The organism is Streptomyces sp. NPDC002868, assembly GCF_055563295.1.
Genome location: NZ_JBVHDR010000005.1, coordinates 342210 through 396806, shown reverse-complemented (window position 1 = coordinate 396806; position 54597 = coordinate 342210). Strand labels below are relative to the sequence as shown.

58 protein-coding genes and 1 riboswitch (2 of these 59 running past the window's edge) are annotated in these 54597 nt (G+C 70.1%); of the genes, 25 read left to right on the top strand and 33 right to left on the bottom strand.

Going from position 1 to position 54597, the window contains the following annotated elements; all coding sequences use genetic code 11:
• Window positions 1-1734 carry the 5' portion of an FtsX-like permease family protein gene (locus tag ACZ3H8_RS18510; RefSeq protein WP_467403001.1) on the bottom strand. It extends 831 nt beyond the left edge of the window, so the window shows 1734 of its 2565 coding nt (coding positions 1-1734); its start codon is at window positions 1732-1734; its stop codon lies beyond the left edge, outside the window.
• A gap of 7 nt (window positions 1735-1741) precedes the next feature.
• Complete coding sequence (locus ACZ3H8_RS18505; protein ID WP_467402998.1) at window positions 1742-2554, bottom strand: ABC transporter ATP-binding protein; 813 nt, start codon at window positions 2552-2554, stop codon at window positions 1742-1744.
• 164 nt (window positions 2555-2718) lie between these two features.
• On the opposite strand from ACZ3H8_RS18505, the gene ACZ3H8_RS18500 reads away from it, so the two are divergent.
• A complete protein-coding gene (locus tag ACZ3H8_RS18500; protein ID WP_467402997.1) occupies window positions 2719-2985 on the top strand; it encodes an antitoxin in 267 nt (88 codons plus the stop codon).
• Window positions 2982-3353 carry a fic family toxin-antitoxin system, toxin component gene (locus ACZ3H8_RS18495; RefSeq protein WP_307664830.1) on the top strand — a complete coding sequence of 124 codons (372 nt, stop codon included), beginning with the start codon at window positions 2982-2984 and terminating at the stop codon, window positions 3351-3353. The genes ACZ3H8_RS18500 and ACZ3H8_RS18495 overlap by 4 nt, the downstream gene beginning before the upstream one ends.
• 36 nt (window positions 3354-3389) lie before the next feature.
• Here ACZ3H8_RS18495 and ACZ3H8_RS18490 read toward each other — a convergent pair whose 3' ends face one another.
• The 5 genes from ACZ3H8_RS18490 to bioB are packed head-to-tail and all read right to left on the bottom strand — an operon-like array spanning window position 3390 to window position 7688.
• The gene (locus ACZ3H8_RS18490) at window positions 3390-4076 is read right to left on the bottom strand and encodes a class I SAM-dependent methyltransferase (RefSeq protein ID WP_467402994.1); all 687 of its coding nucleotides are present in this window, start codon (window positions 4074-4076) and stop codon (window positions 3390-3392) included.
• Window positions 4077-4110: 34 nt separating this feature from the next.
• Complete coding sequence (locus tag ACZ3H8_RS18485; protein ID WP_467402992.1) at window positions 4111-4464, bottom strand: VOC family protein; 354 nt, start codon at window positions 4462-4464, stop codon at window positions 4111-4113.
• 6 nt (window positions 4465-4470) lie between these two features.
• Window positions 4471-5184 carry a dethiobiotin synthase gene (bioD, locus tag ACZ3H8_RS18480; protein WP_467402990.1) on the bottom strand — a complete coding sequence of 238 codons (714 nt, stop codon included), beginning with the start codon at window positions 5182-5184 and terminating at the stop codon, window positions 4471-4473.
• 43 nt (window positions 5185-5227) lie between these two features.
• Window positions 5228-6523: an adenosylmethionine--8-amino-7-oxononanoate transaminase gene (locus ACZ3H8_RS18475; protein ID WP_467402987.1), complete on the bottom strand. Its 1296-nt coding sequence runs from the start codon at window positions 6521-6523 to the stop codon at window positions 5228-5230.
• A complete protein-coding gene (gene bioB, locus ACZ3H8_RS18470) occupies window positions 6516-7688 on the bottom strand; it encodes a biotin synthase BioB (RefSeq protein WP_467402985.1) in 1173 nt (390 codons plus the stop codon). The genes ACZ3H8_RS18475 and bioB overlap by 8 nt, the downstream gene beginning before the upstream one ends.
• 145 nt (window positions 7689-7833) lie before the next feature.
• Between bioB and ACZ3H8_RS18465 the strand changes: the two genes are divergently transcribed.
• Window positions 7834-8979, top strand: a complete 1146-nt coding sequence (locus ACZ3H8_RS18465; protein WP_467402982.1) for an 8-amino-7-oxononanoate synthase — start codon at window positions 7834-7836, stop codon at window positions 8977-8979.
• Between the two features lie 14 nt (window positions 8980-8993).
• On the opposite strand, the gene ACZ3H8_RS18460 is transcribed toward ACZ3H8_RS18465, so the two are convergent.
• Both ACZ3H8_RS18460 and ACZ3H8_RS18455 read right to left on the bottom strand, forming a co-directional pair.
• Complete coding sequence (locus ACZ3H8_RS18460) at window positions 8994-9200, bottom strand: DUF397 domain-containing protein (protein ID WP_467402980.1); 207 nt, start codon at window positions 9198-9200, stop codon at window positions 8994-8996.
• Window positions 9201-9214: 14 nt separating this feature from the next.
• A complete protein-coding gene (locus tag ACZ3H8_RS18455; protein ID WP_467402977.1) occupies window positions 9215-10072 on the bottom strand; it encodes a helix-turn-helix domain-containing protein in 858 nt (285 codons plus the stop codon).
• A gap of 228 nt (window positions 10073-10300) precedes the next feature.
• Between ACZ3H8_RS18455 and ACZ3H8_RS18450 the strand changes: the two genes are divergently transcribed.
• Complete coding sequence (locus ACZ3H8_RS18450; protein WP_467402975.1) at window positions 10301-10732, top strand: ATP-binding protein; 432 nt, start codon at window positions 10301-10303, stop codon at window positions 10730-10732.
• 14 nt (window positions 10733-10746) lie between these two features.
• On the opposite strand, the gene ACZ3H8_RS18445 is transcribed toward ACZ3H8_RS18450, so the two are convergent.
• Window positions 10747-11658: a LysR family transcriptional regulator gene (locus tag ACZ3H8_RS18445; RefSeq protein WP_467402973.1), complete on the bottom strand. Its 912-nt coding sequence runs from the start codon at window positions 11656-11658 to the stop codon at window positions 10747-10749.
• 82 nt (window positions 11659-11740) lie between these two features.
• Here ACZ3H8_RS18445 and ACZ3H8_RS18440 point away from each other — a divergent pair, with 82 nt between their 5' ends.
• Window positions 11741-12370: a LysE family translocator gene (locus tag ACZ3H8_RS18440; protein WP_467402970.1), complete on the top strand. Its 630-nt coding sequence runs from the start codon at window positions 11741-11743 to the stop codon at window positions 12368-12370.
• Window positions 12371-12416: 46 nt separating this feature from the next.
• Here ACZ3H8_RS18440 and ACZ3H8_RS18435 read toward each other — a convergent pair whose 3' ends face one another.
• The 3 genes from ACZ3H8_RS18435 to ACZ3H8_RS18425 all read right to left on the bottom strand — a co-directional run bounded on the left by ACZ3H8_RS18435 (window position 12417) and on the right by ACZ3H8_RS18425 (window position 14361).
• Window positions 12417-12893 (bottom strand): C40 family peptidase, encoded by a 477-nt coding sequence (locus tag ACZ3H8_RS18435; protein WP_467402967.1) that lies wholly within the window; start codon window positions 12891-12893, stop codon window positions 12417-12419.
• A 3-nt stretch (window positions 12894-12896) separates the two neighbouring features.
• Window positions 12897-13051: riboswitch (cyclic di-AMP (ydaO/yuaA leader) on the bottom strand.
• Window positions 13052-13400: 349 nt separating this feature from the next.
• Window positions 13401-13709, bottom strand: coding sequence for a hypothetical protein (locus ACZ3H8_RS18430; RefSeq protein WP_398986123.1), 309 nt, complete (start codon window positions 13707-13709; stop codon window positions 13401-13403).
• Between the two features lie 7 nt (window positions 13710-13716).
• Window positions 13717-14361 carry an ATP-dependent Clp protease proteolytic subunit gene (locus ACZ3H8_RS18425; protein WP_467402965.1) on the bottom strand — a complete coding sequence of 215 codons (645 nt, stop codon included), beginning with the start codon at window positions 14359-14361 and terminating at the stop codon, window positions 13717-13719.
• 80 nt (window positions 14362-14441) lie between these two features.
• On the opposite strand from ACZ3H8_RS18425, the gene ACZ3H8_RS18420 reads away from it, so the two are divergent.
• On the top strand, window positions 14442-14723 hold the full coding sequence (locus tag ACZ3H8_RS18420) for a type II toxin-antitoxin system Phd/YefM family antitoxin (RefSeq protein WP_398986119.1): 282 nt from the start codon (window positions 14442-14444) through the stop codon (window positions 14721-14723).
• 118 nt (window positions 14724-14841) lie between these two features.
• On the opposite strand, the gene ACZ3H8_RS18415 is transcribed toward ACZ3H8_RS18420, so the two are convergent.
• A complete protein-coding gene (locus tag ACZ3H8_RS18415) occupies window positions 14842-15831 on the bottom strand; it encodes an ABC transporter permease (RefSeq protein ID WP_467402962.1) in 990 nt (329 codons plus the stop codon).
• A 107-nt stretch (window positions 15832-15938) separates the two neighbouring features.
• On the opposite strand from ACZ3H8_RS18415, the gene ACZ3H8_RS18410 reads away from it, so the two are divergent.
• From ACZ3H8_RS18410 to ACZ3H8_RS18375, 8 genes are all read left to right on the top strand, one after another.
• Entirely contained in the window at window positions 15939-16559 is a 621-nt protein-coding gene (locus tag ACZ3H8_RS18410) for a TetR/AcrR family transcriptional regulator (protein WP_467402960.1), read from the top strand.
• Window positions 16560-16695: 136 nt separating this feature from the next.
• Window positions 16696-16998 carry an urease subunit gamma gene (locus tag ACZ3H8_RS18405; protein WP_307664848.1) on the top strand — a complete coding sequence of 101 codons (303 nt, stop codon included), beginning with the start codon at window positions 16696-16698 and terminating at the stop codon, window positions 16996-16998.
• 15 nt (window positions 16999-17013) lie between these two features.
• A complete protein-coding gene (locus tag ACZ3H8_RS18400) occupies window positions 17014-17325 on the top strand; it encodes an urease subunit beta (protein WP_467402957.1) in 312 nt (103 codons plus the stop codon).
• Entirely contained in the window at window positions 17318-19039 is a 1722-nt protein-coding gene (locus ACZ3H8_RS18395) for an urease subunit alpha (RefSeq protein WP_467402954.1), read from the top strand. The genes ACZ3H8_RS18400 and ACZ3H8_RS18395 overlap by 8 nt, the downstream gene beginning before the upstream one ends.
• 9 nt (window positions 19040-19048) lie before the next feature.
• Entirely contained in the window at window positions 19049-19711 is a 663-nt protein-coding gene (locus ACZ3H8_RS18390) for an urease accessory protein UreF (RefSeq protein ID WP_467402952.1), read from the top strand.
• 19 nt (window positions 19712-19730) lie between these two features.
• Window positions 19731-20408 carry an urease accessory protein UreG gene (ureG, locus tag ACZ3H8_RS18385; RefSeq protein ID WP_467402951.1) on the top strand — a complete coding sequence of 226 codons (678 nt, stop codon included), beginning with the start codon at window positions 19731-19733 and terminating at the stop codon, window positions 20406-20408.
• Window positions 20405-21145 carry an urease accessory protein UreD gene (locus ACZ3H8_RS18380; protein WP_467402948.1) on the top strand — a complete coding sequence of 247 codons (741 nt, stop codon included), beginning with the start codon at window positions 20405-20407 and terminating at the stop codon, window positions 21143-21145. The genes ureG and ACZ3H8_RS18380 overlap by 4 nt, the downstream gene beginning before the upstream one ends.
• 129 nt (window positions 21146-21274) lie before the next feature.
• The gene (locus tag ACZ3H8_RS18375; RefSeq protein WP_467402947.1) at window positions 21275-22852 is read left to right on the top strand and encodes an alpha/beta hydrolase; all 1578 of its coding nucleotides are present in this window, start codon (window positions 21275-21277) and stop codon (window positions 22850-22852) included.
• Between the two features lie 63 nt (window positions 22853-22915).
• Here ACZ3H8_RS18375 and ACZ3H8_RS18370 read toward each other — a convergent pair whose 3' ends face one another.
• Both ACZ3H8_RS18370 and ACZ3H8_RS18365 read right to left on the bottom strand, forming a co-directional pair.
• A complete protein-coding gene (locus ACZ3H8_RS18370) occupies window positions 22916-23953 on the bottom strand; it encodes an NAD-dependent epimerase/dehydratase family protein (RefSeq protein WP_467402944.1) in 1038 nt (345 codons plus the stop codon).
• A 65-nt stretch (window positions 23954-24018) separates the two neighbouring features.
• Entirely contained in the window at window positions 24019-24726 is a 708-nt protein-coding gene (locus ACZ3H8_RS18365) for a lysophospholipid acyltransferase family protein (protein ID WP_467402943.1), read from the bottom strand.
• 673 nt (window positions 24727-25399) lie between these two features.
• Between ACZ3H8_RS18365 and ligD the strand changes: the two genes are divergently transcribed.
• Window positions 25400-26317 (top strand): non-homologous end-joining DNA ligase, encoded by a 918-nt coding sequence (gene ligD / locus ACZ3H8_RS18360; RefSeq protein ID WP_467402940.1) that lies wholly within the window; start codon window positions 25400-25402, stop codon window positions 26315-26317.
• A gap of 2 nt (window positions 26318-26319) precedes the next feature.
• On the opposite strand, the gene ACZ3H8_RS18355 is transcribed toward ligD, so the two are convergent.
• On the bottom strand, window positions 26320-26520 hold the full coding sequence (locus ACZ3H8_RS18355) for a DUF5988 family protein (RefSeq protein WP_398986093.1): 201 nt from the start codon (window positions 26518-26520) through the stop codon (window positions 26320-26322).
• A gap of 117 nt (window positions 26521-26637) precedes the next feature.
• Here ACZ3H8_RS18355 and ACZ3H8_RS18350 point away from each other — a divergent pair, with 117 nt between their 5' ends.
• From ACZ3H8_RS18350 to ACZ3H8_RS18340, 3 genes are all read left to right on the top strand, one after another.
• Complete coding sequence (locus ACZ3H8_RS18350) at window positions 26638-26868, top strand: DUF6296 family protein (protein WP_467402939.1); 231 nt, start codon at window positions 26638-26640, stop codon at window positions 26866-26868.
• Window positions 26869-27035: 167 nt separating this feature from the next.
• Window positions 27036-27575: an ATP-binding protein gene (locus tag ACZ3H8_RS18345; RefSeq protein WP_467402936.1), complete on the top strand. Its 540-nt coding sequence runs from the start codon at window positions 27036-27038 to the stop codon at window positions 27573-27575.
• A gap of 142 nt (window positions 27576-27717) precedes the next feature.
• A complete protein-coding gene (locus ACZ3H8_RS18340; RefSeq protein WP_467402935.1) occupies window positions 27718-28110 on the top strand; it encodes an SSI family serine proteinase inhibitor in 393 nt (130 codons plus the stop codon).
• Window positions 28111-28152: 42 nt separating this feature from the next.
• Here the strand turns inward: ACZ3H8_RS18340 and ACZ3H8_RS18335 are convergent, their stop codons facing one another.
• The 5 genes from ACZ3H8_RS18335 to ACZ3H8_RS18315 form a co-directional block, all read right to left on the bottom strand.
• Window positions 28153-28311 carry a hypothetical protein gene (locus ACZ3H8_RS18335; protein ID WP_467402933.1) on the bottom strand — a complete coding sequence of 53 codons (159 nt, stop codon included), beginning with the start codon at window positions 28309-28311 and terminating at the stop codon, window positions 28153-28155.
• A gap of 75 nt (window positions 28312-28386) precedes the next feature.
• A complete protein-coding gene (locus ACZ3H8_RS18330) occupies window positions 28387-29340 on the bottom strand; it encodes a cytochrome c oxidase assembly protein (protein ID WP_467402930.1) in 954 nt (317 codons plus the stop codon).
• 152 nt (window positions 29341-29492) lie between these two features.
• A complete protein-coding gene (locus tag ACZ3H8_RS18325) occupies window positions 29493-30518 on the bottom strand; it encodes a 6-phosphofructokinase (RefSeq protein ID WP_467402929.1) in 1026 nt (341 codons plus the stop codon).
• A 126-nt stretch (window positions 30519-30644) separates the two neighbouring features.
• Window positions 30645-31373: a type 1 glutamine amidotransferase gene (locus ACZ3H8_RS18320; RefSeq protein WP_398986082.1), complete on the bottom strand. Its 729-nt coding sequence runs from the start codon at window positions 31371-31373 to the stop codon at window positions 30645-30647.
• Window positions 31374-31399: 26 nt separating this feature from the next.
• Window positions 31400-32638: a MurT ligase domain-containing protein gene (locus ACZ3H8_RS18315; protein ID WP_467402926.1), complete on the bottom strand. Its 1239-nt coding sequence runs from the start codon at window positions 32636-32638 to the stop codon at window positions 31400-31402.
• Window positions 32639-32753: 115 nt separating this feature from the next.
• Between ACZ3H8_RS18315 and def the strand changes: the two genes are divergently transcribed.
• Window positions 32754-33287 carry a peptide deformylase gene (gene def, locus ACZ3H8_RS18310; protein WP_467402924.1) on the top strand — a complete coding sequence of 178 codons (534 nt, stop codon included), beginning with the start codon at window positions 32754-32756 and terminating at the stop codon, window positions 33285-33287.
• A 194-nt stretch (window positions 33288-33481) separates the two neighbouring features.
• Here the strand turns inward: def and ACZ3H8_RS18305 are convergent, their stop codons facing one another.
• Window positions 33482-34129 (bottom strand): TetR/AcrR family transcriptional regulator, encoded by a 648-nt coding sequence (locus tag ACZ3H8_RS18305; RefSeq protein ID WP_467402922.1) that lies wholly within the window; start codon window positions 34127-34129, stop codon window positions 33482-33484.
• Window positions 34130-34296: 167 nt separating this feature from the next.
• Between ACZ3H8_RS18305 and ACZ3H8_RS18300 the strand changes: the two genes are divergently transcribed.
• A complete protein-coding gene (locus tag ACZ3H8_RS18300) occupies window positions 34297-35523 on the top strand; it encodes an acyl-CoA dehydrogenase family protein (protein ID WP_467402919.1) in 1227 nt (408 codons plus the stop codon).
• 94 nt (window positions 35524-35617) lie between these two features.
• Here ACZ3H8_RS18300 and ACZ3H8_RS18295 read toward each other — a convergent pair whose 3' ends face one another.
• Genes ACZ3H8_RS18295 through ACZ3H8_RS18285 form a run of 3 tightly spaced genes read right to left on the bottom strand, consistent with a single transcriptional unit; the run spans window position 35618 to window position 39552 of the window.
• Window positions 35618-36106 (bottom strand): glutathione peroxidase, encoded by a 489-nt coding sequence (locus ACZ3H8_RS18295; protein ID WP_467402918.1) that lies wholly within the window; start codon window positions 36104-36106, stop codon window positions 35618-35620.
• A gap of 31 nt (window positions 36107-36137) precedes the next feature.
• Window positions 36138-37013 carry an acyl-CoA thioesterase gene (locus ACZ3H8_RS18290; RefSeq protein ID WP_467402915.1) on the bottom strand — a complete coding sequence of 292 codons (876 nt, stop codon included), beginning with the start codon at window positions 37011-37013 and terminating at the stop codon, window positions 36138-36140.
• 25 nt (window positions 37014-37038) lie between these two features.
• Complete coding sequence (locus ACZ3H8_RS18285) at window positions 37039-39552, bottom strand: DEAD/DEAH box helicase (protein WP_467402914.1); 2514 nt, start codon at window positions 39550-39552, stop codon at window positions 37039-37041.
• 122 nt (window positions 39553-39674) lie between these two features.
• Here ACZ3H8_RS18285 and ACZ3H8_RS18280 point away from each other — a divergent pair, with 122 nt between their 5' ends.
• Window positions 39675-40466: a metal-dependent hydrolase gene (locus tag ACZ3H8_RS18280; RefSeq protein WP_467402912.1), complete on the top strand. Its 792-nt coding sequence runs from the start codon at window positions 39675-39677 to the stop codon at window positions 40464-40466.
• Between the two features lie 80 nt (window positions 40467-40546).
• On the opposite strand, the gene ACZ3H8_RS18275 is transcribed toward ACZ3H8_RS18280, so the two are convergent.
• Both ACZ3H8_RS18275 and ACZ3H8_RS18270 read right to left on the bottom strand, forming a co-directional pair.
• Window positions 40547-42328 carry an ABC transporter ATP-binding protein gene (locus tag ACZ3H8_RS18275; protein ID WP_467402909.1) on the bottom strand — a complete coding sequence of 594 codons (1782 nt, stop codon included), beginning with the start codon at window positions 42326-42328 and terminating at the stop codon, window positions 40547-40549.
• Complete coding sequence (locus ACZ3H8_RS18270; protein ID WP_467402907.1) at window positions 42325-44142, bottom strand: ABC transporter transmembrane domain-containing protein; 1818 nt, start codon at window positions 44140-44142, stop codon at window positions 42325-42327. Before ACZ3H8_RS18270 ends, ACZ3H8_RS18275 begins: the two co-directional genes overlap by 4 nt.
• A gap of 157 nt (window positions 44143-44299) precedes the next feature.
• Here ACZ3H8_RS18270 and ACZ3H8_RS18265 point away from each other — a divergent pair, with 157 nt between their 5' ends.
• Window positions 44300-45892, top strand: coding sequence for a peptide-N4-asparagine amidase (locus ACZ3H8_RS18265; RefSeq protein ID WP_467402905.1), 1593 nt, complete (start codon window positions 44300-44302; stop codon window positions 45890-45892).
• A gap of 94 nt (window positions 45893-45986) precedes the next feature.
• Here the strand turns inward: ACZ3H8_RS18265 and ACZ3H8_RS18260 are convergent, their stop codons facing one another.
• On the bottom strand, window positions 45987-47459 hold the full coding sequence (locus tag ACZ3H8_RS18260) for a Gfo/Idh/MocA family protein (RefSeq protein WP_467402902.1): 1473 nt from the start codon (window positions 47457-47459) through the stop codon (window positions 45987-45989).
• A gap of 254 nt (window positions 47460-47713) precedes the next feature.
• The gene (locus ACZ3H8_RS18255; protein ID WP_467402901.1) at window positions 47714-48175 is read right to left on the bottom strand and encodes a MarR family winged helix-turn-helix transcriptional regulator; all 462 of its coding nucleotides are present in this window, start codon (window positions 48173-48175) and stop codon (window positions 47714-47716) included.
• A gap of 126 nt (window positions 48176-48301) precedes the next feature.
• On the opposite strand from ACZ3H8_RS18255, the gene ACZ3H8_RS18250 reads away from it, so the two are divergent.
• The 3 genes from ACZ3H8_RS18250 to mltG all read left to right on the top strand — a co-directional run bounded on the left by ACZ3H8_RS18250 (window position 48302) and on the right by mltG (window position 51672).
• On the top strand, window positions 48302-50113 hold the full coding sequence (locus ACZ3H8_RS18250) for an ABC transporter ATP-binding protein (RefSeq protein WP_467402898.1): 1812 nt from the start codon (window positions 48302-48304) through the stop codon (window positions 50111-50113).
• 40 nt (window positions 50114-50153) lie between these two features.
• On the top strand, window positions 50154-50759 hold the full coding sequence (locus tag ACZ3H8_RS18245) for a hypothetical protein (protein WP_467402895.1): 606 nt from the start codon (window positions 50154-50156) through the stop codon (window positions 50757-50759).
• Between the two features lie 61 nt (window positions 50760-50820).
• Window positions 50821-51672 (top strand): endolytic transglycosylase MltG, encoded by an 852-nt coding sequence (gene mltG / locus ACZ3H8_RS18240; protein WP_467402893.1) that lies wholly within the window; start codon window positions 50821-50823, stop codon window positions 51670-51672.
• A gap of 26 nt (window positions 51673-51698) precedes the next feature.
• On the opposite strand, the gene ACZ3H8_RS18235 is transcribed toward mltG, so the two are convergent.
• The 3 genes in view from ACZ3H8_RS18235 to hglS are tightly spaced (at most 42 nt apart) and all read right to left on the bottom strand, a layout consistent with a single transcriptional unit that may run on beyond the window.
• Window positions 51699-52781, bottom strand: coding sequence for an NAD(P)-binding domain-containing protein (locus ACZ3H8_RS18235; RefSeq protein WP_467402890.1), 1083 nt, complete (start codon window positions 52779-52781; stop codon window positions 51699-51701).
• Window positions 52782-52823: 42 nt separating this feature from the next.
• Window positions 52824-54362 (bottom strand): L-piperidine-6-carboxylate dehydrogenase, encoded by a 1539-nt coding sequence (gene amaB / locus ACZ3H8_RS18230; RefSeq protein WP_467402888.1) that lies wholly within the window; start codon window positions 54360-54362, stop codon window positions 52824-52826.
• Window positions 54359-54597: the 3' portion of a 2-oxoadipate dioxygenase/decarboxylase gene (hglS, locus tag ACZ3H8_RS18225; protein WP_467402886.1), read on the bottom strand. It continues 1102 nt past the right edge of the window; 239 of the gene's 1341 nt are visible here — the last part of the coding sequence; its start codon lies beyond the right edge, outside the window — the gene reads right to left on this strand; it ends in the stop codon at window positions 54359-54361. Before hglS ends, amaB begins: the two co-directional genes overlap by 4 nt.

Sequence of the window (54597 nt, the reverse complement as noted above, 5' to 3'; positions counted from 1 at the left end):
CGACTCCACCCGCTTCCCGTCCGGCAGGCTCAGCGCGAGCGGCGCGAAGCGCTGCCGTACGACGGTGCCCGCGCTGTCGACCCCCTTCACCTTTTCGGTGATCTCTTGCGGGAACGGCATGAAGTTGCTGTTCTGAACGACGAAGTCCGCACCCAGCGTCTTGTCGATCTGGTCGTCGAAGGACTGGGTCATCGAGGCGCTGGCGATGGAGAGCCCGCCCACCAGCGCCAGGCCCACCATCAGCGCGGCCGCGGTGGCGCCCGTGCGCCGCGGATTACGCAGCGCGTTGCGCTGGCTCATCCGGCCGACCGAGCCGAACACCTTGGGGAACGCCCCGCCCAGCACCCGGATCACCGGCCGCACCAGTAGCGGCCCCGCCACCACAGTCGCGATCAGCGTCAGCACCACGCCAAGGCCGAGCAGGGAAGACGCGGTCGCGGTCTTCTCGCTCACCACACAGCCGGCCAGCGCTGCCGCTCCCGCCGCGCCGACCACGGTCCCGGCGATCGCCCGGATCTTCAACGGCCGTCCCACACCCGCGACTTCGGCATCTGCGAGCGCTGCCATGGGGGAGACCCTGGCCGCCCGCCGGGCCGGCAGATAGGCGGCCACGAAGGTGACGCCGAGGCCGACCGCGTACGCGGAAACCGGTGTCGCCACACCCACCACCATCTCGGCGGCGCTCAGGTTCATGCCGAGCAGACCCATCAGCTCGATCAGCCCGGCCGCGAGCCCGATCCCGGCGGCAAGGCCGAGCGTCGAGCCGACAAGCCCCAGCAGCACCGCTTCGGTGAGCACGGAGCGGCGCACCTGGCGGCGGTCCGCGCCGAGCGCCCGCAGCAGCCCCAGCTCGCGGGTGCGCTGGGCGATCAGCATCGAGAAGGTGTTGACGATCAGGAAGATGCCGACCAGCACGGCGACACCCGCGAAGCCGAGCATCACCCACTTGATGACATCGAGGAAGCCGCCCAGCTGGGCGGCGGCCGACTCGGCCTGCTCGTCGGCGGTCCTGAGGTCGTACGCATCACCCAGTTCGGCCGCGATCCGCTGCTTGAGCGTCGCGTCGCCGACCGTGTCCGCGGCGTCCACCGAGATCGAGGTGGCCACCCCTGGCCTGCCAAGCAGCTTGGTCTGGGCCGTCGGAGTGTCCAGGAAGACCAGCGCGGCGCCCGGGTTGGTGGTGGTGAAGGTCGCGATACCGACGACCTCGACCTTGAACGAGCCGGGCTGCGCGAGGACGGTGAGCGTGTCCCCGATGTCCACCTTCTTCTTGTCGGCGGTGTCCTTGTCGAGCAGCGCCTCGCCCGGCCCGCTCGGCGCGCGCCCGCTGGTCAGCTTCACCGGACTGCGTTCGGTGACATTCCAGTTGGTGGCGATGGTGGGGGCGCCGGTCGTCGGTCCGACAGGGTCGTTCTTGTCGTCGACGACGGTGATGTTCTCCACCGCTGCGTCGATGTGTGTGGCTTTGACGCCGTCGACCGAGCCGATCCGGTCGGCGAGTTCGGTGGGCAGGGTGCGTACGACTCCGGTAGGCAGCCTCTCGTCGATGCCCTCCTTCGGCGCGACCGTCACATCCGCCGAGGTGGAGGCGAAGAGCCGGTCGAAGGTACGGGAGACGGTGTCCGAGAAGATCAGGCTGCCACTCACGAAGGCCACGGACAGCAGCACCGCCAGCGCCGAAAGCAGCAGTCGGCCCTTGTGTGCGAAGAAGCTCCGCAGCGTCGCTTTCAGCATCGTGGCCTCAGCTCTTGCGCAGGGCGTCGGAGCCGGGGGTCTGTGGCTGTGCCCCGGAGAAGAGCCGCATGCGTTCCAGTACCGCCTCCGCCGTCGGGTCCTGCATGACGTCGACGATCCGTCCGTCCGCCAGGAACAGCACCAGGTCGGAGTAGGCGGCCGCGCCCGGATCGTGCGTCACCATCACCACCGTCTGGTCCAGCCGGTCGACGGCTTCGCGCAGGAAGGTGAGCACCTCGGCACCCGCGCGCGAGTCGAGATTGCCGGTCGGCTCGTCCGCGAAGATCAGCTCGGGGCGGGAGGCCAGCGCCCGCGCGCAGGCCACCCGCTGCTGCTGCCCGCCGGAGAGCTGGGCGGGCCGGTGCCGCAGCCGGTCGCGCAGCCCGAGCGTGTAGATGACCTGCTCGACCCACTCGCTGTCGGGTTTGCGCCCGGCGATGTCCATGGGGAGCGTGATGTTCTCGGCGGCAGTCAGCGTGGGCAGCAGGTTGAACGCCTGGAACATAAAGCCGATCCGGTCCCGGCGCAGCCGGGTCAGTTCGCGGTCCTTCAGACCGGTGATCTCCGTGTCGCCCAGCCAGACCTGACCGGCGGAGACGGTGTCGAGTCCGGCGAGGCAGTGCATCAGCGTGGACTTCCCGGACCCGGAAGGACCCATGACCGCGGTGAACCGGCCGCGCGCGATGTCGACGTCGACGGCGTCCAGGGCGCGTACGGTCGTCTCCCCGCTGCCGTACGCCTTGGTCAGGGCCCGCGCCCGGGCGGCGAGCGGCACATCCGAAGCCTGGCCGTGGGCGGGTGCAGTGGCAGGTGTGGACAAGGCCGCCTCCCGGGTCGTGGCCGCTCCGACTCCCGTACAAGTGGCGAGAGTAGACGGGGCGTGCGTGCGTCGGTATCCCTCGTAGGTCCGGTCCTCCGGGCTCATGTAAGGGGCACCTGACGGACCTGTTGCTCATGCTAGCGTCTGTGCGCTAGCTTTACCCTGTGGCGAAGACTCAGTTGAACGTGAGAGTGGACGAGACCACCGCGGAGGCCGCGCGCCAGCGGGCGATGCAGCGCGGGATGAGCGTCAACCGCTACATCGAAGAGCTCGTCAAGCAGGACGCGGGCGAGGTGGGACGCACCTTCGTGGAGGCGGCGTCGGACTTCATGAAGCAGTACGAATCCGTGTTCGCGGAGGAGTTCGGCGAGTTCGGCACCGGCGCCGGTACGGGTACCAGCACCGGCACCGGCCGCGAAGGCAAGCGTTGACTCTTCAGATCGACCTCGCGTGGCTGCTCATGGTCGCCGAGCACAAGACCCCCGGCGATCCACAGGTCACCGACTGGGGCGCGCTCGTCGCCGCGGTCAGCCGTCATGACGCCGAGATATTCGGCATCCCCGTCTACAGCGACCCGCATGCCCGCGCCGCGTCCCTGCTTCAGCTGCTGCTCCATGTGCCCGCGCTCGAGCACTCCAACGCGATGTTCGCCTCCGCCGTCGCGTACGGCTATCTCGTGGCCAGCGGACTGAAAGTCGTCACCTCGCCCGTGCAGGTACGGGACCTGGCGCGGCTGGTCAAGGAGGGCAAGGCGGACGTCAGAACCATCGCCGACGAGCTGCGGCAGTGGAGCCAGTGATCACGCGCGAGCCGGTGATCACACGCGAGCCGGTGATCACGCACCCGCGGTATCGCTGAAGGGCCGCCGCGCCACGCCCAGCACACAGGGGGACGAAGGCAGCCGTATGCCCTTCTCGGGCACCTGCAGCCTGCGATACGTCCCGAGCTCGAAGCCCGCCGCCTCGATCGCGGCGATGGTGTCCCGCGCGGTGTGACACCCGCCGAACAGCAGCGGCCACACCGTGCGGTCCAGGGCACGCTGGGTCCGTGCCATGCCCTTGGTCTCGGCCAGACCGTGCTCGAAGAACCGCAGCTCACCCTCCGGCCGCAGGACCCGCCTGATCTCGGCGAGCGCCCGCGGCAGATCCCGTACGGAACACAGCACCAGTGACACCACGGCCGCGTCGAATGCCTCACTCTTGACCGGCAGCGCCTCGGCAGCCCCCGGCACCACGTCCACCGGGACCTCGGCGTTCCGCGCGGCCTGCGCCGCCAAGTGCCGCAGGCTGCGCTCCGGTTCGAGCGCCACGACCTCGGAGACGGCCGACGGGTAGTGCGCGAAGTTCAGACCGTTGCCCGCGCCGATCTCGATCACCCTGCCGGACAGCCCGGACAGCAGTTCCTTGCGGTAGGCGGCGATACCCGCGTTCGTTTCGGCCGCCACGCTGACCTTGGCGTAGACGCGGGCGAACACCGGGTGATGGACGGCGTCCCGGGGCACTTTGGTGCTGCGCAGGGGCATTGCGGGCCTCCTCGGAACGGCGGTGCGCTCACCGTCATTGTCCCCCTGCGGCGACAAAGCAGAACTCGTTCCCCTCGGGATCGGTCAGGACCTGGAACCTTCCGTGATCGTTGGTGACGACCGCGCCGAGCCGTGCGGCGCCGAGCCGCACGGCCTCGTCTGCCGCCTCGTCCACCTCGCCCGCGTCCAGATCGAGATGGAGCCGGTTCTTGGCCGCCTTGCCCTCCGGCACGCGCTGGAAGGCGACCCGTACGAAACCGGGCGGATCGATGTACGACCAGTCGGCGCTGCGGTCCACCGGGTCCCCGCCGAGCAGGGACGCCCAGAAGCGCACCAGACGAGCAGGGTCGTGGCAGTCGAAGACGATCTCGTCGATTCGGGCTCGCATGAGGAATCAGCGTACGGCGGCGGTGAACGCCTGGGCGTCCCACTCGCCGCCGAGCCGGCCCGCGAGCCAACTCCCGGCCCGTGCACGGAACTCGGCGGGCGCCAGCGCACCCGCCCCTTCCGGCACGGCCCCCAGCAGGGGCGCGCCCGCGGCCTCGGGCAGATCCGCGAGATTGCACCGCGCGGCCAGATCCGGTTCGCCGGGCCAGCTCCCGACCACCACGCCGAGCTGCTCCAACTCCCGTGCCCGCAGGGCCTCGGCGGTCAGCGCCACCGCATTGAGTGTGCCAAGACCGGCGGGTGCGACGACCAGCACGGGCGCGCCCAGCAGCCGGGCGACATCGGCGAGCGACCCCCCGTCCTCGTCGAACCGCACGAGCAGCCCCCCGGCCCCCTCGACCAGCACGAGGTCATGCTCCGCGGCCAGCTTCTCGACTGCCTCGACCACGTCCCGCGGCCGCACCGTCGCCATCCCGGCCCTCCGCGCGGCGGTCGCAGGGGCCAACGGCTCGGGAAACCGGGCGAGTTCAACCCCGGTTACCGCCCCCGCCAGCCGAGCGACCTCGGCCACGTCCCCCGGCTCACCGGGTGCGACCCCGGTCTGCGCCGGTTTGACGACGGCGACGGACCGCCCCTGCGCCCGGAAGACCGAGGCGACGGCCGCGGTCACGACGGTCTTGCCGATCTCGGTCCCGGTCCCGCTGACGACGACGACGCTCATCCCGCTCCTTGCCCTGTCCCGCATCCGTACCCTTGTGTGGGGATCACCCCGACGCCGCCGACGCGCACACCGCCCGCACTATCCGGGCCACGTCCTCGTCAGCCGACACAAACGGCGGCATGGTGTAGATCAGGTCCCGGAAGGGCCGCAGCCACACCCCCTCGCGCACCGCCGCCTCCGTCGCCGCCGCCATGTCCACCTCGTGGTCCAGCTGTACGACGCCGATCGCCCCCAGCACCCGTACGTCCTTCACACCCGGCAGCCCGCGCGCCGGCGCCAGCTCCTGGGCCAGTGCGGTCTCGATTCGCTTGACCTCCTGCTGCCAGTCCTGGCCGAGCAGCAGATCGATCGATGCGCAGGCCACCGCCGAAGCCAGCGGGTTGCCCATGAACGTCGGGCCGTGCGCCAGTACCGGCACCTCGCCCTGGGAGATGCCGTCCGCCACCCGCGAGGTGCACAGCGTCGCCGCCATGGTGAGATAGCCGCCGGTCAGCGCTTTGCCCAGGCACATCACATCCGGCGAGACCCCCGCGTGCTCAGCCGCGAACAGCGCGCCCGTACGGCCGAACCCCGTCGCGATCTCGTCGAAGATCAGCAGCACGCCGTGCTCGTCGCACGCCGCCCGCAGCACCCGCAGATACTCGGGGGAGTGGAACCGCATCCCGCCGGCCCCCTGCACCACGGGCTCCACGATCACCGCGGCCAGCTCGTCCGCGTGCCGCGCGACGGCGTCGCGCAGCTGCTGTGCGTACGACTCCTCGAAGGCGACCGGAGGCGCATCCACGAAGATCTGGCGCGGCAGCACCCCCGACCACAGCTCGTGCATCCCGCCCTCGGGGTCGCACACCGACATCGGCTGCCAGGTGTCCCCGTGGTACCCGCCCCGCCACGTCAGCAGGCGCTGCTTGGCCGGCCGCCCCACCGAGCGCCAGTACTGCAGGCACATCTTCACCGCGACCTCGACCGAGACCGAGCCCGAGTCGCAGAGGAAGACATGGCGCAGCGGCTCGGGCGTGATCTCGACCAGCCGGGCCGCCAGCCGTACGGCGGGCTCGTGCGTGAGCCCGCCGAACATCACATGGCTCATCCGCTCCAGCTGGCTGTGCGCCGCCTCGTTGAGCACCGGGTGGTTGTAGCCGTGGATCGCCGACCACCAGGACGACATGCCGTCGATCAACTCGCGCTGCCCGTGGACCGGTTCGGCCAGCCGCAGCCGTACCCCGGACGCCGACTCGACGATCAGCGGATCACTGCGCCCGGGCATGGGGCCGTACGGATGCCAGACATGCGCCCGGTCCAGGGCCAGCAGCTCGCCGGGGCCGAGACCCGACTCAGGCATTGGGCGCCAGATCGGTGCCGGCGCCACGGCGGCGTACCGCGACCAGATCCGAACGGGCGCCCGGCGCCTGTGCCGCCGGCACCTGAGCGGCGGGCTCGCTGTCACCGCATGGCGCGCACCCGCCGGAGTGCGAACCGCAGCCGCCCCCGGCCGCGCTGTCCGTACGGTGTTCCGGCAGCGTCGTCGTGCCCGCGCCCTCCACCTCGAACCCCGCGTCCGCGATCATGTCGAGGTCGGTCTGCCCGGCCTGCCCCTCGCTGGTGAGGTAGTCGCCGAGGAAGATCGAGTTGGCCAGGTGCAGCGCGAGCGGCTGCATCGAGCGCAGATGCACCTCGCGCCCGCCCGCGAGCCGTACCTCCACGTCCGGGCAGACGAACCGGACCATGGCCAGGATGCGCAGCGCGCGCTGCGGGGTGAGGTTCCACTCCTTGGCGAGCGGCGTGCCCTCGAACGGGATCAGGAAGTTCACCGGCACCGAGTCCGGGTCCAGCTCGCGCAGCGAGAAGACGACATCGACCAGGTCATCGTCGCTCTCGCCCATGCCCGCGATCAGCCCGGAGCAGGCGGAGAGACCCGCGGCCTGCGCCTGGTGCACCGTGTCCACCCGATCGGCGTACGTGTGGGTGGTGGTGATGTCCCCGTATGTTCCCTCGGACGTGTTGAGGTTGTGGTTGTACGCGTCGGCGCCCGCGGCCCGCAGCCGCTCCGCCTGCCCACCTGAGAGCAGCCCGAGACAGGCGCAGACCTCGACGCCCTCGTTCTGCTCCTTGATCGCCTCGATCGTCTTGGAGACCCGGTCGACGTCGCGGTCCGTCGGGCCGCGGCCGCTGGCCACCAGGCAGACCCGCTTGGCGCCGCCCGCCACCCCCGCCGCGGCTGCCTGCGAGGCCTCGTCGGGCTTCAGCCAGGTGTACTTGAGGATCTCGGCCTTGGAGCCGAGCCGCTGAGAGCAGTACGAGCAGTCCTCGGGGCACAGTCCCGACTTCAGGTTGACGAGATAGTTCAGCTTCACCCGACGCCCGAACCACTGGCGGCGTACCTTGCCGGCCGCGGCCACCACTTCGAGCAGATCGTCGTCGGAGGTCGCCAGCACGGCGAGCGCTTCTTCACGGGTCGGCAGCTCGCGCCGCAACCCCTTCTCCACCAGCGTGTTCAGCAGGTCCATGGCGCAGATCCTGACGTACGGCACACGTCGGGGCCAAGGAGGAACCCCACAACAGAGCATGTTTGAGGTGTGTGCATGGCCACATCCGCTCTTCGAGTGAGCCCGGTTAGGGTCTGTGCGCTGCCTACAAAAGGACCGGACCACCATGCCCCAGGATCCTTTCGACTGGATCGACGACGAGTCGCGCCGCCGTGAGCGTGCGGGTCTCGTGCGTACGCTGCGGCCGCGCACCGCCGATTCCGAGCTGCTGGATCTCGCCAGCAACGACTACCTGGGTCTCACCCGTCGTCCGGAGATCACCAGCGCGGCGGCTGAGGCGGCCCGCCGCTGGGGCGCGGGGGCCACCGGCTCCCGGCTGGTCACGGGCAGCACAGCGCTCCACGCCGAGCTGGAGCGGGAGCTTGCCGCCTTCTGCGGATTCGAGGCAGCTCTGGTGCTGTCCTCCGGCTATGCCGCGAACCTCGCCGCCGTGACCGCGCTGAGCGGCCGCGGCTCGCTGATCGTTTCCGACGCTGGCAACCACGCCTCGATCGTGGACGGCTGCCGGCTCTCGCGCGCGGAGACCGCGGTCGTCCCGCACGCAGACGTCGACGCCGTACGCAAGACGCTCGACGCGGACCCCGGGCGGCGCGCCCTCGCGGTCACCGACTCGGTCTTCTCGGTGGACGGCGACGCCGCTCCGCTGACGGACCTCGCCAAGGCGTGCAGTGAGCACGGCGCCGCGCTGCTCGTCGACGACGCGCACGGTCTCGGCGTACTCGGCGACGGAGGGCGCGGAGCGCTGAACGCCGCGGGCATCGCGGGCGGCGCAGGCGTCGTCGCCACGCTCACCCTCTCCAAGTCCCTGGGCAGCCAGGGCGGAGCGGTCCTCGGCCCGGCCCGGGTGATCGACCACCTGGTCAACACCGCCCGTACGTTCATCTTCGACACGGGCCTGGCGCCCGCCGCCGCGGGAGCCGCGCTGGCGAGCCTGCGACTCCTCGGCCGTGAACCGGCGCTGGCCGAGCGGGCCCGCACGGTCGCCGCGACCCTGCACCGTCGGCTCACGGACGCGGGCCTGACCGCCGCACGACCGGACGCCGCCGTCGTCTCCGTACGGGCGCCGTCCCCGGAGTCCGCGCTGCGCTGGGCCGCGGACTGCCGCGCCGCCGGGCTCGTCGTGGGTTGTTTCCGCCCTCCGTCGGTGCCGGACGGCATCTCCCGGATCAGGCTCACGGCGAGGGCAGATCTGACGGCTCAGCAGATCGAGGCGGCGATCACCACGATCATCGGGACCGCGCCCGTCAATTGACCGTCAACCGACGGTCAATTGACGGTCTCCTCGTGGACCGCGGTCAAAAAGCGGGACCAGGCCTGCGGCGAGAAACGCAGGGCCTGCCGCGCGATGTTCTTGGAATCCCTTACCGCGAGCGTGTCGTCGGGCAGCCGGGCCGCCTCGACGCAGTTGTTCATTCCTGTGCTGCGGCTGCTGCGCCGCCACCGTAGTGAGTCCTGTGCGAGGCGATCGGACATGTGGGGGGTGCCTCCTATGCGCCGTCACTGATCCGTGCGATGAGATCCAATGAGTCCGCTGGTGACAGAGCACGCTTCTGCATCGTTTGGAAGGCGGCGCTGTACACCTCCAAGTCCTCTTTCCGCTCGAGGTAGAGGCTACTCGTCAAGTGGTCGAGAACAACCACGTCCAGATCAGAAGTGGTCGGAAAGGAGAAGATTACGAAAGGGCCCGTGAGCCCTACGTAGCCGCCGACCGAGAACGGCAGTACCTGGAGCCGCACATGGGGCAGTTGTGCCGTCTCAGCCAGCTGCCGCAGTTGCTCGCGCATCACTCGACAGCCGCCCACCTCGCGCCGCAGCGCCGCCTCGTCGAGCACCGCGCTCAGCTCCAGCGGCCTCTCCGCGCGCAGCACCGACTGGCGGGCGATCCGCACCTCCACCAGCGAGTTGACGGTCTCCACAGGCAGCTCCTCCAACGCCGCGCGGGTCACCCCACGTGCGTAGTCGGGCGTCTGCAACAGGCCCGGCACCACCGAGGTCTCCAGCGTGCGCGCCGCACATGCATTGGCCTCCAGACTGATGAAGTCCCGGTACTCGGGCGGGATCAGCCCGCGGAACGCATGCCACCAGCCGCCGCCCGCACCGTCCGCCGCGCCCGCCAAGGTCTCGAGCAGCGACCGCAGTTGAGGATCACTGACGCCGTACACTTCCAGCAGCAGGGTCACATCGGCCGCCTTGACCCCGCTGGCGCCGGTCTCGATCCGGCTCACCTTCGACTGGTGCCAGCCCGCCAGCCGCCCGGCCTCCCGGCTGGTGAGGCCCGCGTCCAGGCGCAGCCTCCGCAGCTCCTCGCCGAGTTTGCGACGGCGCACCGCGGGGCCGTGCCGCATCTCCCGCTCCTTCCCGACAGTGCCCAAATCGTGGGTGAGTCGCCCAAATACGGTCTCGCGTAGCAGAGTTCACCGCTTTGGGCGACAGATATATGCACATCTTGGTGGATCGCCGCCCCTGACGGCACGATAGGTGGCACTCTGGCGCGAAGCGCAATCCGTGGCCGTCCTCGCATTCATCCGCTACGAGTCGGAGCCCGGCCCCGGTGGGAAAGGGACAGCGTCGCCATGGCAGACCATCAGGAAGCCTCCGTCACTCTGCCGAGCGCCCCCGCCTCGGTCTCCGCCGCCCGGAGATATGCCACCGACGTCGTCTCCGAATGGGGCCTGCCGGTCGAGACCGAAGCCGTCGACACCGTCCGTCTGATCGTCTCCGAACTCGCCACCAACGCCGTTCAGCACACCTTCGGCCAGTCGCCCACTTTTACCGTGGACCTGCGTCTCGAGCGGGACGAGGAGCTGCGCATCGGTGTCACCGACAGTCACCCCCGCTGGCCGCAGCGGCTGCCCGCCGCCGTCCGCCAGGACAACGGCCGCGGCATGGTCATCATCCGCAGCCTCACCGCGGAGTGCGGCGGACAGCTCCTGGTCACCCCGACCCCGGAGGGCGGCAAGACCGTCTGGATCGTCCTGCCGTGGACCGTACCGGTGCAGAGCTGATCACGGCCCGGCGGTCAGTTTCCCGCGCGGCCGAACGCGCCGCGCAGCAGAGCCCGCAGTGACTCGGCAGCCGGACCCGACTCCTCGCCGCGGTGTGCCACCGAGATCGTCCGCCGGAACGCCGCCGATTCCAACTGCCGTACGCCGAGCGGCGTCGCGGCCATCGCGGCGACCATCTCCGGCACCACCGCCACCCCGAGCCCCGCGCTGACGAGCGCGCACACCAGCGCATAGCCCGGCGACTCGCAGACCACGGCGGGGCTCGCCCCCGCCTGCGCCAAGGCCCCCTCCACCCCCTTGCGCGACGGATGCGAAGGAGCGCTGCTGATCAGCGGCTGGCCCGCCAGCTGGGCCACCGGCAGCCGGCCCGAGCCGCCCGCGAGCGCATGGCCGGGCGCCGTGACCAGGACCAATTCCTCCACCAGCAGTGGATCCAGCACCACACCCGCGGGCAGCGGCGCCGGTTCGCCCGGTTCGTACGCATGGGTCAGCGCCAGATCCACATCGCCTGCCGCCACGGCCAGGACCCCGGCCGGCGGTTCGTACTCCGCGACGGCGAGCTCCACATCCGGATGCGCACGGCGAAACGCGCTCAGCACCGGCGGCAGCAGATGGATGCCGACCGTCGTGAAGGTGCCCACCCGCAGCCGCCCGCCGGACAGACCTGCCAGCCGCGCCAGCTCGTGCCGCGCCTGCTCCATCTCGTCCAGCACCCGGCGGGCCCGCGTCGCCAGCAGCTCGCCCGCGGCCGTCAGCCGCGCCCCGCGGTGGTGGCGCACCAGCAGCGCCGCCCCCGCCTCGCGCTCCAGCTTGGCAAGTTGCTGCGAGAGCGCGGGCGCGGTATAGCCCAGACGGGCTGCGGCCCGGGTGATCGAACCGGCCTCGGCGACCGCCACCAGCGCCGCCAGCCGTGTCGGGTCGTACATGGCACCCCTTAAGCATTGCTTTGGGCAGGCCTAGAAGATTCCAAGTACACGCTAAGGCCCACTCCGGTCCAGGATGGCTGCCATGGACGCACAACTCGTCGCCTTCACCGGGGTCGCCGCGGGCATGGTCGCCATGCCGGGCGCGGACTTCACCGTCGTCGTACGCAACGCCCTCGTCTCCCGGCGTGCGGGCGTGGCCTGCGCCGTCGGCGTCGCCGGGGGACTGCTCGTGCACACCGCGCTCGCGGTGGCGGGGCTCGCGGCGGTCCTGGTCGCGGTGCCGGTGCTGTTCCGCACGCTGCAGATCGTGGGCGGCGCCTATGTGCTCTACCTGGGGGTACGGGCGGTGCGCGGCGCGCTGCGTCCGGCGCCCGCCGGGCCGGACCTGGAGGGCGAGGCGGCCGACGGCGTCGGACGCAGTCTGCGGCAGGGCTTCCTCACCAACGTCCTCAATCCGAAGGCGCCGGTCCTCTTCCTCAGCCTGCTACCGCAGTTCGTGCCGGACGGCGCGCCGGTGCTGCCGCGCACCTTGCTGCTTGCCGCGATCGTCGTCGTCCTGGCGCTGTTCTGGTTCCCGGCGGTGGCGCTGCTGGTGGACCGGCTCGGGACGTGGCTGCGGCGGCCGCGCACCACCCGCGCCGTGGAAGGAGTCACCGGCGGGGCACTCACCGCGCTGGGCGTGACCCTGCTGGCCGAGCCGCTGGCGCACTGACGCGGTGTGGCGCACCGGGAGCGTGCCCGGTGCGCCACCGGGGCCGTCAGCGCACCCGGCCGTACCAGACGCGCTTGGTCCAGATCTTCTCGAGTTTCACCCAGGAGCCCGTCTTGGGCGAGTGCCAGATCTTGCCGCTGCCGGCGTAGATACCCACGTGGTAGACGCTGTTGCCGGAGTGGAAGAAGACCAGATCCCCTCGCTGGCGCGAGGACGCCGAGACATGGCGGGTCTTGTTGAACTGCTGCTGGGCGGTGCGTGGGAGCTTCTTGCCCGCCTTCTTGTACGAATAGAGCGTCAGCCCCGAGCAGTCGAACCGGGATGGACCCGACGCGCCGTACTTGTACGGCGCTCCCTTCTTCGAAGAGGCAACCTGAAGTGCCTTGTTGGCGTGGGCCGTAGCCGCGAGTGCCTCGGAAGCGGCGCCCGGCACCAGCACTGAGCCGCCGACGGCGGCGAGGGTCAGGGCCGATACGGCGCCTGCCCGGGTCAGCAAAAACGGGACGTGAATCTGCGCAGTCATGCGCAACCCTTCGTCAGCCGCCTGTGAAGGATGACCTGTCGGGTTCGGACGGACGAAGATGCCCGGCCGCGAAATGCGGCTTCACCCCGAGGGACGACCGGACTGTCCGGATGTCCCGTACTGCTTGGGTCCTCCACTCCTGCCGGTGCACTTCTGTCGACCAGACATCCGGAGCGGCGGCAGGACTCGGCGTCCGCCCGGACCGCCCCGCCAGGGATGGCGGGGGCTTGTCGTCCCAGGGATCTTGACCCACACCACGCCGGATTTCCGAGTCGAAACGGCGGTATGTGAGCTTCGACACCACTGACCTGTTCGGGTGGACAGAGTTGATTTGGGGCCCGGCCACGGACAGCTGAGGACTCCCGCACCAGCAGCGGAACAGCCCATTCCGCCAGATCGGTAGTCGTGGTGCGCAAGTTCTCCGTAGTAATTCAGGAGACCGCAACTACACCGAATGGGGGACGACTGCAGGTACCCCAATGGCCGTTGACGGAAGCGGATGATTCGTCAACTCATGGACGCGGGCGGCATTGTCACCCGGCGCGCCCTGCGTTCGCCGTCGAGGACCCTGAGCGCCTCGGCGAGGGTCGACGCATGGACCTCGCTCTCGCCGCGCATATGCATCAGCGTCAGGGCGTCCTTGAGCGCGGTGGCCCGGCCGACCAACGCCTGTGCCGCACGCAGCGCTCCATAGGTGTGCGTTGAGCGGGCCGGATTGATCCGTCCCAGCAGATCGAGGACTTCGAGATAGCTGTCGATGAACTCGCACTCGGCGCGGGTCAGCGCCGGCAGCGGCGGCAGTTCGGGTAGCGGCATCGGGCGCTCACCTGGAACCGGGGGCGGAGAGTGACGTCTTGCGGTTCTTGATCACGTGGTCGACCAGTCCGTAGGCCTTGGCGTCCTGCGCCGCGAAGATCTTGTCGCGCTCCAGGTCGGCGGCGATCCGCTCCGGACTCTGGCCGGTGTGGCGTACGAGCATCCCGGCGAGTTGGGCGCGCAGCCGCAGCAACTCCTGTGCCTGGATCTCCAGATCGGACGGCTGGCCCTGCAACGGCTCCTCGAACGCGGGCTGCTGGACGACGATCCGGGCGCCGGGCAGCGCCATCCGCTTGCCGGGGGCGCCGGCGGCGAGCAGCAGGGCGGCGGTCGATGCTGCCTGCCCCAGACAGGTCGTCTCCACGTCGCAGGTGACCACCTGCATCGTGTCGTAGATGGCGGACATGGCGCTCAGTGAGCCGCCGGGGGAGTTGATGTAGAGGGAGATGTCCCGGTCCGGGGCGGCGTACTCGAGGTGCAGGAACTGTGCGATCACATCGTTGGCGGCGGTGTCGTCGACGACGGTGCCCAGGAAGATGATCCGCTCGTCGAGCAGCTTGGAGTACGGATCAAGGGTGCGGGATCCGCCGATGGTGCGCTCGGTGAACTGGGGCAGGACGTAGCGGGCGGCAGGGCGGGCAGGGCGGTTCATGACGTACCTCTCCTCGCGCAGGCATGGCTGAGGCCTCTGTAAAAAATGTACAGGACGTACAGGCCGTTATGATGGGGAGCATGGCCTACGAGATTCCGGTGACGCAAGCCCGCGCAGAGCTCGCCGAACTGATCAACCGCGTTGTCTACGGCGGGGAGCGAGTCGTCGTGACCCGGCACGGGAAGCCGCTCGTGGCGCTGGTGTCGGCCGCTGACCTGGAACGACTTGAGAAGGAGCAGGAGGCTGCCGAGGAGCAGGTGATCAGCTCGGTGTCCTCGCTCGGCTCGGTCGCGTCCGCTTCCGGCGAACGGGGACGCTTCGGTCTGGCGGCCGAGCACCGCCGCCCCGACCGGCGCGACTGACCGCGCCCCACCGCGCCCCACTGCGCAAAGGGCACAGAAAGGGCCGCGCGCCCCCGTCCGCTACAGCGGGGACACGCGGCCGGTCGAAGGGATCGGTCGAAGAGATCGGTTGAAGGGATCAGCCGACCGGTACGGGGGTGGCTTCCCGGCGTTCCGCGGCCACGACGGGCCGCCCGCCCCGACGCGCGCCCGTCAGCACCGCGGCCAGTCCGAGCGTGGCCCAGAGCGACAGGGTGAGGACGGCCGCCCCCGCGGCGCTGCCGTCGAAGTACGCCACCGAGCGGAGCAGCGTAGCGCCCGCGCCCGGCGGCAGCATCTGGCCGAGCGTTCCGGCCGGTTCCGGCAGCAGTTCGGGCGCGCTCGCGGCTCCGGAGAACGGGTTGCCGATCAGCACCATCAGCAGGCCGCCGAGGGCGACTCCCGGTGTGCCGATCAGAGCGCCGAGCCCGGCCACTCCCGCACTCGTGGCGAGAACCGTCAGAGCGAGCACTCCCGCCTCGGCCCACCAGGAGCCGCTGAGCACGCCGAGCCAGCTGTCGGCGAGCAGGGCCGCGGTGATGCCGGCCAGGACCGAGGCGCCGATCAGCGCGGCCGCCGCGCGCGCCCCGCGCAGTCGCAGCAGGGTGACGACCGCGCCGGCCGCGACGCCTGCCAGCGCCAGCGGCAGGATGCTCGCGCCGAGCGCGCTGCCGCGCGGGTCGCCGACGGATGTCGGCACGACATCCGTCACCTGTACCGGGGCGCCGGCCGGAGCCTGCGAGGTGACGGCCTCCTTGAGGAGCTGGGCGACGACAGGGCTCGCCGCCGACGCGGTCAGCAGCTGTGGGCTCCGCTCGGTGACGACCACCGCTCCGTATACGACCCGGTCCTCGATCGCGGTGCGGGCGGCGGCCTCGTCGTCGTAGCGGTGAACGTCGAAGGATCCCTCCCGCTGCTCGAAGCGCTCCTCCAGCTGGGCGGTCACGGCGGCAGGTCCTGCGATGCCGATGGGAAGGTCGCGGGGTGCGGTACGGGCCGCCGGCCAGGCGAAGGCCCAGAGGGCGAGCGCCACCACGGCGGGGATCAGCACCATCACCGCGACCATGCGGCGGGTGGGCGTAGCGGACATGATGACCCTCAATTCAAAGAGAAGGATCGTTCGTTTTTACGGTTGGCCTCACTGTCCCGCCGGGATCCGTCCTTGTCAAGAAGGAATGTTCGTTTTAGATTTGACGCATGGCCCGCGTATCCCAGGAACACCTCGACGCCCGCCGCCGCCAGATCCTCGACGGCGCCGCCCGCTGCTTCGCCCGCAATGGCTTCCACGCCACATCGATGCAGGACATCCTGCGCGAGGCAGACCTGTCGGCCGGCGCCGTCTACCGCTACTTCCGCAGCAAGGAGGAGCTGATCACGGCCATCGCCGAGGAAGCCTTCACGGGGATCCGCGGAGCCTTCGAAGAGGCCGCCCGGACCACCCCGCCGCCGACCCCCGACGTGCTCCTCGGCCGGGTGCTGCGCCGGATGCTGGAGGAGCAGGTGCCCGGCGGGGACAGGCAGGCCTTCGCCCGGCTGATCGTGCAGGTGTGGACCGAGACGCTGCGCAACGAACAGCTCGCCGCGACCCTGCAGGAGGGCTACGACGGGATGCGCCAGGTGTGGGCGAAGCTCGTCGACGCGTACCGCGACAACGGCCTGATGGGCGCCGACGTACCCGCCGACCATGTGGCCCGCACGCTCATCGCCACGGCCCAGGGCTTCATCGCCCAGCAGGCGCTCTTCGGCGATGTCCAGGTCGATGTGCTGGAGGACGGTCTGCGGGCGCTGATGTCGATGGGGGATACAAAGATCAGTTAACGCGACGGAAAAGATTCCGCCTTACCGTTCAACCCCTGCCCGCGAGGTGCTCGTCTACAGGTCGACGGAGCGTTGACGTGACCTGTAGCCCGCTGCGCCCAGGCGGGCCCGGGCCGGACGACTGTGAGGTGGACGCGTGCAACTCTCCCCGCACGAGCAGGAAAGACTGCTCATTCATGTGGCAGCCGACGTTGCGGAGAAGCGCCGTGCGCGAGGGGTGAAGCTGAACCACCCCGAGTCGGTCGCCCTCATCACCTCGCACATCCTCGAAGGGGCCAGGGACGGACGCACCGTCGCCGAGCTCATGGCGTCGGGCCGCAAGGTGCTCACCCGCGCGGACGTCATGGAAGGCGTCCCCGAGATGATCCACGACGTCCAGGTCGAGGCGACCTTCCCGGACGGCACCAAGCTCGTCACCGTCCACGACCCGATCGACTGAGGGGGAGGGCCGCCGATGATCCCCGGAGAGATCCTCTACGCCGAAGGGCGCATTCCCCTCAACGAGGGCCGCGAGGTCACCCGCCTCACCGTCGTCAACGCTGCCGACCGACCCGTGCAGGTCGGCTCCCACTACCACTTCGCCGAGGCCAACCCCGGTCTGGACTTCGACCGCGCGGCCGCCCGCGGCCTGCGGCTGAACATCGCGGCGGGCACCGCCGTGCGCTTCGAGCCCGGTATCCCCGTCGACGTCGAACTCGTCCCCTTCACCGGACTGCGCGTCATCGCCGGGCTTCGGGGAGAGACCGGAGGTGCGCTCGATGCCTGAACTCAACCGTGCTGTCTACGCCGACCTCTTCGGCCCGACCACCGGCGACCGGATCCGCCTGGCCGACACCGGCCTCTTCGTCGAGATCGAGGAGGACCGCTCCGGCGGACCCGGACTCGCGGGCGACGAGGCTGTGTTCGGCGGCGGCAAGGTGATCCGCGAGTCCATGGGCCAGTCCCGTACGACGCGTGCCGAAGGCGCACCCGACACGGTGGTCACCGGCGTCGTCATCATCGACCACTGGGGCATCGTCAAGGCCGACATCGGCATCCGCGACGGACGGATCGCGGGCATCGGCAAGGCCGGCAACCCCGACACGATGGACGGCGTCCACCCCGACCTGGTCATCGGCCCCGAGACCGAGATCATCGCCGGCAACGGGAAGTTCGTCACCGCGGGCGCGATCGACGCGCACGTTCACTTCATCTCGCCGACGATCATCGACCAGGCCCTCGCGACCGGCGTCACCACCCTCGTCGGCGGCGGCACCGGACCGGCCGAAGGCACCAAGGCCACCACCATCACGCCCGGGCCGTGGCACCTTGCCCGGATGTTCGAGGCGATGGACTCCCTGCCCGTCAACATCGGACTGCTCGGCAAGGGCAACACCATGTCCCGCGAGGCCATGCACTCCCAACTGCGCGGCGGGGCGCTCGGGTTCAAGATCCACGAGGACTGGGGCTCGACCCCCGCCGTCATCGACGCCTGCCTGAGCGTCTGCGAGGAGACCGGCGCGCAGCTCGCCATCCACACGGACACGCTGAACGAGGCGGGCTTCGTCGGCGACACCCTCGCCGCCATCGCGGGCCGCACGATCCACGCGTACCACACCGAGGGCGCGGGCGGCGGGCACGCCCCGGACATCATCACCGTGGTCTCCGAGTCGTATGTCCTGCCCAGCTCCACCAACCCGACCCGGCCGCACACCGTCAACACCATCGAGGAACACCTCGACATGCTGATGGTCTGCCACCACCTCAACCCGTCCGTGCCCGAGGACCTCGCCTTCGCCGAGTCACGGATCCGGCCCTCCACCATCGCGGCCGAGGACATACTGCACGACCTGGGCGCCATCTCGATCATCTCCTCCGACTCCCAGGCCATGGGCCGCGTCGGCGAAGTGATCATGCGTACCTGGCAGACCGCGCATGTGATGAAGCAGCGCCGGGGCGCACTGCCAGGGGACGGCCGTGCCGACAACCACCGCGCACGTCGCTATGTCGCCAAATACACCATCAATCCCGCGGTCGCACAGGGCCTCGACCACGAGATCGGCTCGGTGGAGACCGGCAAGCTCGCCGACCTGGTGCTGTGGGACCCGGCGTTCTTCGGCGTCAAGCCGCTCCTCGTCATCAAGGGCGGGCAGATCGCGTACGCGCAGATGGGCGACGCCAACGCCTCCATCCCGACCCCGCAACCCGTCATGCCGAGGCCGATGTTCGGTGCGCTGGGGCGGGCAGCGTCGGTGAGCTCGGTCAACTTCGTCGCCGAGGCGGCGATCGAGGACCAACTGCCCGAACGCCTGGGTCTGGCCAAGAAGTTCATGCCGATCACCAGCACCCGGCACGTCACCAAGGCCGATATGCGGGAGAACGACGCCCGGCCGCGAGTCGAGGTCGACGCCGACACATTCACGGTGAGAATCGACGGCGAGCCGGTCGAGCCGGCCCCCGCCGCAGAACTCCCCATGGCCCAGCGCTACTTCCTCTTCTGATGAGCCGCGATGAGTAGAGCAGCCCTGCTGGTCCTCGCCGACGGCCGGTTTCCCGCCGGTGGGCACGCCCACTCCGGCGGAGTCGAACCGGCCGTCAAGGCGGGGCGGGTCCGCGATGCCCGGGACCTGGCGGAGTTCTGCCGGGGGCGGCTGCACACCACCGGCCTCACCTCGGCGGCGCTGGCCGCCGCGGCCGCCCTGGGCCTCGACCCGCTGGATCTGGACGACGCGGCCGACGCCCGTACCCCCTCGCCCGCGTTGCGCGCCACCGCCCGCAAGCTCGGCCGGCAGATGATGCGCGCCGCCCGCTCCACCTGGCCCAGCACCGAACTCGACGCGCTGGCCGCCGCCCGCCCGCGCGGCGCCCACCAGCCGATCGTCCTCGGGCTCGCCGCCCGCTGCGCCGGGCTCGGCCCCGAGGACGCCGCGCACTGTGCGGCGTACGAGACGGTCAGCGGCCCGGCCACCGCTGCCGTACGCCTCCTCAGCCTGGACCCCTTCGAGGCCACCGCCGTCCTCGCCCGCCTCGCACCCGAACTCGACCAGGTCGCCGAACGGGCGGCGCGGGCCGCGCACGACGGCATCGACGCGCTGCCCGCCGCATCAGCGCCGTTGCTCGACATCACGGCTCAGGCCCATGCCGCCTGGCCCGTACGCCTCTTCGCCTCGTAGGACATCAAGGAGCCGCACCATGCACCTCGACCACTCCCACGACGGTCCTGCCGCCGTCAGCGCCGACGCCGTGCGTCCCGACGGCAACCGGCGCGCCCTGCGCATCGGCCTCGGCGGACCCGTCGGTTCCGGCAAGACCGCCACCGTCGCCGCGCTCTGCGCTGAACTGCGCGACCAGCTGTCCATCGCCGTCGTCACCAACGACATCTACACCCGCGAGGACGCCGAATTCCTGCTCCGTCACGCCGTACTGCCGCCCGAGCGGATCCAGGCCGTCGAGACCGGCGCCTGTCCGCACACCGCGATCCGCGACGACATCTCCGCCAACCTCGAAGCGGTCGAGGATCTGGAGGAGAGCGTCGGCCCGCTCGATCTGATCCTCGTCGAGTCCGGCGGCGACAATCTCACCGCGACCTTCTCCAAGGGCCTCGTCGACGCCCAGATCTTCGTCATCGACGTCGCGGGCGGCGACGACATCCCACGCAAGGGCGGCCCCGGCGTCACCACCGCAGACCTCCTCGTCATCAACAAGACCGACCTCGCGCCCCACGTCGGCTCCGATCTGCAGCGCATGGCCCGCGACGCCAAGGAACAGCGCGGTGAACTCCCCGTCGCCTTCACCTCGTTGAAGGGCGAGCAGGGCGTCGGCCCGGTCGCGGACTGGGTGCGCGCACAGTTCGCCGCCTGGACCGCATGAGCATCCAGGCCACCGCCCGCATCGTCGCCACCCGCGACGGCCTGCCGGTGCTGGTGAGCGACGGGCCGCTCGCCGTGCGCCGCACCCGCGGCACGGGCCCGTACACCCGCGTCACCGTCGTCGGCGCGATGAGCGCGCCGCTCGGCGGCGACCGGCTCGCCATTGAGGCCGACGTGGAGGAGGGGGCGCGGCTCCTCGTCGACTCCGCCGCCGCGACCATCGCGCTGCCCGGGCAGACTCCCGAACAGGCCCACTACGACGTGCGGCTGACGGTCGGTGAGGACGCCGAGCTGCGCTGGCTGCCGGAGCAGCTCATCTCCGCGTACGGCAGCGATCTGCGCATGCGTACGCGGGTCGAACTGGCCGCCACCGCACGGCTGGTGCTGCGCGAAGAGCAGATCCTGGGCCGGTACGGCGAACAGTCCGGCACCCTCGCCACCCGCCTCACCGTCCACCGCGCCGGACGCCCCCTGCTCGACCAGGAGCTCGGCTACGGCCCGGGCGCACCCGGCGGCTGGGACGGCGCCGCGGTCCTCGCCGGACACCGGGCGGTGGGCCAACTCCTCGTCGTGGACCCGGAGTTCGAGGACAAGCCCGCCGAACCGCAGCTGCTCGGCGAGACCGCGGCCCTCACGCCGCTCGCCGGTCCGGCCTTTCTGGTCACCGCCGTCGCACCGGACGCCCGCCAACTTCGTGGCGTACTCGATCAGGTGCTGCAGGCCCAACTGCCCGGCTGACAGCACCGCTCAGCGGGACACCTCACACCGGTTATTGGTTCGGTAAAGAACACCAGTACGGCCTGTTCCCGGAAGCCCCGCAGACGAAAGGATCCCCCGGAGACTCGAAAACTGAAGGGGGATTTCTACGTGAGACGCACAGCAGTGCTCGGCTCGGCCGGCACTCTGGTCGCGGGCACCCTCATAGCGGGCGCGATCGCGGCTCCGGCGGCAAGTGCCGAAGGCAGCAACAGTGGCTGGTCCGAGGCACGCGGTGTTCAGGTCGCCGCCGCGCGGGCTGCCAAGAAGGGCATCGACTGGACGGACTGTCCGGCGGACTGGGGGATCGCCAAGCCCATCCAGTGCGGCTGGGTGAGCGTTCCGCTCGACTACGCGCGGCCGAACGGCAAGCAGATCAAGATTGCCGTCGACCGGATCGGCAACACCGGTTCCCAGGCCGATCGCCAAGGCGCCCTCATCTACAACCCGGGCGGCCCCGGCGGCTCGGGCATGCGCTTCCCGACCCGGGTCACGAACAAGAACCCGCTCTGGGCGGGCACCGCCAAGGCGTACGACTTCGTGGGCTTCGACCCGCGGGGCGTCGGTCACTCGACGCCGATCTCCTGTGTCGACCCGCAGGAGTTCGTCAAGGCGCCGAAGGCCGACCCGGTGCCCGACAGCGAGGCCGACAAGCGCGCCCAGCGCAAGCTCGCCGCGGAGTACGCGGACGGGTGCGCCGAGCGCAGCGGCTGGATGCTGCCGCACATGACCACGCCGAACACCGCGCGCGACCTGGATGTCGTCCGGGCCGCCCTTGGTGAGAAGAAGCTCAACTTCCTGGGCGTCTCCTACGGCACGTACATCGGCGCGGTCTACGCGACGCTCTTCCCCGGCCATGTCCGCCGGATGATCGTCGACAGCGTCGTCAACCCGTCGCGGGAGAAGATCTGGTACGAGGCCAACCTCGACCAGGACGTCGCTTTCCAGATGCGCTGGGACGACTGGAAGGCCTGGGTCGCCAAGAACGACGCGGCCTTCCACATCGGGGACACCCCCGAGAAGGTCGAGCAGCAGTGGCTGAAGCTGCGGGCCACCGCCAAGAAGAGCCCGCTCGGCGGGGTCGTCGGACCGGCGGAGCTCATCGGCTTCTTCCAGAGCGCTCCGTACTACGACTCCTCCTGGGTGCCCGTCGCCCAGACCTGGAGCAAGTACCTCGCCGGTGACACCCAGGCACTGGTCGACGCCGCGGCACCCGACCTGTCCGACACCGCCGGCAACATCGCCTCGGAGAACGGCAACGCCGTCTACACGGCCGTCGAGTGCGCGGACGCCAAGTGGCCGACCAGCTGGCGGAAGTGGGACCGGGACAACACCCGGCTCCACCAGGACTATCCCTTCATGACGTGGGCCAACGCCTGGATGAACCTCCCGTGCGCCACCTGGTCGTCCAAGCAGCAGACCCCGCTGTACGTGAAGTCGGGCAAGGGTCTGCCGCAGGTGCTCATCGTTCAGTCGACCCGTGACGCCGCCACTCCCCTCGAGGGCGCCGTCGAGCTGCACAAGCGGCTCAAGGGTTCGCGGCTGATCATCGAGAAGGACGCCGGCTCGCACGGTGTGACCGGCCTGGTCAACCCGTGCATCAACCAGCGGGTGGACGCCTACCTGCTCAGCGGCAAACTGGACAGCAGCGATGTGACGTGCGCTCCGCACGCCACGCCGAAGCCGTAAGGCACAGCGATACGGGGGAGGGGCGGCCGGTCACGGCCGCCCCTCCTTCGCGTCCGGACCGGCTCACCGCGTTGCCTTCAGCCAGGAGTCCTCCGCCGCGTAGTCGAACCAGTCGTCCTCGTACTTGACGAGCCCACTGAAGATCTCGCGCCAGTGCCGGCCGTCGAGCTGCCGGGCCAGCCACTCGACGGTCGCCGGCAGAGCTGCGGCATAGCTCGTGACGGCCCGGTAGCCCAACTCCCGCTCGGCCGCCGTCATGTCGTACACGATCGGACGGTCCAACCCCCACGGGGTGAGCCCCACCGTCCCCACCGGCGCCGGTCCGTCGACGAGGACGGTCTCGCTCGTCACACCGAGCGCCGCATCCACTCCCGCGCTGATCTCCCGGACCGTCGGCACGTCCGGATCACCGGCGTTGAGCACCCGCGAGCCCGGCTTCGCCGCCGCCAGCCGGATCAACTCGGCGAGATTGCCGACATGGACGGGGTGGAAGCGCGACTGCCCGTTGTACGCGAGGATGCGCACCGGCCGCCGGTCCAGCGCCCGCTTCACGAAGTACAGTTCGCGCGGACCACGGCAGTGCGGTCCGTGGATCGCGCCCGCGCGCAGCAGCGTCGTCGGCAGCCCGGCGCCAGCCGCCAGCAGATCCCGCTCCAGAGCCACCTTCCGGGTGCCGTAGCTCGCCTCCCCGGGCGCCACGGTGGGCTGCGTCTCCGGGATAGGCACCGGGTAGGCCGGAAAGCCGTCGGGTTCGTCCTGGGTGTCGAAGCTGCGGCCCTGGTCGTCCTCGTACACCGCGCCGCTCGAGATCACCACCGCCGAGCCGATCCGGTCCGCGAGGCTCTTCAACTGCCGTGCGTGGCCCGGTCCGTACGCCACCATGTCCACCAACACGTCACAGCCGTCGCCGAGCACGGCGGCCAGCGCCGCATCGTCCTCCCGGTCGGCCCGCACTGCCCGCACCTCGCCGGGCCAGTCCTCGTCGCGGCCGCCGCGGCGCGAAACCGCCCGCACCTCCCAGCCGTCCGCGGCGAGCGCGCGCACCGCGGCCCGCCCCACCTGGCCGGTCGCTCCCAGCACAACTGCGCTTCTCGTGGTCATGGGAGGCACGCTAGGCGGGCGCCGGACGCCGGGCCCAGAGAAGTTCGCCGAGCGCGGATCCGCTCTCAGCTTCTGCGCCGCGGGAACTTCTTCGGCTGCTCCAGCTCCGCCTTGACGTCGGCTGCGTAACGGTCCACGTACTCCTGGCCGGACAGGTCGAGAATCGCGTACATGATCTCGTCGGTGACGGCGCGGATCGCCGCCTTCTCGTTCTCCATTCCCGCATAACGCGAGAAGTCCAGCGGCTCCCCGAACCGCACGGTGACCCGCTTGATCTTCGGCAGGACCTGCCCCGGTGGCTGGATCTCGAACGTCCCGACCATCGCGCACGGCACCACCGGCACCTGCGCCTTGAGTGCCATCACGGCGACGCCGACCTTGCCCTTGTAGAGCCTGCCGTCGTGCGAGCGCGTGCCCTCGGGATAGATCCCCAGCAGCTCACCCTTGCTCAGCACGCCCAGCCCCTCGCGGATCGCCGCCTTCCCGGCCTCCTTGCCGGAGCGGTCCACCGGGATCTGCCCGGCGCTGTGGAAGAACGCCGCGGTCAGCCTGCCTTTCATTCCCGGCCCGGTGAAGTACTCAGCCTTCGCGAGGAAGGTGATACGCCGTTTGATGATCGCCGGCATCAGGAAGTGGTCCGAGAACGACAGATGATTGCCCGCGACGATCGCAGCGCCCTCGGCCGGGATGTGCTCGAGTCCCTCGATCCTGGGCCGGAACAGCAACCGCAACAGCGGCCCCAGAATGACGTATTTGAGCACGTAGTAGAACACGGGGGGCGCTCCTCACTCCGCGGGACCGGCTCCAGGGCCACGTTGTGCCAGGTCATCAGGCATGCCGGGAGGGATCAGTGTAAGTGCAGGATCGCTACGTGTAAGCGTCTGCGATCAGACACATCCTGACTCGATCCGGCCCTCCTGACGTCATGTCAGGCGTCCTGAGCGGCATCCACGCGCCCAGCAACGCCGCCCCGACCGTCACCGGGCCCCGACCGCCACCGGGCCCCGGTCGCCGTCCGTGAGCCGTGTGAAGGACCGCCGCCGGTGGCCCGGCGGGGACCCGTGCTGCTGCCGTTTGCCGACGGCGGGCCTGGGCACTCGCCCGGCAGGAATGATCGGCAGAGCCGATGGAACCGGCGCCCCCACCCGGGCCCGCTGCCAGGGCCCGTCACGGCGAAGTGCTCGTGATGAGCACTGCTGGATCGCCACACCAAGACCCTCATCGACCTGCGCCACCGTCTCGACGGCCTCCAGCAGGACCGCTCCCCGTTCGACGACGAGATCCGGGAACGAGCAGTGCACTGGGTGCGACCGGAACTGGTCGCGCAGATCGGATTTCACCGAGTGGACACGCACCCGGCATGCTGCGCCACCCCCGATTCCTGGGACTGCGCGACGACAAACGCGCCGCTGACGTGGCCCGAGAGCAACCCGTGGGAGGACCCCGATGAGCCCCGCACTGGACGTACCCGCCGGGCGCCGCACCGTACGGATCAACCGGCCGGACAAGGTGCTGTTCCCCGGCGAGGGAATCACCAAGGCCGACCTCGCGGAGTACTACCGCACCGTCGCCCGGCGCATGCTGCCGCAGCTGCGCGGGCGGCCGCTGATGATGGAGCGCCACCCGGACGGAATCGACGGCCAGTCGTTCATGCACAAGGACGTGCCCGGCCACTTCCCCGACTGGATCCACCGGGCCGAACTGCCCAAGGAGGACGGCACCGTCACGTACGTGCTCTGCGACGACACGGCCACCCTGCTCTACCTCGCCGACCAGGCGTGCATCACACCGCACCGCTGGCTGTCCAGGGCCGACCGCCCGGACCACCCCGACCGGCTGGTGTTCGACCTCGACCCACCCGGGGACGACTTCACTCCCGTACGCGAAGCCGCCGGGGCGCTGCACCAGCTGCTGGACGAACTGAAGCTGCCGTCGGCCGTGATGACGACCGGCTCCCGCGGACTGCACGTCGTGGTGCCCCTGGACCGCCGCGCCCCCTTCGACGACGTACGCGACTTCGCCCGCGATGTGGCCGAACTGCTCGCCGCACGTCACCCCGACGCCCTCACCACCGCACCACGGAAGCAGGCCCGGCGTGGTCGCCTCTACCTCGACGTCCAGCGCAACGCCTACGGTCAGACGGCCGTCGCGCCCTACGCCGTACGGGCCCGCCCCGGCGCTCCTGTCGCCACGCCGCTTGCCTGGCCGGAGGTCGACGATCCGGACCTCGACGCCGGCCGCTGGACGATGAAGACCGTCACGGACCGCCTGGACAGCGACCCCTGGCAGGACGCCCTGCGCCGCGGTCGCTCACTGGCCCCTGCCCGCCGCCGGCTGGCTGCCCTCGGGGACGCAGGCGGTTGAGGTCACTCGGCGATCTCGGTCCGTTCCCACCACTCGTAGACAGGCAGGCGTCCCTCCGGGCTGTCCTGATGCCGCGAAGTGATCTTGAAGTGCTCGTACCCGCCGCGGTGCGGAATCTTCAGCTCTTGTCCGGGAGGGGTGATCGGAACGATCCGCTCGCGCAGGTCGTCCGGGCCACCCTCAAGGACTGCCTTTGTAGCCATATCCCCAGTGTCCTACCAGCGGGACGACCCGCACATCGGAATACGCGGCCGATTCGAGCCGCCGGGCGCGCCGACTCGGCGGAGGTGGCCGACGATGGAAGAAGTCGGGAGGCTCCCATGGAATACCCAGAAAGCTACGAGTTGATATTTCAGGCGCCCGCCGTGGAGGACGACGTCGTGATCGTCCGGCGCACCGACAAGGCGGGAGCGGGCGGGTATCCGATCTACGAGGACGAAACGGGGATCGTACGCGCGGAGATCAGCGACCGGGGGGAGGTACGGATGATCGCAAGCGGCGGCCATCAGGTGCCCAGGATGCCGATGACGGCACGCTCACTCAGCTCCTGAACCGGCCCATGCCGGGGCGGCCGGCTTGCTCCGGACGGGCGACGTGTTGCGGTCTTGGGCACCCCCGGTCACTCTGGTGTGTGACCCAGAAGCGACATGCGCTCACTCTTCGCACTCGGGGGTCCGCAGCCGAAGAGGTGACCAGGTCGCGGTGAGGAGCAACGGTCATGCACGTCACGACCGCCTGCCGCTACACCTTGGAAGTGCAGGCATCCACAGAGCGGATTCCCCAGATCCGGCGCATTCTGGCAGCGCACCTTCGGTACTGGAGCCTCGAGCACCACATCACACCGGTCTGCCGCGCTGTCGACGAGCTCGTCGGCAACGTCGTCCAGCACGTCGAGGGCGACAAGACATGCGTGGTGGAGGTGCGCTGGACGGGAAGGCACCTGATCGCGTCCGTGGCGGACAAGGACCGCCGGATGCCGCGGGTGACCAGTTCCTGCCCGAATAAGGGCGGGCTCGCCACCGTCGCGTTCCTCAGTGACAGCTGGGGCACATGCGGCACCGCCACCGGCAAGGTGATCTGGTTCAGCAGGCGCGTCAAGGAGGTCCAGCACATCCTGCGGGCCGCGCCTGTCCCGATGCTGCCCACGCGTGAGTTCAAGCGGCTGCCGCCGAACACTCCGCTGCGGCGGGAGCCGGGCCCGGCCGCGCCGGAGAACATCCGGGAGCGGGATCGCGTCCGCGTCGCGGCAGTCGGCTGACGAAGGGGCCGTACGGGCGAAACACCCGCCCGTACGCGCTACCCGGCCGCGCGGCGCCTTGTCCGCGCCGGCATCGACAGGTGCCCTGGCCATCTCCCCGGCCCGACCTCTGCGTCGGGCCCTCGAGAGCCAGGAGCACCGGATGCACCGCAGCGCCACGTTCGCCGCAGCCGCCCTGTTCACCCTCGTCGCAGCCGTTCCCGCCCACGCGGTCGGCGACAAGCCCACCGCGCCGCGGGGCCTGTTCCTGACCGTGTCCGGCAGCCAGAACACCTGGATCCGCGGGGTCCTGCTGCACTGTTGGCCGGTGCCCGGCGGGGCGCACCCCAATCCCGTCGCCGCCTGCGGGGAGCTCGCCGCCGCGCGCGGGGATCTGGACCGGCTGCCCGGCAATCCGCATCCGTGTACCGACAAGTTCGACCCGGTCACGGTCGGGGCCACCGGCACCTGGCGAGGCAGACCCACCCAGTGGCACAAGACGTATGCCAACGCGTGCGAACTCGACGCGGCGACCGGAGAAGTCTTCCACTTCTGAATCCGCTGCTTCCGTTCGGAGCAGCCTGCCCGGCACGCCGCCTCAGTTTCCGCGCGAAGCGATCACCCCGATCGTCACCAGGCCGAGAACCACCCAGCCGAACCAGAGCCAGCCATTGCTTCCGAGTGCCGCCGTGTAGGCCGTCACGACCACCAGGGCCCCGACGGTGAGCACTCCCATCGCCTTCGTGGATCCGGACATGCGCGCCCTCCTCCGACGGCCGCGGCCGTCAGAGCTCATCGTCACCCGTGAGGAGGGCCTTGCGCTACTGCCCGGCTACTGTCCGCGCGCTTGGAGCGAGGCGAGATACGCGTTGTACGCCGCGAGATCCTTGTCGCCGTCCCGGTCCGCGGCACGGTCCATGCGCCTCGCCTCCCGCTGCTCGGAGCGGTACCACTGGAAGACCAGCGCGACCAGCACCAGCACGGAAGGGATCTCGCTGAACGCCCAGGCGATGCCGCCGGCCGCGTTCTGGTCGGAGAGCGCGTCGATGCCGAGCGAGGCCGGCGGATTCTGGTACGCCTTGATCATCGGTTCGGTCGCCATCATCAACGCGATGCCGAAGAAGGCGTGGAACGGCATCCCCGCGAAGAGCTCCAGCATCCGCATCACATAGCCGGGCCGGTGCGGCCCCGGGTCCACGCCCATGATCGGCCAGAAGAACACCAGGCCGACCGCCAGGAAGTGCACCATCATCGCCACATGCCCGGTCTTGGACTCCATCAGGAAGTCGAACAGGGGCGTGAAGTAGAGCGCGTACAGGCTCGCGATGAAGAGCGGGATCGTGAAGACGGGGTGCGTGACGATCCGCATGTAGCGGCTGTGCAGCAGGGCGAGCAGCAGCTCACGCGGACCCTTGCTGCCGCGGCGCGAGGCGACCGGCAGCGCGCGCAGCGCCAGCGTCACCGGCGCGCCGAGCAGCAGCATGATGGGGGAGATCATGCTGATCACCATGTGCTGCACCATGTGCACGCTGAACATGACCATGCCGTAGTCATTGAGCTTGGTGCACATCACCAGCGCCACGCTCAGCACACCGACGGTGAACAGGACGGTACGGCTGACCGGCCAGCTGTCGCCGCGCCTGCGCAGTCGCAGCACGCCCCAGCCGTACAGACCGAGCCCGAGCAGACAGCCGATGAGGAAGAAGGGGTCCGGTGAGAGTTCGAGCCCCCGCCCCAGCGTGAACGGCGGCAGATCCATCGTCATGCCGTGCCCGCTGTGATCCATCCGACGGCTCCTGCTTCGTACTGGGTTGTCCGCTTGTCCGGACCAGAGTAGAACTGCCCCCGGCCGCGCCTGCGACCGGGGGCAGTTCGTTCAGATATGCGCGATTTCAGATATGCGTGACTCGGTTATTCGCGACTCGGATGTTCGCGGTGTCAGAGCACGCACTCGGCCTCGGCGTACCGCTCGGCCGGGACGGTCTTCAGCGTCTCCACGGCCTGGGCCAGCGGCACCATCGTGATGTCCGTGCCGCGCAGCGCCGTCATCATGCCGAACTCACCGCGGTGCGCGGCCTCCACGGCATGCCAGCCGAAGCGGGTGGCGAGGACACGGTCGTACGCGGTCGGGGTACCGCCGCGCTGGACGTGGCCGAGGATCACCGCACGGGCTTCCTTGCCGAGTCGCTGCTCCAGCTCGACAGAGAGCTGCTGGGCCACGCCCGCGAAGCGCTCGTGCCCGTAGATGTCCTTGCCGCCCTCGTTGAACTCCATCGAGCCCTCGCGCGGCTTGGCGCCCTCCGCGACCACGACGATCGCGAACTTCTTGCCCGCCGAGAAACGCTCACCGACCCGCTCGGTCAGCTCTGCGATGTCGAACGGCCGCTCCGGGACGACGATGGCGTGCGCGCCCGCCGCCATGCCGGAGTGCAGCGCGATCCAGCCGGTGTGCCGCCCCATGACCTCGACGATCAGCACACGCTGGTGCGATTCGGCGGTGGTCTTCAGCCGGTCGAGCGCCTCGGTGGCGACTCCGACGGCGGTGTCGAAACCGAAGGTGACGTCGGTCGACGCTATGTCGTTGTCGATGGTCTTAGGTACGCCGACGATCGGCAGCCCGCTCTCGGAGAGGAGGTTGGCGGCCTTGAGGGTGCCTTCGCCGCCGATCGGGATGATCGCGTCGAGCCCCAGCTCGGCGACATGTCCCTTGGCCCGCTCCACACCGTCGCGCAGATGAGCCGGCTGGACTCGGGAGGAGCCGAGAATCGTGCCGCCGCGGGCCAGGATGCCACCCACCGCGTCAAGGTCGAGCTTGCGGTAGTCGCACTCCAGAAGGCCCTTCCAGCCGTCGTGGAAGCCGATGACCTCGTCGCCGTGGTCGACGACGGCGCGGTGCACGACGGAACGGATGACGGCGTTCAGACCGGGGCAGTCGCCGCCGGAGGTGAGCACACCAATGCGCATAGCCCGAAATACCTTTGCAACGTGGGCCGACTTCCGGACCACGTCGTCCGGCTCGATCCCCGCCACCCTACCGGCGCGGGGTGACGGGGCCGAACCGGGCGTCCGAGGGGTGGACGCGACCGACTGTCAGGCGGGCTGGGTCGCGGCTGCGATGCGCTCGGCCCGCAGCGACTCGTACCACCGGTCGTCTGTCGGCGGCAGCGCGTTCACATCGAGGGCCAGCTTCAGCAGCAGGTCCGCGACCTGCGGGTTGCGGGCCATCACGGGACCGTGCATGTAGGTGCCGAACACCGTCTCGTTGTACGCGCCTTCGGTTCCGTCGCCCGTGCCGTTGCCCCGGCCGAGGATCGTGCGCGCGAACGGGCGGGCCGTCGGGCCGAGATGCGTGATGCCCTGGTGGTTCTCGAAGCCGGTCAGCTGCGGCAGCCCCAAGCGCGGGTCGATGTCGGCCAGTACGTCGCCGACGCACCGCTCGCCCTCGCCGCGCGTGGAGACCACGTCGATCAGACCGAGACCCGGCTCACGCTCGCCCAGGTCGTTGATGAACTCGTGGCCGAGGATCTGGTACCCGGCGCAGACCGAGAAGATGATCGCGCCGTTGGACGCGGCCCGGCTGAGCCCGCCGTCGCGGCGCAGCCGCTCGGCCGCCAGCCGCTGCGGCCGGTCCTCGCCGCCGCCGATCAGATAGATGTCGCCGGAGGTGGGGACCGGCTGGTCGCTGCGTACGTCCATACGCATCACGTCCAGGCCGCGCTGCCGGGCCCGGCGCTCGACGACGAGGGCGTTGCCCTGGTCGCCGTAGGTGCTGAGCAGGTCCGGGTAGACCCAGACCAGACGCAGGCTGTTGTCGCTCATGCTCATGTCCTTTTCGGGGTCCGCGGTCAGTTGCCGACGCGGCGGCGCAGGTCCTGGAAAGCGGTGTAGTTGGCGATCGCCTCGATCCGCCCGGGCGGGGCCAGCTGCACCGCCTCGTCGACGGACTGGCACACCCGGAAGTCCAGGCCCGCGACCTCGAGCCGGACCGCGAGGTCCAGCTTGCGGTCGCCGATGACGAAGATCGGGTGGCCGGCGAGCCGGGTGTAGTCGACGTCCCAGAGCCACGAGGTGTCCGTGCCGTCGGCGCCACGGGCGTTGACCGAGAGGATGACCGGGGTCGGCGGCGGGTCGATCAGGGAGAACGTTTCGAGCCAGCCGGCCGGGTTCTTCGCCAGCAGCAGGCGCAGATCGCGGTTCAGGAAGGAGACGACGTCATAGCGGCCGGCGACGGCCTGCACGGAGTACATGCGCTCCAGGGCGACCTGCGGCGGCACGCCGAAGCAGGCGGCGACCGCGGCGGAGGTGGCGGCGTTCGCCCTGTTGGCGCGGCCCGGCAGCTGGAGGTGGATCGGCCAGGCCGATCCGTGCGGGTCCAGGACGTGGTCGCCGCTGAGCACCCAGCTCGGGGCGGGCCGGCGGAAGCCGCACTCGCCGCAGAACCAGTCGTCGCCGGGGCGCTGCATCACACCGCCGCAGGAAGGGCAGGACCAGGCGTCGTCCTTCCACTCCTGGCCGGCGGCCACCCACACCACATTGGGCGACGAGGACGCGGCCCACACGATCAGCGGGTCGTCGGCGTTGGCGATGACCATGGCCTTCGTACCCGCAAGGCCCTCACGCCACTTCTCGGCGAGCATCCGGGTCTCGGCCGCGCGGTCCAGCTGATCGCGCGAGAGGTTGAGCAGCGCAATCGCCTTCGGGGTCACATCGCGGGCGACGCCGGCCAGGTACTTCTCGTCGACCTCGATCACACCGAACTTGGCGTCGGAGCCGCCGGCCAGTGCCGAAGTGATGCCGGCCGGCATATTGGCGCCGAGCGCGTTGGAGACGACAGGGCCGCTGGCCCGCAGAGCCTCGGCAATCAGCCGGGTCGTCGTGGTCTTGCCGTTGGTCGCCGACACGAGGACGACGTCCAGGTGCTGCGCCAGCCGCCCCAGCAGATCGGGGTCGAGCTTGAGCGCGACCCGGCCGCCGATCACTGATCCGCTGCCACGTCCGGCGGCGCGCGACACCGCTGCCGCGGCCTTGCCTGCCGTCACGGCCAGCTTGGCGCGCGGCGTCAGGGGCTCCGAGTTGCCTGACATCGTCCTTGATCCTCCTTGCATCGGTCCGGCCCAGCCTATCGAGGTCCGGTCGGGCGCCCGTACGTCGGCACCGTCGGAAAACGTGGAGGTCACGCGGGACCGTACGCTTACGGCCATGCGAAACCGGCCGATCCCCGGCAGTTCCGGACTCGTGAGGGCCATGAGCCTGTTCGGAGATCCGGTGCTGCACGCCCCCTGCGAGACCGTCAGCGACTTCTCCGCCGGGCTGAGCAAGCTCATCGAGGACATGTTCGCGACGATGTACGCGGCCCAGGGCGTGGGCCTCGCGGCGAACCAGGTGGGGACACCTCTGAGGGTGTTCGTCTACGACTGCCCGGACGACGAGGACGTCCGCCACCTCGGACACATCGTCAACCCCCGCCTGGTGGAGGCGGACGGGGTCACGGTGCGCGGCCCGGAAGGCTGCCTCTCGCTGCCGGGCCTGGAGGCCGGGACGGAGCGCTACGACCGCGCGGTGGTGGAGGGCGTGACGTCGGACGGGGCGCCGGTGCGGGTGGAGGGCACGGGCTTCTTCGCGCGGTGCCTTCAGCACGAGTGCGACCACTTGGAGGGGCTGGTCTACCCCGACCGCCTCAGGGGCTGGCGCCGCGCGAAGACACTGCGCGCGGCGCGCAGGGCAGCCTGGTAACCGGCGGCCCCCTTCCCGAACTGGGGCTCCGCCCCGGGCCCCGCGCCTCAAACTCCCCCGGACTTCGTCCGGGGGACCCCCACGAGGCTTGAACTTCCGCCGGACGGGCGGAAATTCAAGCCGGTCCGGCGAGTGAGGACAACGCCCGAAGGGCGTGCGGGGGTCTTGGGCGGAGCCCCAGTTGACAAGGCCCCCTAGAAGCCGGGGCCGCCCGCACGGTCGCCCGCCGCCGCCAAGCGGCCCCAGAGCAGATCGGCCAGACTCCGCACCAACTCCGCGCGGGAGCAAGGACGTTCGCCGAGCCACCAGTCGCCCGCCGCGTGCATCATGCCGACGATGCCGTGGCCCCACACCCGCGCCAGCTGCTCGCTGTCGGGGCCCAGGTCGACCCGGTCGTGGATCACCTTCGCCAGCTCCTCGCCGAGGCGGCGCAGCAGCGGCGCCGAGTGGCGGCCGACGTCGAAGCCCGCCTCCGACGGCTGGGCGTCCTCGGCCGGATGCATCAGGAAGCGGTAGACCTGCGGGCGTGCTTCGATCGCCGCGAGATACGTGTCGAGCGTGGCCTCGACCCGCTCGCGGCGATCCGCCGGCGCGTCGACCGCCGCCCGCAACGCGTCCAGCAGCGCGTCCGTGTGGCGCTTGGCGAGCGCCCGGTACAGGCCGCCCTTGTCGCCGAAGTGCCGGTACAGGATGGGCTTGGTGATGCCCGCCTCCGCGGCGATGGCGTTCATGGAGGCCTGTGGCCCGTCCCGGAGCACCACCCGGTCCGCCGCTTCGAGCAGCTCCCGGCGCCGCTGGTCGGCCGGCTTCTGCTGGCCCGCCGCCTGCTGTGTGGTCTCCATAGTTCTGTCTCCCCGCCCGAGCGATTGCGTGACGCCTGCGCAACGTAACACCCTGACCGCTGTTCCAGGTCAACCGGCCATGGCTGGTTGACACGCGCTACTTGCCGGTAACAGACTTCTGTTACCGCAAGTAACATGCAGGAAGTCACCGCAGTGCTGGAGGGAACATGGCCGAGTTCACGCTCGAACTCAACGACGACCAGAAGCAGGTCCGCGATTGGCTGAACGGCTTCGCCAAGGACGTGATCCGCCCGGCCGCCGCCGAGTGGGACGAGCGTGAGGAAACCCCCTGGCCGGTCATTCAGGAAGCGGCCAAGGTGGGAATCTACTCCCTCGACTTCTACGCCCAGCAGTTCTTCGACCCGACCGGACTCGGCATCCCGACGGCGATGGAGGAGCTCTTCTGGGGCGACGCCGGGATCGCCCTCTCCATCGTCGGCACCGGGCTCGCGGCCGTCGGCGTCCTCGCGAACGGCACCGAGGAGCAGATCGGCACCTGGATCCCCCAGATGTACGGCGACGTGGACGACGTCAAGGTCGCGGCCTTCTGCTCCTCCGAGCCGGACGCGGGCTCCGACGTCGGGGCGATGCGCACCCGCGCGGTCTACGACGAGGCCAAGGACGAATGGGTGCTGAACGGCACCAAGACCTGGGCGACCAACGGCGGCATCGCGGGTGTCCACGTCGTGGTCGCCGTCGTCGACCCGGAGATCGGCTCCAAGGGTCACGCCTCCTTCATCGTCCCGCCGCAGACCCCCGGCCTCTCGCAGGGCCAGAAGTTCAAGAAGCACGGCATCCGCGCGTCCCACACCGCCGAGGTGGTCCTGGAGGATGTCCGTGTCCCCGGGCACTGCCTGCTCGGCGGCAAGGAGAAGCTCGACGAGCGTCTCGCCCGGGCGCGGGAGAGGACCAAGGCGGGCGGCGAGCGACTGAAGAACGCGGCCATGGCCACCTTCGAGGCGTCCCGCCCGGCCGTCGGCGCGATGGCGGTGGGCACCGCCCGCGCTGCGTACGAAGTCGCCCTCGACTACGCCACGACCCGCAGCCAGTTCGGCCGCCCGATCATCGACAACCAGGGCATCGCCTTCCAACTGGCCGATATGCGCACCCAGATCGACGCCGCGCGGCTGCTGGTGTGGCGCGCCTCCTGGATGGCGGCGACGGGCAAGCCCTTCACCTCCGCCGAGGGCTCCATGTCCAAGCTGTACGCGTCCGAGACCGCGAAGAAGGTGACGGCGCAGGCCATCCAGATCCTGGGCGGCAACGGCTTCACCCGCGAGTACCCCGTGGAGCGCATGCACCGCGACGCCGCGATCTACACGATCTTCGAGGGCACCAGCGAGATCCAGCGCCTGGTGATCGCCAGAACCCTCTCGGGGATGCCGATTCGTTAGCCTCTGTCATTAATTGCCGGAATTGCCGGACGGGCTTGATATCAAGCCCGTCCGGCAATTGCGTGCAGCCCGGCAAGGGCGACCCGCAGCGAGGTCAGGCGGCGAGCAGCGCCTCGATCGCGGCGACGACCTCCGCGGCCTCAGGCTCTGTGGTCGGCCGGATCCGGGCCACGACCTGGCCGTCCTTGCCGATGAGGAACTTCTCGAAGTTCCACTGGATGTCGCCCGCCTCGCCGTCGGCGTCCGCGACCTTCGTCAGCTCCGCGTACAGCGGGTGCCGGTCGGCGCCGTTCACATCCGTCTTCTCCAGCATCGGGAAGGTCACGCCGTACGTCGCCGAGCAGAAGGACTGGATCTCCTCTGCGCTGCCCGGCTCCTGGCCCGCGAACTGGTTGCACGGCACGCCGAGGACGCTGAACCCCTGGTCGCCGTACTGCTTCTGCAGCCGCTCCAGACCGCCGTACTGCGGGGTCAGCCCGCACTTGGAGGCGACGTTCACCAGCAGGACGGCCTTGCCCTGGTAGTCGGCGAGCGAGGTGGGTTCACCGGCGAGCGTGCGCAGCGGGATGTCGTACAGGGTCATGGAAATCTCCTCAGTGACGGGCAATCGACGTTCATTGTGAACGCCAGGGACGGAAGAGACCTTCCTGCACGACCGATACGAGAAGATTGCCCTCGCGGTCGTAGATACGGCCGCGCGCCAGTCCCCGGCCGCCCGTCGCGATCGGCGACTCCTGGTCGTACAGGAACCACTCGTCCGCGCGGAAGGGCCGGTGGAACCACATCGCGTGGTCCAGCGAGGCCATGTCGAAGCCGCGTCTGCCCCACAGCGGCTCCACCGGGATGCGGACGGCGTCGAGGAGCGTCATGTCGCTCGCGTATGTCAGCGCGCAAGTGTGCACCAGCGGGTCGTCGCCCAGGGGCCCGACCGCGCGCATCCATACCGCGCTGCGCGGGTCCGCCTCCTTGATCTCCTCCGGGGTCCAGCGCAGCCGCTCGGCATAGCGGATGTCGAAGGGCTGGCGGCGGGCCATCCGCTCCAGCGACTCGGGCAGCGCGCCCAGATGCTCACGGATCTCCGCGGTGACCGTGGGGAGGGTCTCGGGGTCCGGGAAGTCGAGACGCGGCGGCAGCTGGTGCTCGATGCTGCCCTCCTCCGGCCGGTGGAAGGAGGCGGTCAGATTGAAGATGGTCTTGCCCTGCTGCACCGCCGTGACCCGGCGGGTGGTGAACGACCGGCCGTCCCGCACGCGCTCGACCTGGTAGACGATCGGCACCCCTGGGATGCCCGGGCGCAGGAAGTACGCGTGCAGCGAGTGGACCGGGCGTTCGCCGTCGGTGGTGCGGCCGGCCGCGACCAGTGCCTGGCCCGCCACCTGCCCGCCGAAGACCCGTTGCAGGGACTCCTCCGGGCTGCGCCCGCGGAAGATATTGACCTCGATCTGCTCCAGGTCGAGCAGATCGACCAGGCGCTCGGCCGGGTTCGTCATCGGGTGTTCTCCTGTGTTCCCAGTGTCAGAGCTGGCCGACGTCGGTGACGCGCACAACGGCCCGGCCTTCCTCGTCGGAGGCCGCCAGATCGACCTCCGCGCTGATACCCCAGTCATGGTCGCCGTTCGGGTCGGCGAAGATCTGCCGGACGCGCCACAGTCCGTGCTGCGCGTCCTCCTCGATCAGCAGCAGCTTCGGGCCCCGCGCGTCCGGCCCGGTGCCCAGGTCCTCGTACTCGTCCCAGTACTTGTCCATCGCCTCGCCCCAGGCGTCCTCGTCCCAGCCGGATTCGGCGTCCAGCTCGCCGAGCTCGCGGACGTGGTCCAGCGCGGCCAGTTCGACCCGGCGGAACATGGCGTTGCGTACGAGTACACGGAAGGCGCGGGCGTTCGCGGTGACCGGCTTGACCTGGTCGGCCTTCTCCTGGGCCTGTTCGGCAGTCTCGATCTCCGGGTTGGCGAGCTGCTCCCACTCGTCCAGCAGGCTGGAGTCGACCTGCCGCACCATCTCACCGAGCCAGGCGATCAGGTCCTCGAGATCCTCGGACTTCAGATCGTCCGGGATGGTGTGTTCCAGCGCCTTGTACGCGCTCGCGAGATAGCGCAGCACGATGCCCTCGGTGCGTGCGAGTTCGTACCAGGAGGTGAACTCCGTGAAGGTGAGGGCCCGTTCGTACATGTCACGGATGACGGACTTCGGCGAGACCGGGTGGTCACCGACCCACGGGTGCGACTTCTTGTAGACGTTGTACGCGTGCCAGAGCAGCTCTTCCAGCGGCTTGGGGTACGAGATGTCCTGGAGCCGCTCCATGCGCTCCTCGTACTCGATGCCGTCCGCCTTCATCTGTCCGACCGCCTCACCGCGCGCCTTGTTCTGCATGGCGGCGAGGATCTGGCGGGGGTCGTCGAGCGTCGACTCGACGACGGAGACCATGTCCAGGGCGTAGGACGGGGACTCCGGGTCGAGCAGGTCGAAGGCTGCGAGCGCGAACGTCGACAGCGGCTGGTTCAGCGCGAAGTCCTGCTGGAGGTCGACGGTGAGCCGGATGCTGCGGCCCTCGGCGTCGGGCCTGTCCAGCTGCTCGACCACCCCGCCGTCGAGCAGCGAGCGGTAGATGGCGATGGCCCGGCGGATATGGCGCAGCTGCGCCTTGCGCGGCTCGTGGTTGTCCTCGAGGAGGCGGCGCATCGCCTCGAAGGCGTTCCCGGGCCGGGCGATCACCGAGAGCAGCATGATGTTGGTGACCCGGAAGCGCGAGGTCAGCGGCTCCGGCTCGGAGCCGATCAGCTTCTCGAACGTGGTGTCCGACCAGGCGACGAAGCCCTCGGGAGCCTTCTTCCTGACCACCTTGCGGCGCTTCTTCGGGTCGTCGCCGGCCTTCGCGAGCGCCTTCTCGTTCTCGATGACGTGCTCGGGGGCCTGGGCGACCACAAAACCGGCGGTGTCGAATCCGGCCCGCCCGGCGCGACCCGCGATCTGATGGAACTCGCGGGCGCGGAGAGTACGTACGCGATTGCCGTCGTACTTGGTGAGAGCGGTGAACAGCACCGTGCGGATGGGGACGTTGACGCCGACGCCGAGCGTGTCGGTACCGCAGATGACCTTCAACAGGCCTGCTTGCGCGAGCTTTTCGACCAGACGGCGGTACTTGGGCAGCATGCCGGCGTGGTGCACGCCGATGCCATGGCGTACGTAACGGGACAGGTTCTGCCCGAACTTGGTAGTGAAGCGGAAGTTGCCGATCAGTTCGGCGATCTTGTCCTTCTCCTCGCGCGTGCACATGTTGATGCTCATCAGCGACTGCGCGCGCTCGACCGCCTGGGCCTGAGTGAAGTGCACGATATAGACGGGCGCCTGCCTGGTTTCGAGCAGCTCGGTCAGGGTCTCCGTGATGGGCGTCGTGACGTACTCGTACGAGAGCGGGACAGGCCGGGTCGCGGACCGCACGACCGAGGTCTCGCGGCCGGTGCGGCGGGTCAGGTCCTTCTCGAACATGGAGACGTCGCCGAGGGTCGCCGACATCAGGATGAACTGCGCCTGCGGCAGCTCCAGCAGCGGGATCTGCCAGGCCCAGCCGCGGTCCGGCTCCGCGTAGAAGTGGAACTCGTCCATCACGACCTGGCCGATGTCGGCGTGCTTGCCGTCGCGGAGGGCGATGGAGGCCAGCACCTCGGCGGTGCAGCAGATGACCGGAGCGTCGGCGTTGACGGAGGCGTCGCCCGTCAGCATGCCGACGTTCTCGGTGCCGAAGAGCTTGCAGAGGTCGAAGAACTTCTCGGAGACCAGCGCCTTGATCGGCGCGGTGTAGAAGGTGACCTTGTCCTGGGCCAGAGCCGTGAAGTGCGCGCCCGCGGCGACGAGGCTCTTACCTGAGCCGGTGGGGGTAGAAAGGATCACATTTGCCCCGGAAACCACCTCGATCAGCGCCTCCTCCTGAGCCGGGTAGAGCGTGATGCCCTGGCCTTCGGCCCATGACGAGAAGGCTTCGAAGAGGGCATCGGGGTCGGCATCCGGCGGCAGCTGATCGATAAGGGTCACGCCCCCCATCTTGCCTGTCTTCACCCCCGATCAGGGAACCGGACGGCGACGGCAAGATCACGGGGCGATACGCTGCCCTGTCAACTGGCTTCACCACAAGAGCAAATGGGGCGGGAACACACATGATGGGACCGGCGCACTCTCTGTCCGGGGCGGCTGCCTGGCTGGGGGTGGGCGCGGCGACCGCTGCCGCCGGCCACTCGATGCCATGGCCGGTCCTCGTTGTCGGAGCGCTTATCTGCGCGGGCGCGGCGCTCGCGCCGGACCTCGACCACAAGGCGGCGACGATCTCGCGGGCCTTCGGGCCCATCTCGCGCGGACTGTGCGAGGTCGTCGACAAGCTGTCGTACGCGGTCTACAAAGCGACGAAGAAACAGGGCGACAAGCGCAGGACCGGCGGCCACCGCACGCTCACCCACACCTGGCTGTGGGCGGTCCTGATCGGCGCGGGCGCCTCCGCGCTGGCGATCACCGGCGGCCGCTGGGCGGTCCTCGTGATCCTCTTCATCCACCTGGTGCTCGCGGTCGAGGGCCTGCTGTGGCGGGCGGCGCGGGTCTCCAGCGACGTACTGGTGTGGCTGCTCGGCGCGACGAGCGCGTGGATCCTGGCGGGCGTCCTCGACAAGCCGGGCAACGGCGCGGACTGGCTGTTCACCGCCCCTGGCCAGGAGTATCTGTGGCTTGGCCTGCCGATCGTGCTGGGCGCGCTGGTGCACGACATCGGCGACGCGCTGACGGTCTCGGGCTGCCCGATACTGTGGCCGATCCCGTTGGGGCGCAAGCGCTGGTACCCGGTGGGTCCGCCCAAGGCCATGCGCTTCAGGGCGGGCAGCTGGGTGGAGCTGAAGGTGCTGATGCCGGTGTTCATGCTGCTCGGGGGAGTGGGCGGCGCGGCGGCCCTCGGATACATCTGATCGGATACCTCTGAGGGCGCCGCGCGCTTCACTGTGCCGGAACCGTCGCGCGCCTCACCCGTGCCGGAACCGCCCCCGCCTCATCCGTGCCAGGACCGCCACAGCGCCGCGTACGCGCCGTCGGCCGCCACCAGTTCGTCGTGGCTGCCCAGTTCGCTGATCTGGCCCTCCTCCACCACCGCGATCACATCCGCGTCGTGCGCCGTGTGCAGCCGGTGGGCGATGGCCACCACCGTGCGGCCGTCCAGGACCCGGGAGAGCGAGCGCTCCAGATGGCGGGCCGCGCGCGGGTCGAGCAGCGAGGTCGCCTCGTCCAGGACCAGCGTGTGCGGGTCCGCGAGGACCAGCCGGGCGAGGGCGATCTGCTGGGCCTGGGCCGGGGTGAGGGCGAGACCGCCCGAGCCGACCTCGGTGTCCAGGCCGTCGTCCAGCGCCCGCGACCAGCTGTCCGCGTCGACCGCTCCGAGCGCGGCCCACAACTCCGCGTCCGACGCGCCCGTGCGGGCCAGCAACAGGTTGTCGCGCAGGGAGCCCACGAACACGTGGTGCTCCTGGTTGACCAGTGCCACATGCTCACGGACCCGCTCGGCGGGCATCTCGGCCAGTTCCGCGCCCCCGAGCGTGATCTGCCCCGCGCGCGGTGCGTAGATGCCCGCGAGCAGCCGCCCGAGCGTGGACTTGCCGGCGCCCGAAGGACCGACCAGAGCCAGCCGGGTGCCCGGTTCGACGTTCAGCGTCACCCGGTGCAGCACGTCGACGCCCTCGCGATAGCCGAAGTGCACCGTGTCGGCGCGAACCCTGCGGCCATCCGGCACCACGCCCGGGTCGCCGGCGTCCGGTTCGATGTCCCGTACGCCGACCAGCCGGGCGATCGACACCTGGGCGACCTGGAGCTCGTCGTACCAGCGCAGGATCAGGTTGACCGGGTCGACCAGCATCTGCGCGAGCAGGGCGCCCGTCGTCAGCTGCCCGACACTGATCCAGCCCTGCAGCACGAAGACGCCGCCGATCAGCAGCACCGAGCAGAGGATCGTCACATGCGTCACGTTGATGACGGGGAAGAGCACAGACCGCAGATAGAGCGTGTAACGCTCCCATGCGGTCCACTCCTTGATCCGCTGCTCGGACAGCGCCACCCGGCGTCCGCCGAGGCGGTGCGCCTCCACGGTCCGCCCGGTGTCCACGGTCTCGGCCAGCATGGCGGCGACCGCCGCGTATCCGGCGGCCTCCGAGCGGTACGCGGACGGCGCCCGCCTGAAGTACCAGCGGCAGCCGATCACCAGCGCCGGGACGGCGACGAGCACCGCGAGCGCCAGCGGCGGCGCGGTCACCGTGAGCGCGCCGATGAGCAGGCCCGCCCAGACCACGCCGATCGCCAGCTGCGGCACGGCCTCGCGCATCGCGTTGGCCAGCCGGTCGATGTCGGTGGTGATACGGGAGAGCAGATCACCCGTACCGGCCCGCTCAAGCACGCCGGGCGGCAGCCCGACCGACCGCACGAGGAAGTCCTCGCGCAGGTCGGCCAGCATCTCCTCACCGAGCATCGCCCCGCGCAGCCGCATCAGCCGTACGAACACGGTCTGCACGACCAGCGCGAGCGCGAACAACGCGGCGGTGCGCTCCAGATGGAGCTCGCGCGCCCCGTCCGCCAGGTCCTCGACGAGTCCGCCGAGCAGATACGGGCCGACCATCGAGGCGATCACCGCGACGGCATTGACGGAGACGAGCAGCACGAAGGCCCTGCGGTGCCGCCGCAGCAGTTCGCTGACGTACGCCCGCACGGTCGCCGGGGTCCCGACGGGCAGGGTCGCCGCCGCCTCCGGGGCCGCCGGGTCGTACGCCGGTAACGCCACGCCGATCATGCCGACTCCTCGATCTCTTCCAGTGCTTTCAGCGCGTCGATGGCATCGATGCCACCGAGCTGCTCTTCCTCGGTCTCGCGGGTGACGACCGCGCGGTATTCGGCGTTGCTGTACAGCAGTTCGCGGTGCACGCCGACCGCCGCCACCTCGGCGTCGTGCACGAACACCACCCGGTCCGCGCGGTCCAGCAGCAGCGGTGAGGAGGCGAACACGACCGTGGTGCGGCCGGCCCGCAGCTCCCTGACGCCCTGCGCGATCCGCGCCTCCGTGTGCGAGTCCACGGCCGACGTGGGCTCGTCCAGCACCAGCACCTCGGGGTCGGTCACCAACGAACGGGCCAGCGCGAGCCGTTGGCGCTGCCCGCCGGACAGCGAGCGGCCGCGCTCGGTGATCCGCGTCCGCATCGGGTCGCCCGAGTCCTCTTCCGACGCCTGCGAGAGCGCGTCCAGTACGTCACCGCACTGCGCGGCCCGCAGCGCCGCCTCGGCACTCACCTCGCCCGAGGCCGGCACGTCCAGCAGCTCCCACAGCGTCCCGGAGAGCAGCACCGGGTCCTTGTCCTGTACGAGGACGCAGGTCCGAGCTCCATCGAGCGGCAGGTCGTCCAGCGCCACCCCGCCCAGCAGGACGGAGGGGCTCTTCTCCTCCTCGGCGGCATGACCGCCAAGCCGCTCGGCGAGCAGCCCGGCCGCGTCCGGGTCGCCGCACACGACTGCGGTGAACCGGCCCGCCGGGGCGAGCAGACCGGTGGCGGGGTCATACAGGTCCCCGGCCGGAAGGGCGGCATCGTAGAGGCCGCCGCGCTCGCCCTCGTACGAGGTCCGCTCCAGAGACAGCACCCGGGCCGCCCGCTGCGCGGAGGGCCGCGAGAAGGAGTACGCCATGGCGATCTCCTCGAAGTGCCGCAGCGGGTACATCAGGAGCGTGACCGCGCTGAAGGCGGTGACCAACTCGCCGACCTCGACCCGGCCGTCGCGGGCGAGCCCCGCGCCGTACCAGACCACCGTGATCAGCAGCAGACCCGGCAGCAGCACCTGGATCGCCGAGATGAGCGACCACATGCGGGCGCTGCGGACGGCCGCCCTGCGCACCTCCTGGGAGGCCTGGCGGTAGCGGCCGAGGAACAGTTCCTCGCCGCCGATGCCGCGCAGGACCCGAAGGCCCGCGACGGTGTCCGAGGCCAGTTCGGTGGCCTTGCCGGCCTTTTCGCGCTGGATGTCGGCGCGCCGGGTGGCCCGCGGGAGCAGCGGCAGTACGGCCAGGGCCAGCACCGGTACGCCGACGGCGACCACGACGCCCAGTGCCGGTTCGTACAGGACCAGGCCGACGCAGATCAGGACCACCGTGATGGCTGCCGCGGCGAAGCGCGAGACCGCCTCCACGAACCAGCCGATCTTCTCGACGTCGCCGGTGGAGACCGCGACCACCTCGCCGGCGGCGACCCGGCGGGTCAGTGCTGAGCCCAGTTCCGCCGTCTTGCGCGCGAGGAGCTGCTGGACGCGTGCCGCGGCGGTGATCCAGTTGGTGACGGCGGTGCGGTGCAGCATTGTGTCGCCCAGGGTGATCGCCACGCCGCACAGCGCGATGAGCGCGCCGGCGAGCGCGAGGCGGCCGCCGGAGCGGTCCACGACCGCCTGCACGGCCTGGCCGACGCCCAGCGGCAGCCCGGCGACACCGCAGAAGTGGAGCAGTCCCCAGGCCAGTGACTTCAGCTGGCCGCCCAGCTGATTCCGCCCCAGCCACAGCAGGAATCGCGGCCCTGACCTGGCATCAGCCACACCGGGGTCGGGATACGGAAGATCGCGAATCTGCATGACGTCCCAGGGCTCGAGGTGTGGCGGAAACCGTGCAAGGTTCGCCTTTTGGAGCCCCGTCCCGCAATCGATTTTTGTGCGGCAGGACATACAACACGCCAAGATCGAACAACTCGCCATGGTGCTTTGGACCCGCCGCACGCTTCACTCCTGACGCATGAGACGACGACAGATCATGTCCATGCTCGCCGGGCCGGCGCTGGCGGCCGGGTCGCTGCTCGGCGCCGGGCCCGCCGCCGCGGCCGACGATCCTCCGGCGGAGTTCGGCAGCGACTGGCACGACCCGGTCACCGCCGTACCGCCCGTCGGCCGGCCCGGTACCAAGTCCTGCCAAGTGACGCTCGCCGAGGCACAGTTCCGCGATTTCACGCCGTACAAGGGCAGTTACACGCCCCCGAAGGGGTGTGGCGACCGCTGGAGCAAGGTGGTGCTGCGGCTCGAAGGAAGCGTCAAGGGACGGCAGTACGACCGCCTCGGCCATCTCACGGTCGGCGGGGTGGAGATTCTGCGCACCTCCACCCCGCAGCCTTCGCCGGACGGCATCGCCTGGTCGGTGGAGAAGGACGTCACGCGCTACAGCGACACCCTGCGCGGCGCCCAGCCGGTCGAGATGCTCATCGGCAATGTCGTCAACGAGACATACACCGGAATCTTCGATGTCACGGTCACGCTGACCTTCTACGCCGCCGGGCGCGCTGCGACGGGTGCGGCGGCCCCCGACAAAGTGCTTGCGCTGGACGGCACTTCGCTCACCACACCGCGCAACTCCGAGCGGATCGTCGCCGAGGTGTACGCCACCGGATCGGGCGGCGGCTGCGAGGAGTACTGGTATCTGACCGTCCCGGACACTGCGCCGTACTCCTGCAAGGCCGCCGACGGCCCCTATCGCGAGGTGCAGATCAAGGTCGACGGGCAGCTCGCCGGAATCGCCGCCCCCTTCCCCACGGTGTGGACCGGCGGCTGGTCCAACCCCTTCCTCTGGTACGTGATCCCGGGGCCGCGGGCCTTCGACATCAAGCCCATCCAGTACGACCTCACGCCTTTCGCCGCCCAGCTCAACGACGGCAGGCCGCACCGCGTCGAGGTGTCCGTCGTCGGAGTCCCGGCCGGACAGACCGGCTGGTCCACTCCCACCAATGTGCTGGTGTGGCAGGACGAGGGGAGCGAGGTCGTCACCGGCGCACTGACCCGCCACGAGGAGAGCGCACCCGTCAACTCCACGACGTACACACCGGGTTCCGAACACCGGCTCGACACCAGGGGCGAACACCGGCTCACCGTCGCCGGTCACCTCGACACCTCGCACGGGCGGGTCGCGACAACCGTGAACCGCGCGCTCGCGGGCGCCTCCGTCCACCGCTGGACCGAGGGCGAGAACCAGGACGCGCTCAAAGGGACTTGGAGGGACGACGAGACCGTGACAAGCGGGCGGCAGATCACGGACACCCACCGGAGGTACACGATGGACGGCGTCACCACGCTGGGTGCCGGGGACCGGCTGCGTACCGTCCTCACCCTGGGGGACAAGGCCGACACCGTCGTCACCCGGGGCGGGAAGAGGCTGACTTGGTCGCGGCTGGACGACGCGTACGCGGGTGATGCGACGTACACCGCCAATGTGCCGCGCGACCAGCGGCACGCGGTCGGCACGACGGCGGAGCGCTACCGGCTGTACGGCTCCGAGGGCTGCTACGACCGCGCTCTGCGGACGGTCCAGGGGGTGGTGACCGAGGACAGGCGGCGCTGCTGAGGACGTCCAGGCTCCTGTAGCAAAGGGCGAGTCGGCCCAAGCGAGTCGAGGTGGGCGGGGCCCGGCCTGTGCGAGCCGGGCCCCGCCTGCCCCATCAGGCTGTGGGCTTGACCGAGTCCACGCCGGGGCGGGACTTCTTCCAATCGCCCCGGGTGAAGTCCGGGATCTGCTGCGGTGCGCCCTTCGCCTTGATCGACGCATGGCTCAGCGGCACCGGAGCCGTCCAGGTCGCCGCGTCGTACACATCGAAGTCGGGCACAAGACCCAGCTGCATGCACTGCATCAGCCGGAAGATCATGATGTAGTCCATGCCCCCATGACCGCCGGGCGGGTTGGAGTGCTCCTTCCACAGCCAGTGGTCCCAGTCGGCGTACTTCGCGAAATCGCCCCACTGGTCGTCGGTGTGGTCGGGCTCGATATAGATCCGCGACGGGTAGTCCTCGAAGACACCCTTCGTCCCGCCGAGGCTGTTGATCCGGCTGTAGGGATGTGGGGTCGACACATCGTGCTCCAGGCGGATGACCCGTCCCTTCGCCGTCTGGACCAGGCTGATCGTACGGTCGCTCTCGATGTACGTCTCCTTCCAGCTCGGGTCGCCCGGCGGCATGGTGGCCTTCCGGTACTCGGCAAGACCCAGCGCGGGCGTGCCGAAACTGGATATGTGCGTCACACGGTCACCGCGGTTGATGTCCATGTAGTTGGAGACCGGGCCGAAGCCGTGGTTCGGGTAGAGGTCGCCGCGTAGCCGGGTGTGCCACAGCCGCCGCCAGGGACCTTCGTAGTAGTCCGGGTCGAACATCAGGCCGCGCAGATCGTGGTTGTACGCGCCCGCGCCGTGCAGCAGGTCGCCGAACTTGCCGGCGTGCGCCATGCGCAGCACCCGCATCTCGTTCTTGCCGTAACAACAGTTCTCCAACTGCATGCAGTGCCGTCTGGTGCGCTCGGAGAGGTCGACCAGCTCCCACAGCTCGTCCAGGCGCATGGCGACCGGACACTCCACGCCGACGTGCTTGCCGTTCAGCATGGCGGTCTTGGCCATCTCGAAGTGGAAGTCCCAGGGCGTGGCCACATAGACGAAGTCGATGTCGCCACGCTTGCACAGGTTCTCGTAGTCGTCCTCGCCGTTGGTGTAGACGGCCGGCGCGGGCTGGCCGGCCTTGACCACCTTGGCGGCTGCGCTCTCGGTCTTGGCCTTGACCGGGTCGCAGAGGCCGACGACCCGGACTCCGGGGAGGGCGAGAAAGAGGTCGATCATGCTGCCGCCGCGATTGCCGAGGCCGACGATCCCGACGCGCACGGTGCCGCGCCGCTCGAAGGGCACCCCGGCCATCGTGCTGCCCTTGCGGGCGGGCGCTTCGGCGGTCTCCGCTTCGGCCTGCGAGGCCGCCGCCGACGCTGCCGCACCGGCCGTGCCGCTCTCCGCCGCCGCCGCGGGGCCGGTGCCGAGCGCGCCGAGGCCGAGCCCGGCGCCCGCCACACCGGCCGTGGTCCGCAGTACGGAGCGACGGCTCAGCGAGCCGTCGTCGCCCTCCGCCATACCGGGGTTCTGCTGTGCTGCGTCGTTCATCGAGCCTCCAGGAGACGTGTCGTTGAGCTGACGTTGCGCGGCGTGCTGCGGCTGGTTCAGTGAACCTCGGTAAGGACCTTGGTAGTTGGTGCTGCTGATCCGCAAGAGAACCTGTTTGGACTCTTGGTCCGAGCTCATGGACTCTTCTGCGCGAGTTCGCCGGGGACCTGGCCCGGCGCAAGCGGAACGCCTTCAGTGCCGCCCCATGACGCGAATGCGCCGACTGGGGCGAGCTGAAGGTGAGTTGGGACGGCTCAGCAGCGCGGCCCGGGCCCGTCGACCAGGGTGGACAGCAGCCCGCCGAGCACCTCGCGCTGGTCGGCGGTCAGGGGAGCCAGGATGTCCTCGGCGGCCGCGCGTCGCGCCTCGCGCAGCGCCCTGAGCGTGGCGCGGCCGGTGTCGGTGAGCTCGATCCGGATCACCCGGCGGTTGGTCGGGTCGGGGGCGCGGCGGACGCAGCCACTCGCTTCCAGACCGTCCACCAGGCTGGTCACGGCGCGGGGGACCACCTCGAGCCGGGCGGCGAGATCGGCCATGCGCGGCGGCTCGTCGTAATGCGCGAGGGTGCGCAGCAGCCGGGACTGGGCGGGGGTGATCGCGATGTCGGCCGCCTCCAGCTGCCGCTTCTGGCTGCGGTGGAGCCGCCGGGTCAGTCGCAGCAACTGCTCGGCCAACAGGCCGTCGGGATCGGGGAGCCCTGAAGATGAGGACAGCATGTGGGAACAATATCAGGACCAGGCTCATTGTGAAGATAGGTAACAATGAGCTATGCTCCCAAGATCTTCGCTGTTCCATCCCGTCGAACTCTTGTCCAACCCGTCGAGCCCTTGTCGAAGGAGCCCATGCGTATCCACGCCGAGTCCACCTGGACACCACCACCACGTGATCCGGAGCAGCCGCCCGCCCAGGTGCGACGGATCCTCCGGCTTTTCCGTCCCTACCGAGGCCGCCTCGCCGTCGTCGGCCTGCTCGTCGGCGCCGCGTCGCTCGTCTCGGTCGCTTCCCCCTTCATGCTGCGCGAGATCCTCGACACCGCGATCCCGCAGGGCCGCACCGGCCTGCTCAGCCTGCTCGCCCTCGGCATGATCCTGACCGCGGTGATGACCAGCGTCTTCGGCGTACTCCAGACGCTGATCTCCACCACCGTCGGCCAGCGCGTCATGCACGATCTGCGCACCGCCGTCTATGCCCAGCTGCAGCGGATGCCGCTCGCCTTCTTCACCAGGACCCGCACCGGAGAGGTCCAGTCGCGCATCGCCAATGACATCGGCGGGATGCAGGCGACTGTGACCTCCACCGCGACCTCCCTGGTCTCCAACCTCACGGCGGTGGTCGCCACCGTCGTCGCGATGCTGGCGCTGGACTGGCGGCTCACCGCCGTCTCGCTGCTCCTGCTGCCACTGTTCGTCTGGATCAGCCGCCGCGTCGGCCGCGAGCGCAAGAAGATCACCACACAGCGCCAGAAGCAGATGGCCGCAATGGCTGCCACCGTCACCGAGTCGCTCTCCGTCAGCGGAATCCTGCTCGGCCGCACGATGGGCCGCGCCGACTCGCTGACCAAGTCCTTCGCCGAGGAGTCCGAGCGCCTCGTGGACCTCGAAGTGCGATCCAGCATGGCCGGGCGGTGGCGGATGTCCACCATCGGCATCGTCATGGCCGCCATGCCCGCCCTGATCTACTGGGCCGCGGGCCTCGCGCTCCAGTCCGGCGGGCCCCAGATATCGATCGGCACGCTCGTCGCCTTCGTCTCGCTCCAGCAGGGCCTGTTCCGCCCGGCCGTGAGCCTGCTCTCCACCGGAGTGCAGATGCAGACCTCGCTCGCCCTCTTCCAGCGGATCTTCGAGTACCTCGACCTGCCCGTCGACATCACCGAGCCCGAAAAGCCGGTCCGGCTGGAGAAGATCAGCGGCGAAGTGCGGTTCGAGGACGTCGACTTCGCGTACGACAAGAAGCAGACGCGGCCGACCCTCGACGGCATCGATGTGACCGTGCCCGCGGGCGGCAGCCTCGCAGTCGTCGGGCCCACCGGCTCCGGCAAGTCCACGCTCAGCTATCTGGTGCCCCGGCTGTACGACGTCACTGGGGGCAGAGTCACCATCGACGGAGTCGACGTACAGGACCTCGACTTCGACACCCTCGCCCGGGCCGTGGGAGTCGTCTCCCAGGAGACGTATCTCTTCCATGCCTCCGTCGCCGAGAACCTGCGCTTCGCCAAGCCGGACGCCACCGAGGCGGAGATAGAGGCGGCCGCGCGCGCCGCGCAGATCCACGACCACATCGCGTCGCTGCCCGACGGCTACGACACCCTGGTCGGCGAGCGCGGCTATCGCTTCTCCGGCGGCGAGAAGCAGCGCCTCGCCATTGCCAGGACGATTCTGCGCGACCCGCCCGTCCTCATCCTCGACGAAGCGACCAGCGCCCTCGACACCCGTACCGAGCACGCGGTGCAGCGGGCGATCGACGCGCTCTCCACGGGCCGGACCACCATCACCATCGCCCACCGGCTCTCCACCGTCAGGGACGCCGACCAGATCGTGGTCCTCGACGCGGGGCGAATAGCCGAGCGCGGCAGCCACGAGGAACTGCTCGACCGGGACGGCCGCTATGCCGCTCTGGTGCGCAGGGACGCGCAGTTGACCCCGGTCGCACCCTGACCCGACCCGCATCCGGTCGGGTACGGCATGATCGCCGCCCATGAGAGCTCTTCTTGGGGTGGACCTGCCCGGTTACCGGCCCGTCGACCATGACGTATGGGCCAATGACGAAGGCGACGTGCTGTCGCTGCACTTCTTCGGGCTGCCGCCGGACCTGCCCGCGTCGCTCGATGACGGTCCCGCGCTGCGCGCCGCGCTCACCCGTCTGACCGCAGAGGCGGGCGGCGGCCTGATCGAGGCCTCGGTCAAGTCGCTGGGGCAGCTGCCCGCACAGCTGCCCGCGCTGAAGCAGATACTGAAACTGCCGCTGCCGGGACGGCCCAGCGGCCAGGCCTTCATCGGCAGCTTCACCGTGCCGCGCGTCAACTGCAGCACCGTGGTGAAGATCCAGGCGCCCGAGCGCGGCATGACGGGGATGCGCGAGGCCATGGTGATGGCCCAGGTGGGCCACGACAACTACTTCCGGCCGCACCCGTACGCCCCCGAGGTGCAGGGCGGTCTGCCCTTCCACGTCGCCGACCACGCCCAATGGGACGCGCAGTTCCCCGATCACCCGCTGACCAGGGTGCGGCGCACCCTCGACGCGCTCACCGAAGCGGTCCAGGTGGTACCGGAATTCGCTGCCATGCCGCCCTTCACGCCGTAGGGGCCGTGTCGCTGCGGGCCGGGTCCGGGGATCGGCGCATGCGCCGGGTTAGCGTGCCCGCATGATGAACGAACCCCCGCCGGCCCGGCCCGGGCGCAGGTTCCGCCTGACCCGCCGTGGCCGGCTGGTCCTGATCGTGAGCGCGGTCGTCGTCATCGCGGCGGCCGCGGTGCTGGTGCCGCTGCTGCTGAGGCCGGCCAAGGAGGAGGAGAAGAAGGCCTCGCTGCTGATCCCCGAGGGCTGGCGCGCCTCGCAGGTCTACGCGGCCGTCGACAAGGCCCTCGACAAGCAGCCCGGCACCACCCGGAAGGCCGTCGGCACGGCGACGCTGAAGCTGCCCCCCGATGCCAAGGGCAACCCCGAGGGCTACCTCTTCCCCGCCACGTATCCCATCGATCACAAGACCACGCCGGCGAGCCTGCTCAGCTACATGGTCAACACGGCCAACCAGCGGTTCGGGGCCGACCGCATCAGCAGCGGCGCACAGCGCAGCGGCGTGACGATCTATCAGACGGTGAACATCGCCAGCATCGTGCAGGCCGAGGCAGACACACCCCAGGACATGGGAAAGGTCGCCCGGGTCATCTACAACCGGCTCGCCGAGGGGATGCCGCTCCAGATGGACTCGACCCTGAACTACGCGCTGAACCGCAGCACTTTGGACACCACGGCCGCAGACACGAAGATCGACAGCCCGTACAACAGCTATGAACGCACGGGCCTGCCGCCGACCCCCATCGACAACCCGGGGGAGCAGGCGATGCACGCGGCGATCAATCCGACGCCCGGGGACTGGCTCTACTTCGTCACCGTCGTGCCGGGGGACACCCGCTTCACCGTCAGTTATCGGGAGCACCTGCGCAACGTCGAGCAGTTCAACGCCAACCGCTCAAGCGCGAGCAGCGGCCGCTGACTGCCGTCACAGCACGCTGACTGCCGTCACACCAGGGCCGCTTCGCCCTCCAGCAGCCGCATGATCTCGCGGACCGCGGCCCGCCCGGCGCGGTTGGCGCCGATCGTCGAGGCCGAAGGCCCGTATCCGACGAGATGGATGCGTGTGTCCCGTACGGCACGAGTGCCATCGACCTGGATGCCGCCTCCCGGCTCGCGCAGCTTCAGTGGTGCGAGATGGTCGATCGCCGCGCGGAAACCGGTCGCCCAGAGGATCACATCCGCCTCCACCGTCCGCCCGTCGTCCCAGGCCACTCCAGTCGGCGTGATCCGGTCGAACATCGGCTGCCGGTCCAGGACCCCCGACTCGCGGGCGCGCCGCACGGCGTCGTTGAGCGGCAGCCCGGTCACCGAGACCACGCTCTGCGGCGGCAGTCCGCGGCGTACGCGCTCCTCCACCATGGCCACGGCCGCCCGCCCGAAGTCCTCGTTGAACGGGCCCTCGTGGAAGACGGGCGGCCGCCGTGTCACCCAGGTGCTGTCCGCCGCCACCCCCGCGATCTCCATCAGATGCTGGGTCCCCGAGGACCCGCCGCCCACCACCACCACGCGCTGCCCGGCGAACTCCTCCGGCCCGGGGTAGTTCACTGTGTGCAACTGCCGTCCCCGGAACGTCTCCTGGCCGGGGTAGCGCGGCCAGAACGGGCGGTCCCAGGTGCCGGTCGCATTGATCAGCGCCCGCGTCGACCAGGTCCCCTCCGAGGTCTCCACGAGCAGCCGCCCGCCCTCGCCCTCGCGTACCGCGGTGACGTCGACGGGCCGGTGGACGCGCAGATCGAAGCGCTCCTCGTAAGCCGAGAAGTACGCACCGATCACCTCGGAGGAGGGCCGCGCGTCGTCCGCGCCGGTCAACTCCATGCCAGGCAGCGCGTGCATGCCGTGCACTTTGCCGTACGTCAGCGATGGCCAGCGGAACTGCCAGGCACCGCCCGCTCGCGGGGCGTGGTCGAGCACCACGAAGTCGCGGTCCGGAACCAGACCGGCGCGTCGCAGATGGTAGGCGCCGGACAGGCCTGCCTGTCCGGCGCCGATGACGACTACGTCCACGTCCCGCGCCCCGAAGTTGTTCACGCTTCTACGAACCGCGCCGGGGCCGTGGATCTTCCCACGTACCTACAGGAAGTTGACCCCCTGTGCCAGGGGCAGGCTGTCCGAGTAGTTCACCGTGTTCGTCGCCCGGCGCATGTACGCCCGCCAGGCGTCCGAGCCCGACTCGCGCCCGCCGCCGGTCTCCTTCTCGCCGCCGAACGCCCCGCCGATCTCTGCGCCAGAGGTGCCGATATTCACATTGGCGATGCCACAGTCCGAGCCGTCGGAGGCCAGGAAGCGCTCCGCCTCCCGCTGGTCCTGCGTGAAGATGCTGGACGACAGGCCCTGCGGGACGCCGTTGTGAAGCGCGACCGCCTCCTCCAGGGTCCGGTAGGTGAGCACATAGAGGATCGGGGCGAAGGTCTCCCGGCGTACGACGGCCGTCTGCGCGGGCATCCGTACGAGCGCGGGCCGCACATACGCCGCGTCGGGCGCCTGCTTCGCCAGCTGCCGGTCGCCGCCGGTGAGGATCTTCCCGCCGTCCGCCTCGGCCGCCGTCAGCGCCTCGGCCATCGCGTGGTGCGCCGTACCGGAGATCAGGGGGCCCACCAGGGTGGCCTCCTCGAACGGGTCGCCGACCGGCAGCTGCCCGTACGCGTGGACGATCTTCTCCAGCAGCTGCTCGGCGACGTCCTCGTGGACGATCAGCCGGCGCAGGGTGGTGCAGCGCTGGCCCGCGGTGCCCGCCGCGGAGAAGACGATCCCGCGCACCGTGAGGTCGAGGTCGGCGGACGGGGTGACGATCGCCGCGTTGTTGCCGCCCAGTTCGAGCAGACAGCGGCCGAAGCGGGCGGCCACCCGAGGGGCGACCTCGCGCCCCATCCGGACCGAGCCGGTCGCGCTCACCAGCGCGACGCGCGCGTCGTCGACCAGCCGCTCGCCCGTCTGACGGCCGCCCAGGAGGAGCCGGTGCACACCCTCGGGCGCACCGGTGTCGGCGGCGGCGCGGGCGAGCAGGGCGTCGCAGGCCAGCGCGGTCAGCGGAGTCAGCTCCGAGGGCTTCCAGACGACGGTGTCACCGCAGACCAGGGCGATTGCGGTGTTCCACGACCAGACGGCGACCGGGAAGTTGAAGGCCGAGATCACTCCGACCACGCCGAGAGGGTGCCAGCTCTCCGAGAGCCGGTGGCCCGGCCGCTCGGACGCCACGGTCCGCCCGTAGAGCTGCCGGGAGAGACCGACGGCGAAGTCACAGATGTCGATCATTTCCTGTACTTCGCCGAGCGCCTCGGAGCGGATCTTGCCGGCCTCGATGGTGACCAGATCGGCCAGGTGCTCCTTGTGCTCGGTCAGCAGCTCGCCCAGCCGCTTCACCAGCGCCCCGCGCTGCGGCGCGGGAACCGTGCGCCACTGCCGGAAAGCCTCATCGGCCGCGCCGATCGCCGCGTCGGCCTGCTCGGGTGTGGTGGCGGGCAGCGTGAACAAAGTGGCGCCGGTCAGCGGCGTACGGGCGATGACGTCGCCGCCGCCCGCGGGCAGCCCGGCGCCGCAGCGCAGCAGGCTCTCCCGGGCCCGGGCGCGCAGCGAGTCGTTGTCGGGCAGCGTGGTGCTGTTGCTGGTCAAGGCGTGTCCTTGGGGAGTCCGAGGGCCTGGCGGGCCTGCCGAAGTGAACTGTCCTGCTGAGCGGCGTAGAGGTCGAAGGGGTCGTGGACAGGGCGCTCCAGTACGCCGGAGAGCCACTGCTGGTCGTAGTGAGCGCCCAAGGCGGTGGAGTCCCTGGTGCCCTCTTCGCTGAGGTTCGACTGGAAGATCCCGGCGGCCGACCGGGGCAGGAAGTCCTCGTAGACGATGGGGTTGG

Coding starts and splice junctions, on each gene's coding strand:
- ACZ3H8_RS18490 (WP_467402994.1), bottom strand. CDS start 4,076: ATGCCCCTGCGCAGCACCAAAGTGCCCCGGGACGCCGTCCATCACCCG.
- ACZ3H8_RS18485 (WP_467402992.1), bottom strand. CDS start 4,464: ATGCGAGCCCGAATCGACGAGATCGTCTTCGACTGCCACGACCCTGCT.
- bioD (WP_467402990.1), bottom strand. CDS start 5,184: ATGAGCGTCGTCGTCGTCAGCGGGACCGGGACCGAGATCGGCAAGACC.
- ACZ3H8_RS18475 (WP_467402987.1), bottom strand. CDS start 6,523: ATGCCTGAGTCGGGTCTCGGCCCCGGCGAGCTGCTGGCCCTGGACCGG.
- bioB (WP_467402985.1), bottom strand. CDS start 7,688: ATGGACCTGCTGAACACGCTGGTGGAGAAGGGGTTGCGGCGCGAGCTG.
- ACZ3H8_RS18465 (WP_467402982.1), top strand. CDS start 7,834: ATGCCCCAGGATCCTTTCGACTGGATCGACGACGAGTCGCGCCGCCGT.
- ACZ3H8_RS18460 (WP_467402980.1), bottom strand. CDS start 9,200: ATGTCCGATCGCCTCGCACAGGACTCACTACGGTGGCGGCGCAGCAGC.
- ACZ3H8_RS18455 (WP_467402977.1), bottom strand. CDS start 10,072: ATGCGGCACGGCCCCGCGGTGCGCCGTCGCAAACTCGGCGAGGAGCTG.
- ACZ3H8_RS18450 (WP_467402975.1), top strand. CDS start 10,301: ATGGCAGACCATCAGGAAGCCTCCGTCACTCTGCCGAGCGCCCCCGCC.
- ACZ3H8_RS18445 (WP_467402973.1), bottom strand. CDS start 11,658: ATGTACGACCCGACACGGCTGGCGGCGCTGGTGGCGGTCGCCGAGGCC.
- ACZ3H8_RS18440 (WP_467402970.1), top strand. CDS start 11,741: ATGGACGCACAACTCGTCGCCTTCACCGGGGTCGCCGCGGGCATGGTC.
- ACZ3H8_RS18435 (WP_467402967.1), bottom strand. CDS start 12,893: ATGACTGCGCAGATTCACGTCCCGTTTTTGCTGACCCGGGCAGGCGCC.
- ACZ3H8_RS18430 (WP_398986123.1), bottom strand. CDS start 13,709: ATGCCGCTACCCGAACTGCCGCCGCTGCCGGCGCTGACCCGCGCCGAG.
- ACZ3H8_RS18425 (WP_467402965.1), bottom strand. CDS start 14,361: ATGAACCGCCCTGCCCGCCCTGCCGCCCGCTACGTCCTGCCCCAGTTC.
- ACZ3H8_RS18420 (WP_398986119.1), top strand. CDS start 14,442: ATGGCCTACGAGATTCCGGTGACGCAAGCCCGCGCAGAGCTCGCCGAA.
- ACZ3H8_RS18415 (WP_467402962.1), bottom strand. CDS start 15,831: ATGTCCGCTACGCCCACCCGCCGCATGGTCGCGGTGATGGTGCTGATC.
- ACZ3H8_RS18410 (WP_467402960.1), top strand. CDS start 15,939: ATGGCCCGCGTATCCCAGGAACACCTCGACGCCCGCCGCCGCCAGATC.
- ACZ3H8_RS18400 (WP_467402957.1), top strand. CDS start 17,014: ATGATCCCCGGAGAGATCCTCTACGCCGAAGGGCGCATTCCCCTCAAC.
- ACZ3H8_RS18395 (WP_467402954.1), top strand. CDS start 17,318: ATGCCTGAACTCAACCGTGCTGTCTACGCCGACCTCTTCGGCCCGACC.
- ACZ3H8_RS18390 (WP_467402952.1), top strand. CDS start 19,049: ATGAGTAGAGCAGCCCTGCTGGTCCTCGCCGACGGCCGGTTTCCCGCC.
- ureG (WP_467402951.1), top strand. CDS start 19,731: ATGCACCTCGACCACTCCCACGACGGTCCTGCCGCCGTCAGCGCCGAC.
- ACZ3H8_RS18380 (WP_467402948.1), top strand. CDS start 20,405: ATGAGCATCCAGGCCACCGCCCGCATCGTCGCCACCCGCGACGGCCTG.
- ACZ3H8_RS18370 (WP_467402944.1), bottom strand. CDS start 23,953: ATGACCACGAGAAGCGCAGTTGTGCTGGGAGCGACCGGCCAGGTGGGG.
- ligD (WP_467402940.1), top strand. CDS start 25,400: ATGAGCCCCGCACTGGACGTACCCGCCGGGCGCCGCACCGTACGGATC.
- ACZ3H8_RS18355 (WP_398986093.1), bottom strand. CDS start 26,520: ATGGCTACAAAGGCAGTCCTTGAGGGTGGCCCGGACGACCTGCGCGAG.
- ACZ3H8_RS18350 (WP_467402939.1), top strand. CDS start 26,638: ATGGAATACCCAGAAAGCTACGAGTTGATATTTCAGGCGCCCGCCGTG.
- ACZ3H8_RS18345 (WP_467402936.1), top strand. CDS start 27,036: ATGCACGTCACGACCGCCTGCCGCTACACCTTGGAAGTGCAGGCATCC.
- ACZ3H8_RS18340 (WP_467402935.1), top strand. CDS start 27,718: ATGCACCGCAGCGCCACGTTCGCCGCAGCCGCCCTGTTCACCCTCGTC.
- ACZ3H8_RS18335 (WP_467402933.1), bottom strand. CDS start 28,311: ATGTCCGGATCCACGAAGGCGATGGGAGTGCTCACCGTCGGGGCCCTG.
- ACZ3H8_RS18330 (WP_467402930.1), bottom strand. CDS start 29,340: ATGGATCACAGCGGGCACGGCATGACGATGGATCTGCCGCCGTTCACG.
- ACZ3H8_RS18325 (WP_467402929.1), bottom strand. CDS start 30,518: ATGCGCATTGGTGTGCTCACCTCCGGCGGCGACTGCCCCGGTCTGAAC.
- ACZ3H8_RS18320 (WP_398986082.1), bottom strand. CDS start 31,373: ATGAGCGACAACAGCCTGCGTCTGGTCTGGGTCTACCCGGACCTGCTC.
- ACZ3H8_RS18315 (WP_467402926.1), bottom strand. CDS start 32,638: ATGTCAGGCAACTCGGAGCCCCTGACGCCGCGCGCCAAGCTGGCCGTG.
- def (WP_467402924.1), top strand. CDS start 32,754: ATGCGAAACCGGCCGATCCCCGGCAGTTCCGGACTCGTGAGGGCCATG.
- ACZ3H8_RS18305 (WP_467402922.1), bottom strand. CDS start 34,129: ATGGAGACCACACAGCAGGCGGCGGGCCAGCAGAAGCCGGCCGACCAG.
- ACZ3H8_RS18300 (WP_467402919.1), top strand. CDS start 34,297: ATGGCCGAGTTCACGCTCGAACTCAACGACGACCAGAAGCAGGTCCGC.
- ACZ3H8_RS18295 (WP_467402918.1), bottom strand. CDS start 36,106: ATGACCCTGTACGACATCCCGCTGCGCACGCTCGCCGGTGAACCCACC.
- ACZ3H8_RS18290 (WP_467402915.1), bottom strand. CDS start 37,013: ATGACGAACCCGGCCGAGCGCCTGGTCGATCTGCTCGACCTGGAGCAG.
- ACZ3H8_RS18280 (WP_467402912.1), top strand. CDS start 39,675: ATGATGGGACCGGCGCACTCTCTGTCCGGGGCGGCTGCCTGGCTGGGG.
- ACZ3H8_RS18275 (WP_467402909.1), bottom strand. CDS start 42,328: ATGATCGGCGTGGCGTTACCGGCGTACGACCCGGCGGCCCCGGAGGCG.
- ACZ3H8_RS18270 (WP_467402907.1), bottom strand. CDS start 44,142: ATGCAGATTCGCGATCTTCCGTATCCCGACCCCGGTGTGGCTGATGCC.
- ACZ3H8_RS18265 (WP_467402905.1), top strand. CDS start 44,300: ATGAGACGACGACAGATCATGTCCATGCTCGCCGGGCCGGCGCTGGCG.
- ACZ3H8_RS18260 (WP_467402902.1), bottom strand. CDS start 47,459: ATGAACGACGCAGCACAGCAGAACCCCGGTATGGCGGAGGGCGACGAC.
- ACZ3H8_RS18255 (WP_467402901.1), bottom strand. CDS start 48,175: ATGCTGTCCTCATCTTCAGGGCTCCCCGATCCCGACGGCCTGTTGGCC.
- ACZ3H8_RS18250 (WP_467402898.1), top strand. CDS start 48,302: ATGCGTATCCACGCCGAGTCCACCTGGACACCACCACCACGTGATCCG.
- ACZ3H8_RS18245 (WP_467402895.1), top strand. CDS start 50,154: ATGAGAGCTCTTCTTGGGGTGGACCTGCCCGGTTACCGGCCCGTCGAC.
- mltG (WP_467402893.1), top strand. CDS start 50,821: ATGATGAACGAACCCCCGCCGGCCCGGCCCGGGCGCAGGTTCCGCCTG.